Origin of the sequence: Sporosarcina luteola (genome assembly GCF_023715585.1) — a bacterium.
Taxonomy (GTDB): domain Bacteria; phylum Bacillota; class Bacilli; order Bacillales_A; family Planococcaceae; genus Sporosarcina; species Sporosarcina luteola_D.
Genome location: NZ_JAMBOK010000001.1, coordinates 691,941 through 749,611 on the forward strand (window position 1 = coordinate 691,941; position 57,671 = coordinate 749,611).

The 57,671-nt window shown below is 39.0% G+C and carries 60 protein-coding genes, 1 tRNA gene and 4 pseudogenes (2 of these 65 cut by a window edge); 15 read left to right on the forward strand and 50 right to left on the reverse strand.

Features of this window, described 5'->3' with window-relative positions; all coding sequences use genetic code 11:
• Positions 1-1,076, forward strand: the 3' portion of a protein-coding gene (locus M3193_RS03560; RefSeq protein WP_251624400.1) for a sigma-54 interaction domain-containing protein. 286 nt of this gene lie to the left of the window's left edge; only the last 1,076 of its 1,362 coding nucleotides appear in the window; its start codon lies beyond the left edge, outside the window; its stop codon occupies positions 1,074-1,076.
• 1,524 nt (positions 1,077-2,600) lie between these two features.
• Here M3193_RS03560 and M3193_RS03565 read toward each other — a convergent pair.
• From M3193_RS03565 to M3193_RS03705, 31 genes and pseudogenes are all read right to left on the reverse strand, one after another.
• A complete protein-coding gene (locus M3193_RS03565) occupies positions 2,601-3,320 on the reverse strand; it encodes a permease prefix domain 1-containing protein (RefSeq protein ID WP_251624401.1) in 720 nt (239 codons plus the stop codon).
• Positions 3,321-3,643: 323 nt separating this feature from the next.
• On the reverse strand, positions 3,644-4,468 hold the full coding sequence (locus tag M3193_RS03570) for a permease prefix domain 1-containing protein (protein WP_251624402.1): 825 nt from the start codon (positions 4,466-4,468) through the stop codon (positions 3,644-3,646).
• The gene (locus tag M3193_RS03575; RefSeq protein WP_251624403.1) at positions 4,455-4,805 is read right to left on the reverse strand and encodes a PadR family transcriptional regulator; all 351 of its coding nucleotides are present in this window, start codon (positions 4,803-4,805) and stop codon (positions 4,455-4,457) included. The genes M3193_RS03570 and M3193_RS03575 overlap by 14 nt, the downstream gene beginning before the upstream one ends.
• Before the next feature lie 490 nt (positions 4,806-5,295).
• Positions 5,296-5,508: a DUF6678 family protein gene (locus tag M3193_RS16790; protein ID WP_353056361.1), complete on the reverse strand. Its 213-nt coding sequence runs from the start codon at positions 5,506-5,508 to the stop codon at positions 5,296-5,298.
• Entirely contained in the window at positions 5,409-5,636 is a 228-nt protein-coding gene (locus tag M3193_RS03580) for a hypothetical protein (RefSeq protein ID WP_251624404.1), read from the reverse strand. The genes M3193_RS16790 and M3193_RS03580 overlap by 100 nt, the downstream gene beginning before the upstream one ends.
• Before the next feature lie 169 nt (positions 5,637-5,805).
• Positions 5,806-6,144 (reverse strand): PepSY domain-containing protein, encoded by a 339-nt coding sequence (locus tag M3193_RS03585; RefSeq protein ID WP_251624405.1) that lies wholly within the window; start codon positions 6,142-6,144, stop codon positions 5,806-5,808.
• A 271-nt stretch (positions 6,145-6,415) separates the two neighbouring features.
• Positions 6,416-7,303 (reverse strand): DUF4240 domain-containing protein, encoded by an 888-nt coding sequence (locus M3193_RS16795; RefSeq protein ID WP_251624406.1) that lies wholly within the window; start codon positions 7,301-7,303, stop codon positions 6,416-6,418.
• Positions 7,304-7,425: 122 nt separating this feature from the next.
• Complete coding sequence (locus M3193_RS03595) at positions 7,426-7,881, reverse strand: hypothetical protein (RefSeq protein ID WP_251624407.1); 456 nt, start codon at positions 7,879-7,881, stop codon at positions 7,426-7,428.
• Between the two features lie 216 nt (positions 7,882-8,097).
• Positions 8,098-8,685: a hypothetical protein gene (locus M3193_RS03600; protein ID WP_251624408.1), complete on the reverse strand. Its 588-nt coding sequence runs from the start codon at positions 8,683-8,685 to the stop codon at positions 8,098-8,100.
• A gap of 157 nt (positions 8,686-8,842) precedes the next feature.
• A pseudogene (locus M3193_RS16800) lies at positions 8,843-9,109 on the reverse strand (TIGR04104 family putative zinc finger protein); the annotation flags it as partial.
• Between the two features lie 79 nt (positions 9,110-9,188).
• Positions 9,189-9,416 (reverse strand): hypothetical protein, encoded by a 228-nt coding sequence (locus M3193_RS03605; RefSeq protein ID WP_251624409.1) that lies wholly within the window; start codon positions 9,414-9,416, stop codon positions 9,189-9,191.
• Positions 9,417-9,613: 197 nt separating this feature from the next.
• Complete coding sequence (locus tag M3193_RS03610; RefSeq protein ID WP_251624410.1) at positions 9,614-10,126, reverse strand: hypothetical protein; 513 nt, start codon at positions 10,124-10,126, stop codon at positions 9,614-9,616.
• A 582-nt stretch (positions 10,127-10,708) separates the two neighbouring features.
• The gene (locus M3193_RS03615; RefSeq protein ID WP_251624411.1) at positions 10,709-11,479 is read right to left on the reverse strand and encodes a VanZ family protein; all 771 of its coding nucleotides are present in this window, start codon (positions 11,477-11,479) and stop codon (positions 10,709-10,711) included.
• Positions 11,431-11,802, reverse strand: a complete 372-nt coding sequence (locus tag M3193_RS03620; protein WP_251624412.1) for a PadR family transcriptional regulator — start codon at positions 11,800-11,802, stop codon at positions 11,431-11,433. The genes M3193_RS03615 and M3193_RS03620 overlap by 49 nt, the downstream gene beginning before the upstream one ends.
• A gap of 255 nt (positions 11,803-12,057) precedes the next feature.
• On the reverse strand, positions 12,058-12,405 hold the full coding sequence (locus M3193_RS03625) for a hypothetical protein (RefSeq protein ID WP_251624413.1): 348 nt from the start codon (positions 12,403-12,405) through the stop codon (positions 12,058-12,060).
• Positions 12,406-12,498: 93 nt separating this feature from the next.
• On the reverse strand, positions 12,499-12,963 hold the full coding sequence (locus M3193_RS03630) for a hypothetical protein (RefSeq protein WP_251624414.1): 465 nt from the start codon (positions 12,961-12,963) through the stop codon (positions 12,499-12,501).
• A gap of 499 nt (positions 12,964-13,462) precedes the next feature.
• Positions 13,463-14,730: pseudogene (locus tag M3193_RS03635) on the reverse strand (IS110 family transposase).
• Between the two features lie 489 nt (positions 14,731-15,219).
• Entirely contained in the window at positions 15,220-16,350 is a 1,131-nt protein-coding gene (locus tag M3193_RS03640; RefSeq protein WP_251624415.1) for a hypothetical protein, read from the reverse strand.
• Between the two features lie 13 nt (positions 16,351-16,363).
• A complete protein-coding gene (locus M3193_RS03645) occupies positions 16,364-17,614 on the reverse strand; it encodes a hypothetical protein (RefSeq protein ID WP_251624416.1) in 1,251 nt (416 codons plus the stop codon).
• Positions 17,614-18,489 (reverse strand): ABC transporter ATP-binding protein, encoded by an 876-nt coding sequence (locus M3193_RS03650; protein WP_251624417.1) that lies wholly within the window; start codon positions 18,487-18,489, stop codon positions 17,614-17,616. Before M3193_RS03650 ends, M3193_RS03645 begins: the two co-directional genes overlap by 1 nt.
• Position 18,490: 1 nt before the next feature.
• Positions 18,491-19,243, reverse strand: coding sequence for a hypothetical protein (locus M3193_RS03655; RefSeq protein WP_251624418.1), 753 nt, complete (start codon positions 19,241-19,243; stop codon positions 18,491-18,493).
• Positions 19,230-19,796 carry an RNA polymerase sigma factor gene (locus tag M3193_RS03660; protein WP_251624419.1) on the reverse strand — a complete coding sequence of 189 codons (567 nt, stop codon included), beginning with the start codon at positions 19,794-19,796 and terminating at the stop codon, positions 19,230-19,232. Before M3193_RS03660 ends, M3193_RS03655 begins: the two co-directional genes overlap by 14 nt.
• Positions 19,797-20,221: 425 nt before the next feature.
• The gene (locus M3193_RS03665) at positions 20,222-20,560 is read right to left on the reverse strand and encodes a hypothetical protein (protein WP_251624420.1); all 339 of its coding nucleotides are present in this window, start codon (positions 20,558-20,560) and stop codon (positions 20,222-20,224) included.
• 251 nt (positions 20,561-20,811) lie between these two features.
• Positions 20,812-21,021 (reverse strand): DUF4083 family protein, encoded by a 210-nt coding sequence (locus M3193_RS03670; RefSeq protein ID WP_251624421.1) that lies wholly within the window; start codon positions 21,019-21,021, stop codon positions 20,812-20,814.
• Between the two features lie 150 nt (positions 21,022-21,171).
• Positions 21,172-21,747: a GNAT family N-acetyltransferase gene (locus M3193_RS03675; protein WP_251624422.1), complete on the reverse strand. Its 576-nt coding sequence runs from the start codon at positions 21,745-21,747 to the stop codon at positions 21,172-21,174.
• A gap of 502 nt (positions 21,748-22,249) precedes the next feature.
• Positions 22,250-22,555 carry a vWA domain-containing protein gene (locus M3193_RS03680; RefSeq protein WP_251624423.1) on the reverse strand — a complete coding sequence of 102 codons (306 nt, stop codon included), beginning with the start codon at positions 22,553-22,555 and terminating at the stop codon, positions 22,250-22,252.
• The gene (locus M3193_RS03685) at positions 22,552-23,691 is read right to left on the reverse strand and encodes a hypothetical protein (protein WP_251624424.1); all 1,140 of its coding nucleotides are present in this window, start codon (positions 23,689-23,691) and stop codon (positions 22,552-22,554) included. Before M3193_RS03685 ends, M3193_RS03680 begins: the two co-directional genes overlap by 4 nt.
• A gap of 113 nt (positions 23,692-23,804) precedes the next feature.
• Positions 23,805-24,929: an AAA family ATPase gene (locus tag M3193_RS03690; RefSeq protein WP_251624425.1), complete on the reverse strand. Its 1,125-nt coding sequence runs from the start codon at positions 24,927-24,929 to the stop codon at positions 23,805-23,807.
• An 89-nt stretch (positions 24,930-25,018) separates the two neighbouring features.
• Positions 25,019-25,195, reverse strand: coding sequence for a hypothetical protein (locus M3193_RS03695; protein ID WP_251624426.1), 177 nt, complete (start codon positions 25,193-25,195; stop codon positions 25,019-25,021).
• Positions 25,196-25,211: 16 nt separating this feature from the next.
• On the reverse strand, positions 25,212-26,108 hold the full coding sequence (locus M3193_RS03700) for a DUF6744 family protein (protein ID WP_251624427.1): 897 nt from the start codon (positions 26,106-26,108) through the stop codon (positions 25,212-25,214).
• A 795-nt stretch (positions 26,109-26,903) separates the two neighbouring features.
• A complete protein-coding gene (locus M3193_RS03705) occupies positions 26,904-28,856 on the reverse strand; it encodes a M28 family metallopeptidase (RefSeq protein ID WP_251624428.1) in 1,953 nt (650 codons plus the stop codon).
• A 521-nt stretch (positions 28,857-29,377) separates the two neighbouring features.
• Between M3193_RS03705 and M3193_RS03710 the strand changes: the two genes are divergently transcribed.
• Both M3193_RS03710 and M3193_RS03715 read left to right on the forward strand, forming a co-directional pair.
• Positions 29,378-30,421: an ArsR/SmtB family transcription factor gene (locus M3193_RS03710; RefSeq protein ID WP_251624429.1), complete on the forward strand. Its 1,044-nt coding sequence runs from the start codon at positions 29,378-29,380 to the stop codon at positions 30,419-30,421.
• Complete coding sequence (locus M3193_RS03715) at positions 30,418-31,629, forward strand: MFS transporter (RefSeq protein WP_251624430.1); 1,212 nt, start codon at positions 30,418-30,420, stop codon at positions 31,627-31,629. Before M3193_RS03710 ends, M3193_RS03715 begins: the two co-directional genes overlap by 4 nt.
• A 516-nt stretch (positions 31,630-32,145) precedes the next feature.
• Here the strand turns inward: M3193_RS03715 and M3193_RS03720 are convergent.
• The 6 genes and pseudogenes from M3193_RS03720 to M3193_RS03740 all read right to left on the reverse strand — a co-directional run bounded on the left by M3193_RS03720 (position 32,146) and on the right by M3193_RS03740 (position 35,847).
• Entirely contained in the window at positions 32,146-32,559 is a 414-nt protein-coding gene (locus M3193_RS03720; RefSeq protein WP_251624431.1) for a DUF4145 domain-containing protein, read from the reverse strand.
• 137 nt (positions 32,560-32,696) lie between these two features.
• Positions 32,697-32,819, reverse strand: a complete 123-nt coding sequence (locus tag M3193_RS16680) for a hypothetical protein (RefSeq protein ID WP_285851796.1) — start codon at positions 32,817-32,819, stop codon at positions 32,697-32,699.
• A 623-nt stretch (positions 32,820-33,442) separates the two neighbouring features.
• On the reverse strand, positions 33,443-33,811 hold the full coding sequence (locus M3193_RS03725; RefSeq protein ID WP_251624432.1) for a hypothetical protein: 369 nt from the start codon (positions 33,809-33,811) through the stop codon (positions 33,443-33,445).
• Between the two features lie 180 nt (positions 33,812-33,991).
• Positions 33,992-35,038 carry a PIN domain-containing protein gene (locus tag M3193_RS03730; protein ID WP_251624433.1) on the reverse strand — a complete coding sequence of 349 codons (1,047 nt, stop codon included), beginning with the start codon at positions 35,036-35,038 and terminating at the stop codon, positions 33,992-33,994.
• A pseudogene (locus M3193_RS03735) lies at positions 35,035-35,136 on the reverse strand (XtrA/YqaO family protein); the annotation flags it as partial. The pseudogene M3193_RS03735 and the gene M3193_RS03730, both read right to left, overlap by 4 nt.
• Positions 35,137-35,774: 638 nt before the next feature.
• Positions 35,775-35,847: transfer RNA gene (locus M3193_RS03740), tRNA-Arg, on the reverse strand.
• Between the two features lie 149 nt (positions 35,848-35,996).
• On the opposite strand from M3193_RS03740, the gene M3193_RS03745 reads away from it, so the two are divergent.
• Positions 35,997-36,845, forward strand: a complete 849-nt coding sequence (locus M3193_RS03745) for an MBL fold metallo-hydrolase (RefSeq protein WP_251624434.1) — start codon at positions 35,997-35,999, stop codon at positions 36,843-36,845.
• Between the two features lie 100 nt (positions 36,846-36,945).
• Positions 36,946-37,125: a hypothetical protein gene (locus M3193_RS03750; protein WP_251624435.1), complete on the forward strand. Its 180-nt coding sequence runs from the start codon at positions 36,946-36,948 to the stop codon at positions 37,123-37,125.
• Positions 37,126-37,174: 49 nt separating this feature from the next.
• On the opposite strand, the gene M3193_RS03755 is transcribed toward M3193_RS03750, so the two are convergent.
• From M3193_RS03755 to fdhF, 3 genes are all read right to left on the reverse strand, one after another.
• Positions 37,175-37,813: a Yip1 family protein gene (locus M3193_RS03755; RefSeq protein ID WP_251624436.1), complete on the reverse strand. Its 639-nt coding sequence runs from the start codon at positions 37,811-37,813 to the stop codon at positions 37,175-37,177.
• Positions 37,814-37,908: 95 nt separating this feature from the next.
• Positions 37,909-38,388 (reverse strand): DUF1641 domain-containing protein, encoded by a 480-nt coding sequence (locus M3193_RS03760; RefSeq protein ID WP_251624437.1) that lies wholly within the window; start codon positions 38,386-38,388, stop codon positions 37,909-37,911.
• Positions 38,389-38,393: 5 nt separating this feature from the next.
• Positions 38,394-41,330 carry a formate dehydrogenase subunit alpha gene (fdhF, locus tag M3193_RS03765; RefSeq protein ID WP_251624438.1) on the reverse strand — a complete coding sequence of 979 codons (2,937 nt, stop codon included), beginning with the start codon at positions 41,328-41,330 and terminating at the stop codon, positions 38,394-38,396.
• A 259-nt stretch (positions 41,331-41,589) separates the two neighbouring features.
• Here fdhF and M3193_RS03770 point away from each other — a divergent pair, with 259 nt between their 5' ends.
• The 3 genes from M3193_RS03770 (at position 41,590) to M3193_RS03780 (ending at position 44,244) form a co-directional block, all read left to right on the forward strand.
• On the forward strand, positions 41,590-41,937 hold the full coding sequence (locus tag M3193_RS03770; RefSeq protein WP_251624439.1) for a DUF2294 domain-containing protein: 348 nt from the start codon (positions 41,590-41,592) through the stop codon (positions 41,935-41,937).
• Between the two features lie 13 nt (positions 41,938-41,950).
• Positions 41,951-42,739: a formate dehydrogenase accessory sulfurtransferase FdhD gene (gene fdhD / locus M3193_RS03775; RefSeq protein ID WP_251624440.1), complete on the forward strand. Its 789-nt coding sequence runs from the start codon at positions 41,951-41,953 to the stop codon at positions 42,737-42,739.
• A 209-nt stretch (positions 42,740-42,948) separates the two neighbouring features.
• Positions 42,949-44,244 carry an L-lactate MFS transporter gene (locus tag M3193_RS03780; RefSeq protein ID WP_251624441.1) on the forward strand — a complete coding sequence of 432 codons (1,296 nt, stop codon included), beginning with the start codon at positions 42,949-42,951 and terminating at the stop codon, positions 44,242-44,244.
• A gap of 61 nt (positions 44,245-44,305) precedes the next feature.
• Here the strand turns inward: M3193_RS03780 and M3193_RS03785 are convergent, their stop codons facing one another.
• From M3193_RS03785 to M3193_RS03805, 5 genes are all read right to left on the reverse strand, one after another.
• Positions 44,306-45,241, reverse strand: a complete 936-nt coding sequence (locus tag M3193_RS03785; RefSeq protein WP_251624442.1) for an ABC transporter ATP-binding protein — start codon at positions 45,239-45,241, stop codon at positions 44,306-44,308.
• Entirely contained in the window at positions 45,241-46,305 is a 1,065-nt protein-coding gene (locus tag M3193_RS03790; RefSeq protein ID WP_251624443.1) for an ABC transporter ATP-binding protein, read from the reverse strand. Before M3193_RS03790 ends, M3193_RS03785 begins: the two co-directional genes overlap by 1 nt.
• Positions 46,306-46,321: 16 nt before the next feature.
• Positions 46,322-47,344, reverse strand: coding sequence for an oligopeptide ABC transporter permease (opp3C, locus tag M3193_RS03795; RefSeq protein ID WP_251624444.1), 1,023 nt, complete (start codon positions 47,342-47,344; stop codon positions 46,322-46,324).
• Positions 47,344-48,276: an oligopeptide ABC transporter permease gene (gene opp3b / locus M3193_RS03800; RefSeq protein WP_353056363.1), complete on the reverse strand. Its 933-nt coding sequence runs from the start codon at positions 48,274-48,276 to the stop codon at positions 47,344-47,346. The genes opp3C and opp3b overlap by 1 nt, the downstream gene beginning before the upstream one ends.
• 167 nt (positions 48,277-48,443) lie before the next feature.
• Positions 48,444-50,165: a peptide ABC transporter substrate-binding protein gene (locus tag M3193_RS03805; protein ID WP_251624445.1), complete on the reverse strand. Its 1,722-nt coding sequence runs from the start codon at positions 50,163-50,165 to the stop codon at positions 48,444-48,446.
• Between the two features lie 258 nt (positions 50,166-50,423).
• Here M3193_RS03805 and M3193_RS03810 point away from each other — a divergent pair, with 258 nt between their 5' ends.
• The 4 genes and pseudogenes from M3193_RS03810 to M3193_RS03825 all read left to right on the forward strand — a co-directional run.
• Positions 50,424-50,768 carry a DUF3899 domain-containing protein gene (locus M3193_RS03810; RefSeq protein WP_251624446.1) on the forward strand — a complete coding sequence of 115 codons (345 nt, stop codon included), beginning with the start codon at positions 50,424-50,426 and terminating at the stop codon, positions 50,766-50,768.
• Positions 50,769-50,850: 82 nt separating this feature from the next.
• Positions 50,851-51,306 (forward strand): DUF948 domain-containing protein, encoded by a 456-nt coding sequence (locus M3193_RS03815; protein ID WP_251624447.1) that lies wholly within the window; start codon positions 50,851-50,853, stop codon positions 51,304-51,306.
• A 50-nt stretch (positions 51,307-51,356) separates the two neighbouring features.
• Positions 51,357-51,782 carry a DUF948 domain-containing protein gene (locus tag M3193_RS03820; RefSeq protein ID WP_251624448.1) on the forward strand — a complete coding sequence of 142 codons (426 nt, stop codon included), beginning with the start codon at positions 51,357-51,359 and terminating at the stop codon, positions 51,780-51,782.
• A 358-nt stretch (positions 51,783-52,140) separates the two neighbouring features.
• Positions 52,141-52,371, forward strand: a pseudogene (locus M3193_RS03825) (IS5/IS1182 family transposase); the annotation flags it as partial.
• A 510-nt stretch (positions 52,372-52,881) separates the two neighbouring features.
• On the opposite strand, the gene M3193_RS03830 reads toward M3193_RS03825, so the two are convergent.
• From M3193_RS03830 to M3193_RS03855, 5 genes are all read right to left on the reverse strand, one after another.
• Complete coding sequence (locus tag M3193_RS03830) at positions 52,882-53,430, reverse strand: DUF948 domain-containing protein (RefSeq protein WP_251624449.1); 549 nt, start codon at positions 53,428-53,430, stop codon at positions 52,882-52,884.
• Entirely contained in the window at positions 53,430-53,870 is a 441-nt protein-coding gene (locus M3193_RS03835) for a DUF948 domain-containing protein (RefSeq protein WP_251624450.1), read from the reverse strand. Before M3193_RS03835 ends, M3193_RS03830 begins: the two co-directional genes overlap by 1 nt.
• A 55-nt stretch (positions 53,871-53,925) precedes the next feature.
• Positions 53,926-54,978, reverse strand: coding sequence for a calcium/proton exchanger (gene cax / locus M3193_RS03840; protein ID WP_251624451.1), 1,053 nt, complete (start codon positions 54,976-54,978; stop codon positions 53,926-53,928).
• A gap of 591 nt (positions 54,979-55,569) precedes the next feature.
• Positions 55,570-55,722, reverse strand: coding sequence for a hypothetical protein (locus M3193_RS03850; protein WP_251624452.1), 153 nt, complete (start codon positions 55,720-55,722; stop codon positions 55,570-55,572).
• Positions 55,722-56,024: a YunC family protein gene (locus M3193_RS03855; RefSeq protein WP_251624453.1), complete on the reverse strand. Its 303-nt coding sequence runs from the start codon at positions 56,022-56,024 to the stop codon at positions 55,722-55,724. The genes M3193_RS03850 and M3193_RS03855 overlap by 1 nt, the downstream gene beginning before the upstream one ends.
• Positions 56,025-56,151: 127 nt before the next feature.
• Here M3193_RS03855 and M3193_RS03860 point away from each other — a divergent pair, with 127 nt between their 5' ends.
• The 3 genes from M3193_RS03860 to M3193_RS03870 form a co-directional block, all read left to right on the forward strand.
• The gene (locus M3193_RS03860) at positions 56,152-56,982 is read left to right on the forward strand and encodes a S1C family serine protease (protein WP_251624454.1); all 831 of its coding nucleotides are present in this window, start codon (positions 56,152-56,154) and stop codon (positions 56,980-56,982) included.
• A 137-nt stretch (positions 56,983-57,119) separates the two neighbouring features.
• On the forward strand, positions 57,120-57,275 hold the full coding sequence (locus M3193_RS03865; RefSeq protein WP_251624455.1) for a DUF1540 domain-containing protein: 156 nt from the start codon (positions 57,120-57,122) through the stop codon (positions 57,273-57,275).
• 143 nt (positions 57,276-57,418) lie between these two features.
• Positions 57,419-57,671, forward strand: partial view of a hypothetical protein gene (locus M3193_RS03870; protein WP_251624456.1) — the 5' portion only. It continues 185 nt past the right edge of the window; the window shows 253 of its 438 coding nt (coding positions 1-253); its start codon is at positions 57,419-57,421; its stop codon lies beyond the right edge, outside the window.

Here is a 57,671-nt window from a genome sequence, read left to right on the forward strand (position 1 = left end):
TATTAACGAGAGCATTTCCAATTCTCAATGAGGCCCAAGACATTGATTATATTGTCATTACGTCAACTGAAATCCAGGTTTTTAACCAAATGATTACAATGAATAAACAACAAATCGAAGAAGCCCCAAATCATGATCTTCACGATATCATCATTGCAAACGATGAAAAATTCAGGAAGATTTTACAATTTTGCGAGAAAATCGCTCCCACTGACTCCACCGTTTTAATACACGGAGAATCAGGTACAGGAAAAGGGGTCATCGCCCATCATTTACACAATATTAGTAATCGAAATAAAGGGCCTTTTTTAAATGTAAACTGTGCAGCAATTCCTGCAGATTTGTTGGAATCCGAATTATTTGGTTATACGAGCGGCTCCTTTACAGGGGCCAATAAAGGTGGAAAAACAGGTCTATTTGAGACGGCTGATACTGGGACTATCTTTTTGGATGAAATCGGAGAATTGGCGTTGCCGTTACAAGCGAAAGTATTGCAAGTTATACAAGACAAACAATTTATACCTATTGGGAGCAATACTAGTAAAACGGTTGATATCCGTATTATTGCCGCAACCAATCAAGATTTGGAGGAAATGATTCGAAATAAAACATTCAGGGAGGATTTATATTATCGTCTAAATGTGATTGATATTCACATGCCGACTTTAGCTGAGAGAAAGGATGATATTATTCCATTGACGTATCGATTTTTAAATAAATTCAATAGCAAATACAATGTAAACAAAGCGATTTCCGAACATTGTTTACAAGTACTTTTCCATTATTCTTGGCCTGGTAATGTCCGTCAGTTGGAAAATTTAATGGAACGCCTAGTAATTACGAGTGACTCGATCATTGAGGTAACCGATTTACCACAAGTGATTACAGAAGAAGTGAAGGAAGTTCCCGAACTTATACATCCTAATTCACTTGACAATGCAATCACCGAAGTTACTCGAACATTAATTAAAAGATCATATGCAAAACATGGGTCGACTCGAGGCGTTGCAAGCGATTTAGCTATCAGCCAATCGAAAGCCTCTAGGTTAATCCGCGAATTTTGTTCAAACGAGTGATCTACATATAGTGACAAAAAGGAAAGACTGTTCCTTGTCAAACATTGACAAAGAACGGTCTTTTCATTTGTAAAGGAGGATAAGCATTAAACTGATTCAATCGCCAAATGGAAAGCATTTGTTTATCGCAACAAGAGTAGGTAATGTTCTAGGCAGTTTTCGCAAAGAATGTTTTTTCATTTGCCAAAAAGGAATTTTCTGTTAAAATATACATATAACTAAATAGCTAGACTTCTTAAACGATTCGGAGGTAGATGATAAAATGAAATTGAAACTGTTTATGTTGCTTATATATTCATATCTCATTGCTTTTTCAACAAATTTAATCCCGTCACTGAAACATCCTGATTCAACTATGAATATTTTCAATTTACTCGCTACTACTTTGTTTCTAATCACTTTGCTAATATTCATTAATAAAGGGTCCTATAGTGGCAAACTAAATAAAGGGGTAAAGGTGTTTTTAATATTTGGTTTCATATCTGGTTTAGTTGTTTATATTATTAAAATGTTTGAGGGTAGTATGATGGATAACGCTATTTTGGATATGATAGCGTCAATTCAATATCCGTTTTATTTGATGTTCACAACACCGTTATTTGGAGTCAATTACCTATTCGGCATAAACTATGAGACTTTCTCATTGTTAATGTCAGTAGTATATGTCCTCGTATTTATTTTCGTATTGAGTTTTAAAAAAGTAGATACACAAAATGTATAGGTAGACCTCTGCGTAGAGGTTACAGACTGTAGAAAAAAGGGTTGGAAATCATAGATTTCCAACCCTTTTGCTTAGACATGTACATGTTAACAGTCAGTAGACTGAAATTCGTTGATTTCCGTTCCGAGTGGACGCTTTCCGGGGGGCTTGCCCTCAGCCTCCTCGGATGTGCTCCCAACGCTATCGCTTTTGCGAGCAGTGTTTTTTGCGGCCCTAAGGGAGCAGTGTTTTTTTTTGCGACCCTAAGGGAGCAGGATGTGGAGGCTGCCTTAATTTCTGCAAAGAACGCAGAAATTAAGGCAAATCGAACCCTACGTTGTTCGATTGGCTGAAGCCGTGCCCGCGGAAAACGTCCGCTCGCAGTGCAGATCAACATTGTAGCTTTATCTCTATTTTAAAAGAAAAAGACTGTAGGCAAACACCCAAATTCATGGTGTTTGTCTACAGTCTGAAGCATCCCAAAGGATGCTTCAGTTAAATTTTAATTAGCTTTTTTGAATAAATTATGAGCGTTTTCCCTAAAATCCCCCGCGTTCTTTTTATGTTGTTCTCTCATCAGTTTATAATTTTCATTATTAATCCTACTCTGTTAATTGCACCGGCCTTGCCTATATTCTATGAAGAATGGAGTTGGTTCCTGATTTACCCTTTAACTTAATAAACATCTGAAGGCTCAGCCTTTTTTAAAAAAACTATTTCAGAGTCTCTTTTGTTGTGCAATTGCATTTTTTAATTTTTATGGGAGTTAAGATAAAAAGTGAAGCTTGCAACAGCCACCCGTTCAAAGAACAGAGAAAATACTTTTATGCTTTTTCCATGTCAAACTTCGCAAATTCTTTCAGGCGATTTCGATTGTAAGACCGAATTACACCCCAAAGAAAAAATAAAATACCTGAAATAGTAAAGATAATATAATAAAGAAACTTATACTTCTGATAACTGTAGGTTTTATATTGCCATTCTACACGCCAGTCATTTCCGGTATCACCAATGTAACCAACTCTCATCATATCTGATTCTCCCGCATTTTCTTGTCCGTGAATAAATACCTTTTCGGAATCATTTGAGAGTGCAAAGTAACTAATGTTATCAACCCACTTTGAATTCCGCACAACCATATCTTCTAAGGCAAGTTTATCTTCGGAGGTGAAGTCATCCTTCGTTTGATATGCTTGTGCCACATTAGTCATCATATCATGAGTTTCACCGTACTTTTTGTCCCTCATGAATAAACTTAGCGAAACAACTAAACCTATTAGTAAAAATATAACAGCTAAACGTAATAGCCCTTTTGCAAATTTCTTTTGAGATCGAAATATGGTAAATAACCCTCTTGTAATTTGTTTTTCATCTCCGAATCTTTCCAGTGCAATAGATACTGCTTCTCGCTCTGATTTTCCTTCTGCTTTTAACTCTTCCACAGTTTCCAGTAAATGTGAACGCATTTCTCGTTTCAACTCTTTTGCTTCTTCCCCATTTAAATGGGCATATATTGAGTTGACAAATTGATCTATTTGTTTCACTACCATTCTCCTCCTTCTAAAAAACGAGTCAATATCTCTTTATACAATTCTCCATTCCTTACGTATTTCTCCAAAGCCTTCTTCACCAAGTGATGTATGTTTTTATATTTCCGTCATCCTCCAGGTTCTTGTTCATCAGTCCAACAATATTCGATTCATTTATTCTTTTCTTATCGCTTTAGGGACAAATAAAGAGTACCTTCCTTTAATTAAAGTCCCTCCACTTCTTCCTGAAACCATACAAGTAACTTTCCGCGTTAGAAAGAATAATAAGCTAATTATTACTGTTATAGACTAAAGCACCCGTTTATTTAATACTGAAATCAACTATTTGTCATTGATAATTGTCTATTACCAACCAATCGGTAAATAAAATAACCAAAAATATTCAGTGTAGCAAATACAATAATCCATCCAACATGTAAGCGTCTATGATGATAGGCGTTAATAGTTGCCCAGATGGTAAACAATGTCCAATAAAGACCTAGGCCTACTAAGAGTAAAATAATAGCCGCTCCTTCATAACTTGCTGTTTCAATTTCAACATGCCAGGTATTGTTACTTTCACCATTTCCATTGATTATTGGGAATCCCGTACTATTCCAAGTGTTGGGTAAAATTTCTTCTCGATAACTATATATTGGTTCAACGGGTATATTAGTAGAAATTAGTTTTTCATGATTATATATGCTAATTCCAATAATTCTTCTGCTACTTTGTACAATTTCCTGAATATCAGTTTTAAGTTTTGTTGGTACTCGTTCACTATCACCTAAATTGTGAACAATTTGAGAAGCGACCTGATTACTTTGATCCAATTTACTTTTTTCGATAGACTTTACAGTACTAAAAATGAAAGCGGAAATTAGAAGACATGCAATCGCTGTATAAAGCACCCATTTCGCAAATGTTTTTTGCGCTTTAGATAATTGATCTACAACCGAACGCATTACTTTTTCTCCACCGAATCTTCCAATTGCAATTTCGATTGCTTCTTGTTCAGATTTTCCTTCTCTTTTCAATTCGTGAACTGCCTCTAGTAAATGGCTTTTCATTTCTGCCTTTAATTCATTTAATTCTAGTATTTCTTTTTTACTTCCTCCTACATTTTTATAAACCGAATCAACAAATGCTTCAATCTGCTTCATATTTTTTTCCTCCCTCCAAAAACGAATCCATCAATTTTTTCACAAATTCCCATTCCTTACGTTTTTCTTCAAATGCTTCTTCACCAAGTGGTGTAAGTTTATAATATTTTCTTCTTCCACCTGGCCCTTGTTCATCACCCCAGTAGGATTCAATCCATTGATTTTTCTCTAATCTCTTTAAAGATAAATACAGAGTACCTTCTTTTACTTCGAATTTTTCGTTGCTTCTTTCTCGCACTAATTTTGCTAACTCATAGCCATACATATCTCTTGTATGTACAAGCGATAGAATTAACGTATCAATATGACCTTTTAGAACCTCTTTATTCACTTCCAATTTTTCTCACCTCTTAATTCCGTTATAATATATATTACTCTATATTGCAAGGTATTACTTTAAAAAAATATCTTATCTACTTAAACTATTCTGGCCCGTTAGCCATCCATGCAGCAAAAAACGCTGCACCACAGAGGATGAAGGTTATTTCAGAACGGGTATGAATTAGTATGGCTGGCGAAGAAGGTCGATCAACTATGGTGCCATTGAGCCCATCCGTTAGTCTGACTCCAACGACCACGGTGCATCACAGACTGTCGCACTCTATACGAGTAGCACTCATGGGAGATTAATCCTACTCTGGTTATTGCACCAGCCTTGCCTATATTCTAAGAAGTATGGAGTTGGTTCCTGAACTAACTATCAACTTCATATACACAATCTGAAGGTTCAGACTTTTTTAAAAAAATCTTTTTCTGAGTCTCTTTCGTTGTGCAATTTTATAGATTTTGAGCGTTTTTTAATTTTCATGGGAGTTGAATAAGATTCTTTAAATATAATCCATAAAAGTTCCGTCCTTTACATAACCATAAACCTTGATAGAATTACCTAATACCTCACCTGGAACGTGTATCTCTTTTAGGGTTTTCAACAATTCATTTTTCATTTCTTCACTTTCAAATTTAATTTCCAACCATTCAATTGTTTTATAGCTTTCCTTATTTCCATCTGTTTTGAAATGATGAAACCATTTGCATCCCACTCACAAATATAATTAGTCTCAATATCCTTCTGTCTCCAATAGATAAGTTCTGGTATATCAATCATTGCTAACCAAATTTCTTCCCATTTTGTATCATTCATTAGACTTTGGTATCCAGCAAAACTCATTTTTTGCCTCCTATTGTGTATTTTATAATTAGCACTTTACTACTTCTTCTTAAACTAAACTGCTGCGTTAGTTCAATAAGAACATTGAGCCGTCTAGTAGCCCAATGTTCTTAAAGTAAAGCACCCGTTAGTTGAATAAGGACCTAGATTTTCTAATTTATATAATCTTTTAACTTACTGGACCGTAAATTTCAATGAATTTCCCGCTGTAAGCATCAATAACTACGGTAGGTTCTTTTCCATTATATATAATCGTGACTTCCCATTTATATCTATTAAAAAAACGACCTTCACGTTCAATTAAGTTAGCGATGATATTTTCCGGAGTAACTTTCAGTCCTTCATCTAGATTTGCCTTTTCCCAACTTTCTGGTGGATTTTTAAGGATTTCTTCAGCTCTTTTTACTGCTTCATACGTTGTCAGAATAGGTTTTTCATAAAAAAATGCAAAAGTTACCACTGACAAAAGTGATATTAGTAAAGCACATATCAAGATATTCTTTTTCATTAAATAGCTCTCTCCTTTTTAGTCATAGAACTTCCCTAACACAACATCCCTTTGGACTTCAAGACCACCAGAAGATGCTATCTGTCCCCCTGACTCGAAACTTTTAACCGTAAGCATTTCCTTTTAACACTCTTAACTAAACTGCTTCGTTAGTTGAAGAACAGAAGTACCTCTTGAACCTTATTAAGAAAGCCACCAGCCATTTTGCTTGCAAATTAAATTAATAACTATACGCTTTTAGTTAAACTTTACTTAAAGTCTAATAATGTCTTCAAAGACCCCAAGCTTGTTTATTCGAAAATGTTTCATAATCGTAGGTACTTGTATAACTAAAATTGTCTTTTGTTTTTCTCTTGTAAGCTTTGGTAGTGACAGATAACAATTCCTCAAACTCAAGATCTAAATCAAGCATAGATGGATTGGCTAATATTCTTTCAAAATATGCTTGTCCTCTTGCCATAACAGCACATCTGGCATACAGAAATTGATCTGGCGAGAAATAACTATCTGCTTCAGTGGTTTGGTGTGCATGGGTAGGCGTATCAAGCAAGAATAACTTATAACTAAGTGTTTCTTCAAAAGCAAATATGGTCTCAACTGTACGTTCGCTCAACTCTTTGATAAGGATGCCCACATTCTTTTTGAGCGGCTTATGTTGCCCTCCATCCAATAAACAAATTAAGCCCCAAAATTCAGCATCGTCCATATGGTCATATGTTAACTTATCGCCATTTTCGTTATCTTTTACTTCCTTTATCATCAAGTTAAGCGAATCTTTATTTTCTCTTTCCCACTCTTCTTGATAAATTAAATCCATTGGCAAATAGTCTTTCCAATTCCCTGCATAACGGTTCGATTTTAATTCTTCTTCATGTTTAGAAATTTCTTCTGTACCAAGCCATATATAATTCTTAGACGGATAGCCATCAACCCAGAATATAGACCACTCTGCACCTTCTATCATACCCCTGCTTTGATAAAAAGCCTTTCTTAAACTTTGATGATTTGGAGATGGCATTTCTTTTTCGTAATAATTTGTTAAAAACAATAAAAAAGAATTATCGACCCTATTTAAAACTTTAACGGCTCCCCACTTATCGCTCGGCAATTTAACTGCATAAAGATCTCCTATGTTTACATCCACTTTTAACTTCTTCACATTTTCACCCCCAATAATAAAGAATTCTTCGAGTAAACTTCTCCTTATCGAACTAAATGCCGTGTTAGTTCAATAAGAAAAGCTACCCTTACAGGCAGCGACGTGTTTAACTAAAGCACCCGTTAGTTCGCCAAGGCATTTTTAAGGTTTTGAGTATTTTCTCTATCTAATTCGCCGAATCCTTCGGTTTCCTTATTACTGATAATTGTAGCTGTTTCATTTTCCTCAAACCAAATGCGATATTCATAAAGTCTTTCAGGCATATTTTTATCATAAGAATGAAATAAAGTAATGAATACATCTTCTTTTCTTGCCATTTCTGCTTCTACATTTGGATTCCACTTCACATTCACTAAAGACTTTTTAACTAAATTTAATTTTTCTGGATCAGTGATAGTCACAACGTCCTCATAATCCCCTTTTTCATTCACTTTTTGGACATCGACTCTTGTTACTTCTCCTTCTTCTTCAAACACTTCTTGGATATCAACCTTTGGTAATTCTCCTTCTTTTTCAGAACAAGCTGAAAGTATTACTCCTAGAATTAAAAATAAAGTTAGACCAATTATTCTTTTCATTTCTAACCCCTTCTCGTTGTTCTTTTAAAACCATTAATATAGTTATACTTTTCAACCAAACACCCCTTATGAAAAATTAGACTAATCCAAGTAAATTTAGTTTCACAATTACCTTCTCTTATTGAACTAACCTGCACCTTTAGTTGAATAAGAGAAAAGAGCCATCTAAGCAGCCCAATGTTCTTCATGTAAAGCACTAGTTAGTTCAACAAGAAATTAACGGTGTATATCCTCATCGTATGTTTCAGCTACAAATTCAAAATCCAATTCGTCTTTGTTAATAAATACATTTCTCTTAGATGGAAAACCAGTTATTTTAGAAACAATATCAATTTCAACAAGGTTAAACCCTACATTGTATGCTTCCTCAATATCCAGCCCGCCAGTTAAAAAATGTTCACCATCCCCAAATGATTTAAAGACCAATACCTTTTCATCTAAATCATTTTTATTCATCTCAATCCACTCGCAAGTTACCTTAGCTTTGAATGTATGTTGTTTCGGAATGCATTCAATATGATTTATCCCTTTGTAGCAACCTAAACTAAACATATACGTATGAGTTTCATTCTTATTAATATAAATCCCGTATTTAAAAGCAAAAGTTTTGTAAACCATTTCATAAAATAACGGCATTACAATATCATCCCAAGAGTCGTAGGCGAAAGCATATATTGGTATTAGGTGGGGATACAAACTAACAAGAGCTTGTTGGAAATTCAATAAGATTGATGTATCAGTGATCTCTTGCAAAGCCTCATCTGTATCGTGTTCAAACTCTTTTAATAGTCTATTATCAATCATAAAATCCCCTCCAATAATAAGCTTTTTATGCATTCAAGATAAATAATAAACGTATGCTTCTTAAACTAAACTGCCCCTTTAGTTGAATAAGAAAAAAGAACCGTTTAAGCAGCCCTGATCTTCAAGTAAAGCACCACGTTAGTTTAAGTAAATTAGTTCACAAAGACTTTTTATAAGTAACAAGAAAAGGTGTCAACAGAGAACCAATTATCAGAATAAAAATAGCTGTACCAAGTGTCAAAAGACCATTTCTAAAAGGGGACAGAAAATAACCGAAAATGAGCATAGGAAGAATAGTGAAAGAGACAAAAATTAACCTGCTTGGCATTGTTATCTCATGTGTTGTATTGCTATCGTTACATTTAATAGGTTCATAATTCCACCATAAGGATTTATAGATTTTTCGCCAACTAAAATGTGCATTGCAATTCCCGCATCATTGCAAAGCTAATGACATCCATGATATTTTCTAAATTTTTTAGTAAAATGCATCGTTAGTTTAATTACCTGTCCTTCTTGAATGACACAATAATTAAGATAATGCCAACCAGAAAAAATAGCCCTGTAAAAAGGTTTTCGTACAATGGCAGTGTCTGCGGAATTGTATCCCACGTTCCAGTATTTATTTGTGCTGACCAATAAACATATGCAGTTAAGCGTTCAATCGTAAAAATTAGTCCACTAGTTAAAATGAATAACGACCCTAAAATTAAACATGTTTTTTTATCCAAAAGATTACCCCCCTATGTTTAATAAAGTGTTTTGATACGATTCAAAAAACACCTGCACCTTCTTCAACTAACCTGCTCCGTTAGTTGAATATGGAACATTTGCTTAACAACTAATTTTCATCTAACTCATTCACTACTTCTTGAATCTCTTCATCATTTTCAAGTTTTAATTTAGGTGACTACTTCCATGTTAAATACTACCCAATAGCTTTTAAGCGATTCCGATTGTAAAAACAAAATACACCCCATAGAATAAATAAAATACCTGAAATAGCAAAGAAAACATAATAAAGAAACTCATATTTCAGAAAACTGTAGGTTTTATATTGCCATTCCGCACGCCATTCAGTTCCGAAATTACCTCTGTAATCTACTCTCATCATAGGTGATTCCCCCGTATTTTCTAGCCCGTGAGTAAATACCTTTTTAATCGTTCTTTTACCGTCTGCCTCGGAATCCTGTAATAGCGCAAAGTAACTAATGTTGTCAAACCACTTTGAATTTCGTACAATCATCTCTTCTAAGGCAAATTGATCTTCGAAAGTGAATTGATCCTTCGTTTGATATGATTGTGCCACATTATCCATCAAATTTAGGGTATCACTATATTTGATGTCCCTCATAAATAAACTAACCGAAACAACTAAACCTATCAATAAAAATATAACTGCTGAAAGTAATAGACTTTTTGCAAACTCGATCTTCCTCACTCCTTTCTGTTAAATTACTTATTTATAAGGATAAAATTACAGTTGTCACAATTTCTTTTATTAAACTAAACTGCCCCGTTAGCCATCCATGTAGCGCAAAATCAGCGCTACACCACAGAGGATGAAAATTGTGACAGGACGGGTATAGATTAGTATGGCTGGCGAAGAAGGTCGATCAACTATGGTGCCATTGAGCCCATCCGTTAGTCTGACTCCAACGACCACGGTGCATCACAGACTGTCGCACTCTATACGAGTAGCACTCATGGGAGATTAATCCTACTCTGGTTATTGCACCAGCCTTGCCTTTATTCTAAGAGGAATGGAGTTGGTTCATGATTACCTTTTAACTTAATATACACATTCTGAAGGCTCAGCCTTTTTTAAAAAAGCTCTTTCTGAGTCTCTTTTGTTATGCAATTTTATCGATTTTGAGCATTTTTTAATTTTCATGGGAGTTCAATAAGAACATTGAGCCGTCCTAGTAGCCCAATGTTCTTCAAGTAAAGCATCCGTTAATTGAATAAGCTAGACAGAAAATTTCTGATACTTTTATGTGATAAATATATTTATGTTTACTTATCACACGCCGAATAGTCTTGGTTTTCGGACTACATTCCTGAATTTGAAAATTAATTTTATGAATAAGAATCCTACCATGCTGCCTATGGCGTTTAAAATCAGATCATCTATATCAAATTGCCCTATTTGTAAAAGAAATTGTAGGGCCTCTAAAGTAAAACTAACAATAATTGAAAAAGTTATTGCCCTAGAGAATGAAGTGTACCTTTTAAATAATATCGGAAGGAATACTCCTAATGGTATGAAAATCAAGATGTTCCCTAACGTGTTATTGATTATAGTATCCAGATTAAACCTATCATGGTTAATTACGTAATTGAGTGTGTTCTTAAAGGGTATTAAATTGGCGTTTAATTTCCAAGCATCTAGATTAAAAACAAAGAAGCCAGATTGCACTTCGTCGGAAAAAAAATAATGATTTTGAGTGAAACCGTTTCTATAATTTATCACTCTTTCCAGTATCCTTTGGAAGATTAACTTCCAAAGTACTATAAAAGAGAACAGATAAAATATAATCCAGTTACTAATCTTGAATAATTTGTAATACGGAGATATAGATTCTTTATAACCATTCCTTAACTGCTTTTCATCTCCAAAACATTCTAAGGCTTTATTTATTGCATCTTCATCTGAGTAACCTTGTTCTATAAACTCCTGTTTTAATAGTTTTAAGTGATCACTTATCTCTTCGGCAATTTCTTTTTTCTCTGCTTTATCACAGTCTAAGTCATTAACGATCTGATCAATATAGGATTCGAATTTTTTATCCAAGCTAAACCCTCCGAAGTTTTTTTAATTAAATCGTTTACCTTTTTCCATTCACCAAGTTTTCTATTCAGTTCCTTCCTACCACTCTCCAGAATTCGATAGTATTTTCTTCTTCCCCCTAATTCAGCATCTTCCCAATAAGATTGTATCCACTCATTTTTCTCTAATCGCTTTAAAGCAGGGTAGAGTGTTCCCTCGCTCATGTTGTACAATTCATCACTATTCTCTTTTAGATTTTTGACAATTCCATACCCGTACATATCCTTTTTAGATAAAAGGGAAAGAATTAGTATATCAATACTGCCTTTCATTATTTCTCTATCCATAGAAATCTCCTTTTCGGAAAATTATTTTACAACTCTATCGTATTACATGGTACATCGAATAACAAGGGTATAATAAGAACTATTTTTAAAAAATTGTCATTAATGAGTGATTGGTTATATAAATAAAAAGGATAGATAAACAGGACCCCCTGTTCATCTATCCTCATTTTATTAAAGCACCCGTTAGTTTAATAAAAACAGTTTCGCTTATTAAATAATCGTATCCAATTCTTAGATATACAGAAAAGGCATTTTTCAGTGAACTGACTCTATAAGCTCACCATTTTCTGTACTAACATAATAATAAATAATGAACTTCTCTGGTGATGACATTCTCACATCATAAATCCTCATATCTCTGTCATATTTAACTGAGTAAACACTCCTCATTGTTACTGGAATTTTCCCCTCCAAAACAGCAGATTTATAACCATCGGCTTCGGCTTGGTGAAGAGCAATTTCAATAGCTTCCTCTTGTGTAATATTCACAGGGTCTTCTGATGGATATTTTCTTTCTAAATTTTCGTTTGAGTTTACATTTGAATTGTCAGAACATCCATAAAGAAACAGGAAAGTAAGAGCCAATATAACAACCTTTTTCACAATATTCCCCCTTTAATGTTTTCTTTAACTAAACTGCTCCGTTAGTTTAACAAGATGCACCTGTTGTTCAACTAAAGTGCCCAATTGTTTAAGTTACTGAATTAAAATATTTCCTACGTATTGCGCGCTACCTGCGTTACTTTTAAATATAACCTCTAACACATAATTTCCTTTGTCGGATGGGAATCTAAATTCTCTATTGTCATTCATTTCTATTTCAATTTGTTTCCCATCACTTATTAGAACAGCTGACATCTCTGGATCTGTCCAAATATCTCCACCATTTTTTTCATTTTCTTTAAAATCTAAAGTGGCTTCTTGATTTGCTAAAACTTTTATTTCATCCTGAGATAATCCAAATTCCTGAACATCCTCTATTGTTTCGTGGACGTCCTCACTTTGCGTTTGCCAACTGATATTGGCTTCTGTTAATTGTATATCTCCAATACCAAGGTATAAATGGGCAGTTGGGACACCCACATCATAATCTTCTCCAAAACAACCTGTTAGCGTTAAAGCAAAAAGTAATCCTATAAATAACTTCGAATATTTTTTCATACTTCACCTCAAGATTTAATTTTCATTAAACAAAATGACTCGAATGTTGAACAGAAGTTAATCAACTCTATTCACAACTTATCTGCCTCGATTGTATTTTTCCAATAACACCTACTTCAACTAACCTCCCTCTATAAACATTGAAGTATCAACGGTTACATCACTTCGTGATGTGAGGAAAATTATTTTTAAGCTAATTAGTAAACATAGATTTGAAATTATTGTTTTTATTACCAAGATGAGAGTACGCTTCGCTAAAACTAATGGAAAACATTAGCTTTTCTAATCCATTTTTTGATGCACAATGAATCTCTGCGATGCTTATGACGACGTACCCTCCCATGTCTCTTGGCGTCTGAGCGCTGACATTCCTTCGTTCGGTCTATTCATAAGGCAGAGGCCTGCTAAGCTGCCCCAGGGACTCTTGGTCTGAGTTTTAGTACTGTGCTGGCTTCTCCGTGTCATCCTTCTTGTCATAGATATATTGATTTGAAATGTCTTACGCTGCCGTCACGAGACAGTGGAGATCGTTCATCATATGCCGCTCATCGTAGTGAACTTTCTTCTTACAAATTCCATGTAACACTTTCAGTAATTTACCGCATAGCACGACCATCGATTGTTTTCCCCGTAGGGGATTTTGTTGGCGAGTCGTTGTAGCCTTTTAAACGCTTCGTTGTGCCTGATTAGTGGAACGATAACTTTAAATAGAACATTCCTTAACCTCTTCCGGCCTCGTTTAGAGATATGTTTTCGTCCCTTGTGTTGTCCAGATGAATTTTCACGTAATGTCAATCCCGCGAGTTTGATGAGTTGGCGTGGATCTTCATAATGTGCAAAGCTACCGACTTCAGAGAGTAGATCAACGATTGTAGCATCCCCTAAGCCGGGTACAGTGGAGAGGTATACATACTCTCCTGTAGACTTATCCAACTCGGCTAATTGGCTATTTACCTCTTCTATTTCTTCCTCTAACAATCGGTACTGACGGATAAGCGTGGCGATTTCGATTCGTGCCATCTGCGATCCTTCCGTCAACCCGATAGATTGGTTGGCTACATCAATCAGAAGTCTTGCCTTTGGTAATTGCGGCGCTCTCATCCCCTCTACCTGCCGGTAGAGAAAGACTAACTCTTCAGCCGTTTGCCCTACGATGTCCTGTGGCAAAGGTGTTTTCTCAAGTGTAGCGAATGCCATCTTCCCGAAGGTCGGATAGACCTGTGTAAACTCCGGGAAGTACCGATCAAGCCAGCGAATGATCCGGTTCTTGAGGCTCGACAAATCCTCTGTAAGCTTTGAACGAAGGGTAGAGCCAATCCGCAGCTCCGCCTCAATATCCTTTAGAATGCGGGGATAGCTGAAACGCCCGTCCTTCATGAGCCGAGCAATGACGACTGCATCTTTCTTATCGTTCTTCGTCTGTAAGTTATCATCCAGTTCCTTTGACCGCTTGACGTGTAATGGGTTAACTATTACAAGCGGGATTCCATAGGAATCCAAGAAATAAGCAAGGTTCATCCAATAGTGGCCGGTAGGCTCAATCCCAACGATAACATCAGTTTTCTCATGTACTTTCATAGCACGAAGCACATTTTGATATAATGCTTCAATTCCTTCTCTGGATTGATGTACGGCAAGAGCTTTCTCAAGTACACGTCCGCGTTCATCTACAAAGCATGCGTAATGAGTACTCTTAGCAATATCCATGCCGACAATTAATGTGTTTTCCGTTACTTGATTTAGCTTTTCATTCCACTTAGAATACATAGAGTAGTCCTCCTGTTAGATGATGGGTCAATTCCACGTTGACACTCAGCATCATACAAGAGGGCTCTTTTTCTTTCAAGATGGTGCAAATCCTTCAAACAGGAATGCTGCCCCTTTAGTTGAAGAAGAAAAAAGAACCGTTTCAGCAGCTCAAGGATCTTCGAGTAAAGCATCGGTTAGTTCAAAGTGAAGCTTACTCAACAATCGCGCCCCTTAATTGAAGAAGAAACTATAAGTAAATATTATTAATGTAATGATTAGGGATTGCGCGAAGGATATTAACAAATCATATTTCCAATAGGTTTTGGCGTATAAGCTAAAGACTCTCCCTATAATAAAGCTAAAAAACCATATGCTTAAAAACAGATATATAAAACCCAAAAGAACCCCCCTTGCCTATTTTCTTTCACCAATTTATCTTCACTTGCTCATTCTTTGTTACAATAGATCGGCACGTTTCGTTAGTCCGCTATGTCGGCTCTCAATCTTTTATTGCAAAATGTCCATTTTTTTTTCACGTTTCCATAGGAATATGACAATAAGAGCACTAAGAAGTATCATTAGGCCATATGACATTGGTGCAAGCCACTTCGGAGTCCAGATAAGAATCATATTGGGCAATAATGGATTTAGGCCGAATATAAGGAAGCCGACTACGAATGGAATTTGTATGCCGATTAATGACACCATATTCGGAACTCTGCTTGAAAAAACCATTGAGAGAGTTGCGAATATAAATCCGATCAAGTAAATCGCAGCGACACAAATCATGATGAATTGAAAGAATGTCGGATCAAACCATGATTCATTAGCAATAAATGTGTTCACGCGGACTTTGAAGAACATGGATGTACGATTCAATGAATACACACTGAAATAGACGGCCAACAATGATGTAATGATAATAAAGGTAGCAATATATCCTGCCAGTAGCTTCGTTTTGAAAAGATTCCGCCCCTTTTTCGAAGTGTATTGCAACAGCAGTAGCCCTCTTGAACGATCTTTTATAATTGTTGACGAAATTACCAATACAACGCTGAAAAGAATTGCAACTCCGACATTGGCAATGAACGATTTAAAGTTCTGTATAACTAGATCTGTGTATACTCCAAATTTCTCTTCTTCAATCAATTGTTCAAAACGTTGCCTTTCTTTATCTGATAAAACGTCAGGAACTCTTTTCCTTCTATTATGAAACTCAATTAGGCCGTGACGCTCTTGCAGTTCCCAAAATAAGTCAATTTTATTCCCCAAAAAAACGTCATCACGAAGGGCTCGTGCCTCTTGGGAAGGATTCCACCAATCATATGCTGTGAATTTGTCATATGTATCTATACCTTCTGCAACGAAATCTTCTCTAGACTGCAAATACCTATTTGTTTCTTCTACTTTTGCTTCGTACATCTTTTTGAAGTCAATAAACTCCTCCTCATCCATAGTGGCACCATATTTATCAACCATTTCTACTCCGACATTGTACGAGTAAAGCCCACTGCCATTCGGGAAACTATCGATATGAAACTCGATCAATAAAAAATAGAGTATGCTATTGATGAATAACAGCAACAACATCATTTTCCACATGAAAATCTTCTTTACTTCATTCCATAACATTCTCATTGTTGCACCCCCCTCAGTGAATATCAATTTTCAAAAACCGTTTATATGACATGAAACCTACTACAATCGTGATGATCGTCCAACAGCTCATTGTCATCCATTCGAAGTTTTCGAATAGGATTAATCCGCTGCTTCCCATGAACGAGTATCTGATTGCCAAGAGTAATGTCGGTAATGTATATGCAAAAACGAATAACAGGGTTGATGATGTTGGCATGAAGCTTGGCAACAGCCACAATAGAACAAATACGGCTGCGATAAGAAAGAAACTGATGTAACTGTTTTTCACTGCGATAGATATCGCAAATGTCAATCCGACAAATAGCAATAATACGATGAACACGAGTGCAATAACCCCTATTAAAAAGGTCCCTACAGAAAGATCCCACCAAGCGACATACGGGAAGTTGTATTCCCAGTTGAACGCGCTGCTAATTGAAGTTTTCCATACGTGAGAGTAATCAAAGACAGAGAAAAATGTACCAAGTGTAATCGCGAAAAGGAAAACGATTATAGTTGTCGCTATAGCCAAAGATGCAAAAAGCTTGTCCTTCATCAGCTTTCTTCCGCGCTTTGTGGAGTACGCAACAAGATGTGTCTTGCTTTCAAACTCATATGTCGTAATTAACGATGTCGTTAGGACAATTAATAGAAGAGATTCTATAATGATATGCAGGAAGACCGTCTTGAATAAAAAGCTATGCATGAAATACGCTTTTCCCGCGAAAAACCATTCCTTATGCTCTCCGTTGTTTACCATTTCCTCGAATCGCTCCGAGAGTTTCTCGTATTCATGCAGAAGTGTTTCGGCAGCATTGCCACTTAAGAGATACTTCTCAATTTCCGCCTCACCCATCTTCTTTATATCCATTGCTTCATAGCTTTCATCAATTGACTTTGCCATGTTCAAATACATTTCTTTAAGTTGTAGCCGGTGAATGAACAGCCATTGTTCATCGCTATATTTCTCTTGATCCTCAAAACGCAATCCATCGAGAAAATCATAGACACTCGTAAACTCTGACGCTGTCATCCTATTTAATTTTGCCAAATCGATTTGAATGTCACTTTCGAATCGGTTCAATGAATTATCCGTAATGTCCCTGCCGTATTGGTCGATAATTTCATTTAGCATTTTCAATTCTTCTTTGTGGTCGGATGAACTGATGATGACGAATACATTAAAGGCGGAAAAGACGATGAATAGGCCTATCAAGATAGGCGAAGTCAGTGCCTTCTTGCATTCATTGAGGATTATTAGCATCATACTTCCCCTTCGATTTCATCTCGGTATTCATAAAGGAATACATCTTCAAGTTGCGGTGGAACGGAAATCCATTCCACTTCAGGGACCCCTTTATGGATAAACCGGACGATTATCTTGCCATACTCCTGCTTTTCGGAAAGAAGGACAAACTTTTTCCGGAATGCTTTTAAACTTTCAAAGTCAATCGTCGTTTCAAACACATTTCCATTGAGTGTTGCACAAATTTCTTCGACAGAATCCTTATACAATAGCTGCTTGTTTTTAATCATTATGACTTCATTCGCAATCGACTCGATATCCGAAACGATATGGGTTGATATGATGACAAGTCTGTCGCGTGCAAGTTCAGTGAGCAAATGCCGGAACCGAGCCCTTTCTTTCGGGTCAAGACCTGCTGTCGGCTCGTCTAAAATGAGGATTTTCGGGTCATTCAGCAATGCTTGGGCAATGCCGACACGCTGGATCATCCCACCGGAGAATTTCTTCATTTTTTTATTCACAACATCACTTAATGCTACTTTATCCAATAACTCATTGATTTTATGAAGCGCTTCTTTTTTCCCGATTCCTTTCAAGGCCGCTAAATACAACATATATTGCTTAGGCGAAAAGTTTTTGTAATAACCGAATTGCTGTGGCAAAAAGCCTAATAGTTCTCGGTACTGCTCGTCCATCTCGAGGATGTTTTTCCCGTTATACTGGATTTCCCCTTCGCTCGGCGTAATTAAGGTCGCCAACATTTTGATCAGCGTCGTCTTCCCTGCGCCATTCGGGGCAAGTAGTCCATATAGGCCCGTGTTGAATTCCAAATTGATCTGTTGTAAGGCGGTAAAATCGCCGTAGCGCTTGCTCGCATCTTTCACGACTAACATATTAAAATACCCCTTCCGTCTGCTTGAAAATGATCAGCTTTTTCAAGTAGTTCATATAAATGACCAGACAACCAAGTAGAACAATTGCATAGATGAAAACTGGCATATGGAGGAGCATGCCGTTGTAAAACTCGTTATTGACTGATCTTACAATGGTGTTTCCCATGAGCCATACAGTTATTGTCACTATGACTATCCCTTTTGTCCTCCGGTTCATGAGGGCGATTGAAAGAATAATTGAAAACAGGAATAGAGATGTACCAGAGATTATAAATGCACGAATAAATTCGATTTCCTCGTATTTCATGGCAATAAATACAATCGTAATCGTGTTCAGTATCATCGTAGAAACACTGAACATAAGCATACGGAAGGCAATGACTTGATAGAAATTGTATTTACAAGTCATTTCCACGTCATAGGTGGAATTTTGTGTTTTATTCATGTACGTGTAGAACGAAAAGGCAAGAAACAGAATCGGTGACAAAAGGAAAATATAAGCATACAGATTTTGCACGTCGCCATGAATTGGCATGATGAGAAATAAGCTGTATAATCCGATTGCAATCGTTAATATGAAGCTTAGCTCCATTCGATCCGAAAACAGATGCCGCCATCCGACTTGTTGAACCATTAATCGCAAATAGGATGACAAGGATTCTCTCTTCACTAAGCCTTGTGACACAATTTGACAAATCCGCCTGTCAATGGTACTGTCATCCGGCATCGGGATAGTTAATTTATCTTTCTTCAATGTTCACCACCTCCATTTCTTTGCGGATCCACTTAACTGCTGCGTAGTATCTCGTTTTGACTGTTGATAAAGGGATTGCTTCAATGGATGCAATCTCCTTCAACGTATATTCGCCGAATAGCTTCAAACGGATGATTTGCTGTGAATGTGCATCTAGCCGATTCACCAATGAATTGACTAGGTCGAATTGCTCCTTGTATTCTAGTTCAATTTCCAAATTGTATTCATCTTCGAATTCCTGATGGATATCTTCGATTGTCTGCGTAAATTGAGAATATCGATAATGCTTAGAACGAAAATAATCGACAATGCGGTTAGAGGCAAGTCTGTAAAGCCAAGTCCGAAACGATGCTTTTTTTCGGTCGTAGGCATGTATTGACTGCAATACGCCAATGAATAGCTCTTGAGTTAAATCCAAAGACAAATCCCTATCAAGCGTTTGCTTGTAATGAAAAGTAAACATTTCCTTATAATATTTCGATACGAGTTCATTCGCTGCGGATTCACTGGCATCTCTTTTTATCTGTCTGATCCAGCGTAAATCGTTCTCCATTTATACATCACATGCTTTCCATATCATTACCCTATAAGTATATTCGTATTTTTCACAGAAAAAGTTTTAAAATACGACCTAATTTTTATCATTAATTATTTAAGGCCGATCCTTCTTCTGATATTAGTCCTTAATTACATTCATGTACATGGCTTCAGTGTTTGTTATAAAGCAATGCATGAAATAACATATAATTATGTAGTACCACCCGATCCTTTAAGTAATAATAACCAACTCTACCCGTTTTCCTATATTCCTTCAGTGCCGCCCTCTTTGATTTTTAGGCATAAAAAAAGCACCCCGTAACGAGATGCTTCTATATAAAACTAATCTCATCCTAAATCTTCATAATGCTATTCGCCAAGTAAGGTGAAAATCCTTTAAATTTCTGCATAGAAAAAGCATCCCGAAGGATTTAATTTATTTTATTCAACTTTAAATCCCGCTTTTCTAAACATGTCAACAGCATACGAATCTGCAGCTTCTTGTAGTATTTCCTGCCAGCTACTAAACTCAGTTTGTGCCTTCACATACTCATCCATTTCTGGAGTGCTCATAGCTTCGACAGTCTCCACTTCTTTTCCTGCCATGGGACTTTCATTAAGAAACTCTTCGATGCTTTTGGCGTTAGTGTTCTTCTGCATAAAGTCATCGGTGAATAGCTCTCCTAAACTAATTTCACCACTTACCGCATCTCTGGCTTGTTTTTCCACTTTCTTCAATTGATTTTGCAATTCCTTCATACCATCAAATTTAAATCCCAATCCCTCACCCCCTTTATGACAACATTCTCCATGAAGGGAGCTATTTCCTCTTTATGTATAACGCCTGAAGAATGTTTGTCTACCTCGCCATTGCGCGAACGAGAGAGCCTTTTTTATTCAACTGATCTTTCAATGTCCTCATTTCCTCACTCCCTTTTGTGAAATAAAAAGTAGAGGATAACCCGTTAGTTGAAGAAGAAAAAAAAGACGCATATTAAACAATCGCGCCCGTTTATGGAACTCCAAAAGTCTTATTTATTCGTTTTATCTTGCTCTAACAGTTCAATTATTCTATCTAGTTTTTGTTCCATTTTTAAATTGTTTTCGGCTTTTTTTCTTTGAGTAACCGACAATCTTCTGATGAAAACCGTAAATGAAACAAAAAATAGGATTATTAGCAGAATAAAAATCGTCGTAGATACGATATCACCAATGTTAACTGAGCTATTTATTAATTCCAAAATAATCTTCCTCTCCACTTTTAAACTTCTGTTAAATGGCTCCGATTGTAGAACGTACGCCGATCGATTTACGCAATCGCGCCCGATTGTTGAAATAATTATTATTAAAAAGAGCAAACCATCTTACTGGTTTGCTCTCTTATTTATCATTTAAACCAATGCATCTTCCCAATCTTTTCTTAGCAAACCCATAACAAGAATATCATGGTACTTGCCAAATCTAAAAAGCTCTTCTCTTAAAGTGCCTTCCAATTGAAATCCACATTTTTCATAAGAGCCAATAGCTCGTTGGTTATAACCAAATACTTGAAGCTTCACTTTATTTACATTCATATAATTAAAAATAAAGTCGAGCAAAACTTTCATTGCATCTGTTCCATAACCTTTTCCTTGAAAGTCAGGACCGATAGAGATTCCAACATGACAGGTACCATTCTTCCAGTTAACTAAGTAAACAGCGATAGTTCCGATGAATACTACTTCATCTTTAAGTTCAATAGCAAACATGTAGTCATCTTTCTCAGAACTAATCTCACCAAGAAACTTCTCGTGATCTGCATCAGTTGGTGGGAATGGAATACCGTCGTTCATTAGTAAACGACTTTCCATCACGTCCTCAACGTTAGAAAAACTTTCATAATCATCTTTAGTAATTTTGCGTAGAGTTACTTTATTACCCGTTAAAAAACCTTTTATATATTTCTTAATCAACTTAGATTCCCCCATTTTTTCAGGGGTCGCAGTAAAGGGGTTATTTTTACTGTACCCCTGTAACGTTTAGTTCTTTTGTAAAAACGTCTACTGCATTGCTCGATAACATAGGCCAACCTCCCTTTTTTTATGATAATTCAAATATAGGCTATATTAGTGCGGTGAGTCAATACCTATCAATTTCTTTCTTCAACAATCTGGCCCGATTGTTGAACACAAGTTAGACAACGCTCTTCAACTAACCTGCGCCGTTAGTTTAAGTGAAAACTTTCACAACATTAAATTTATTTTACCATGTGTCTACAATTCTTAATAGATAAGTAATATGATATCTCCAATTTTTATGTAGCGAAGTGCTAATTACTGTGTTAATTCCATTGAGTTTTGAAGTAGTAAAAATGGAGACACTAATTCAAATGTGAATTGTGTCTCCGAATAGATTGTTATTTAATGTTTACTCCCCACCAAAAGTACCCATAACCAATAATGATCAGCTTTCACTTTGTCAAGGTTACACTCATATAGTAAAGGCTTTGAAGCTACCTTCGTCATTCAAAGCAGTAATCAGTATAACTTCATCAGAAAAATGCTGAACTGTCTCTGCATCGGTCCCCAACACAAGTGAAAGCACATTAAAATCCATGTTCTCCTTCTTCCTTATAAATGATTTGATAAACGACTCTTTTAAGCTGTCCTCTCCGTCTGTTATAAAAATGAGGTCAGATCTCTTGAATTTGCTGTCCTCGATAATCGAAACTGCTTTAGTTAACGGTAGGTTGAAATCTGTTCCTCCACTTAAAAATGTTTGTGCAAATTCAATCAAGTCTTCAGTTTTTTTTTTCCTTTCTCATATACTTTTACAACAGTGCGAGTTGAAAACAAGACCAAGCAAAAATCCCTCTTCTGCTTTTTAGCAATGGATAATAGAGCAAGCGCAAATCCTTTAGATTGTGAATCAAGTTTTCGCATGCTTCCCGATTGGTCAAGACAAAGAACGATAGGCCCTTTGCCAAGTGTGTCTCTTACACTCTGTTCATACATCATTGTTTGTTTCTCAGCAAACCGACGCAAGAAGTCAATTTTGGTTACAGAGTGTTTATACAAGCCCAGTTCAATCGGCAATAACCTTTCAATGACATCTCCTGCTACCACACCTTTACTCTCGATGCCTTCAATGTGTTTCGACTTTTGTTTTTTAATTGCTATCTGTTTAAAACGTCCAGCCCATTCAGCAATTTCCAACATTCTTTTATCAGCAGCAATTTTTTCAGCCAACGATATCTGGTTACGAAGGGGTACCTTCTTCAATTCAGCTTCAGCGCTCCCTGAACCAATGCCACCCATCAAAGACTTCAGGTTGGCTTTAACTTGTCTCGTTTCTTGTGCAGCTTGAGCCATTTGCTCAGAAAAGCTATGGCTATTATTTTGGAGGGTCTGCTGTATCTGACTGTCTAATCCAGCCATAGCTTGCGATAGATCGGCTTGCAGCTGCTCATTTCCATTTCCGTGCCCTACCTGCTGTTCCTGTTTTTCAAGTTGTCTTTGCATCGCTTGAATTTCCTGCATCTTTTTTCTAAGTTCACTATCCTGCATCTTTTGGTCAGCCAACCATTGATTCGTTTTCTCCCCAAATTTCACGGTGCCAATGGCTGACGATAAATCATCCAACCGGGTGAAACTACGATAAATTTCGAATGACTCATCCGTCATGATTCTCCCCATCAATGATTTATTGACCCTCAAATCGGCAGCAACCTCCTCTTCCGTGATTTCCGGTTTCATCTTATATAAGGAGGCCCATATGTCAGCCAATAAAGGCTCGAAGGTTGGCAACTCGCCTTCATCCCTTACCTTCTGGATTCCTTGGGACATGCTATAAATCTCATTGAAACGTCTTTTGTCGAAAGCGTCAGTATTTAATACCGAGCGGTTTTCTATACTTGTTGTCATTCTCGTCACATTGAACACTTCCCTTCAGATATTTAAAAGATGCCGAAGGGTTACCCTCGACATCTAATTTACTTCCTTCAGCTCTTAAATACGGCATCTTATCTCTTCTATTAATAAGAGGCTTAAAAGTCTATTGGCTCTAGGATGCTGTCCAATATCTCCTGCTGCATGGATTTTAATTGATTCAGCACTGGCTCAATGTCAGCTTCCCGGCTCTGATTATGTTTAGATAGTTTATTCAAATCAGCTACCAAGGCTTTCAGTTTCTGAGTGGCTTCCATTCCAGCATCAGTTGAATTATCTTTCAACATGGAATTAAACACTTCCTGCGCTTCTTTTTGAATAGATTCAATAGCCCTTGTCACCACATCTTGAGCATGACTACGGACAATTAGGGATACTATATCTCTCTGATCTACCGTTTCCCATAGAGCATTTTCAAGGATGACAATATCATCAACCTTTACAAATTGCCGCTGATTGATTAATGCCTTCGCTTGTAAGACACTCAAGGATTGCTTGAAACGCCTATCTGAGGGACGAATCCCTTCATCCCTTAATTCCGTGCGGATTTTGGACAGGGTCTCGTAAACTTCATCAGGAATGGCTACCATGTCCGTGAAGAACTGCAGTTGCACCAATTCTTCCATCGTCATGGACGGCATTTGCTGATGTTGTCCGCCCCCTTTCATCATGGAAATAAAGTTCGTTTCATCCACAATATAGTCAATTTCAAACCGTAGCAGGAATCTATCGAATAAGGCTTCAAGCCCCTCCCCCTCTTGCGGATACTCATTCGATGCTCCAATGACGGACATTAACGGAACCTTGACGGGCGATCCATTATTATAGAAGAGCCTTTCATTAATTAGGGTCAATAGACTGTTTAGAATAGCACTGTTCGCTTTGAAGATTTCATCTAGGAAAACAAGATTCGCCTCGGGCATTTTACTTGTTGTATTACGCTTGTACACACCCTGTTCAAGGTCCTTTAGTGATAACGGACCGAATACTTCTTCTGGGGTACTGAACCTTGTCAACAGCCACTGGAAGTATTCAGTGCCTTGCACAATCTTTGAGAGCTCTACTGATAAAGCTGATTTCGCGGTTCCAGCCGGGCCAATCATCAATATGTGCTGCTGTGACAATATGGCGATCAAAATTACCTCCACTTCATCTTCCCTTTCGAAGAACTTTGCGTTCAACGCATTTTTGATGTCCTCTAACTTTGAAAAGTTGTTTGTCATTAATAATCCATCCCTTCAACTCGTCTTTTACATTGAAAAAGGAAGCAGAATTGATATCACAATCCACGCTTCCTTTTATTCATCCATGCTCATTTATTACAGGTTGATAAATCAAGTAATTCCTGTTCTTTTAATCGCAACTCACGTTGTTTAAGCTCATTCGCGCTTTCCACTTCATTGGAGATTTTCTTTAAATGTTCAACTATATCAACTACATCCTTTTCATAGAAATTCCTACCCACCATCGTCTGAAAGAATTCAGGCATGGTAATCCCCCCTTTTTCAGGATAAATCCGTAACCATCCGAGTAATTTCGGAACGGATCTTCATGATTTTCTGTTCAAGTTGCACTGCCTCGTCTTGAACGATTCCTTTATAATTTTTATAGTTAGAGATGATAGAGTTCGCATTTTCAATGATTTCTTTCACTTGCCCTTTTCTCAGGCTTCCGCTTGTTTTACAGTCGTTTAAAATGGATTCCAAATGCTCATTGAATTTCGCATTGACCATATTCCGATTGTCGAATGTATTGACGACTGGAATCTTAAACCCTTCGCTATTTTCGAGGGATGATGTGAATTTAACTAACTTCGCCAATCCTTCGGTATGCGAGTCTGGAACGAAGTATATTCCTCCATTTGGACGCACAGGTGTAGGTGCAAGAGACTGCAGAATTTTATTGACCATAACCCTCAATTGCTGGGCTGAATAATTATCCTTATAGATATTGAATTTCTGCTCAGCTTCCATACATAGCTCTTTAGCTGTCTCATTCTCGGATATGAATGTGATTGACTCATTCTTCTTGTCTAACGTAATCACACCCGCTTTGCTGTTATAATCTAGCCTCTTACCCGCTTGATTCACAGATTCAACAACAATATTCCGTTGCACATAATCCTTATCCGAAAAGACCTCCCTGATTAGATAATTTTCAAATACCCCCGTCTGAGAAGTAGCTTTTCTTGTTTCAATCTCTTTTGTAGCCCTTCGGAAAGCATCAGCTGACCGAATGACATTTGGCATCCACTCTTCCTCCAAGCCGGCCTGAATTAGGCGTTCTTTTAAGTCGGCCGTTTTAATCAATTGTTTCCCTACACTGAACCACATGAGATGACCGAGTACTCCCTCTTGGTTTTCATTTTGAACCGCTGTCATGTTATCAAGATTGATTGACATGATACCAACATCCTTTCAGTTTTTTAAATAGAAAAACGCATCTTGAATTAGCTCATAGCTAAACAAAATGCGTTTAAATATTGCCTATTAATTTTTCTGCGCCTTGTAGACCCGTCCCCCCTCGTTCAATTATTAAATATAAAAAGCCGATAGAGTCCAACAAGGATTCAATCGACTTTTAATATGATTCACCTGTAACACAAAAATGTGTAATTTATCTGCCCAACGGCATCGTTTTGACCAAATGTCCACCCAACTCCCCACAAAGAATTGGAATAGAAGGATAATAAATTTGTGTCGAGTCTCTTTCCAACAAATGCAGGAAGTATAACGACTTTCATTATACGAAAACAATGACTTAGTAATTTGAACGATGTATTTACAGACTAACAAAATCGTTACCTTATCGCAAATTCGCCAAAATGATTGTTAATCCCAAAATGAACGTGGAATTGTCCTAAGACTTATTTTTCCTTTTAATTAAATAACACCATATATATCAATTATTTTACTTCAAGTTGTTCACAGAAATCCTCATGTTACCAGTAGTATAATCAAGAACATTTCAAGTGGAACTTATTTCACTTGTCACGGAAGGAAGTAATCAATTTGATTTATAGAAATTACACATAAGGAATTATCATTTCTTCAAATGAGGTAGAGACCAGAAAACGTTATATTTCATTTTCTTTTTTCTCAAATAAAGCTTTACTTTATCTAGCTTCTGTTCAATGTTTTCGGCTGTTTCAAGCCTTTATCTTTTGAGCATTGAACAATCCCATAATCGATACCAACTTAGAATGACTCTAAAGTTTTTAAAACTAATTCGTCAATATTAATATCTTCGATAAAATATTTAACATCTTCCTCAGACAAGGATGTCTTAATCCCGGTTACTTGACGGCCTTCAAACTCACTAACTACCTCTTCCCCTTTTGAAATTCTCACCAAATAATTAAACCCATTAAGTTCTTGCTCATATGAAAACCCATGTAGATAGTCTTTATCTAAACTGTATTGAAGTGTGTATGGTATGCCCTTAATAATTGTCTCCTCATACACGTAACCCGAGTCCTTTATTGGAATACCCTTGTCCTTGCTTAGATGTATATCCAGTATTTGCTTCGCATCATTACTTGAATATCTAAATGAAATCAACAATAAATCATCCGTATGCAATTCATGACTATACACTTTATTTTCTTCCAATTCGGATCTGTCAAATTCTTCGCTATACAAATTGAGGACTTGAATAGAATTTATTTGATATTCATCAATTATTGACTCATACACAATCGCTGGATAATACTTCTGGAATTCTTGAAGGTCTGTAAATGTGTAACTCTGATTTTCTATGAAGTAGTATGTTTTATCTTTAGGGTTTTGTTTAAATGTATATTCATCGTGATTCAATTTCGACCTTTCTGTTTCCTGGAATTCATAATCAAATTCTACTTCAGAAATGTTATTTTCGTGGTCATGGTCATGATCATGTGAATGAGTGTATTCTTTCTGGTGATAATTATTGATAAATTCAACGATGGTATCACTTATCTTATTTAAAGATGCTAAATCTATTTCTTTTATAGTGTCCAAAGGATGATGTATTTTTGGAACTGGATTCTGGCTGGAAATGGTTAATGCATTCATATCATTGGACAGGAAACTGATGTGATCGCTTGTTAATCCCCCACTCATATCAGTATTAAAATCTATACTATTTTCCTCCAAGACGAAGACTAGATCATCTAATAATTCATTTGAAACTCCATTTTCCTGAGAAACAATACTTATGGGAGTGCTATATAAGGAATCTAGATTGATATTGTAAATAGTTTTATATTTGTTGCTCAACTCGTCTACGAAATGTTTACTGCCTTGAAGTCCAGACTCTTCGCCATTAAAGGCAACTATAATAATGTCATTTTCAAATGTTTTATTAGAACTTCCTAATACTTTGGCCACTTCAAGCAGTATAGCAACTCCGGATGCGTTATCAATTGCACCCCGATAGATGGCGTCACCGACTGATCCTACATGATCAAAATGTGCAGAAAGAACAATAGCATTTTCATTATTTTCACCGGGAATTTTTCCGGCTATGTTGTATGAGTCTATCATTTCTTCTTTAACAGATATGTTCATCGAAATTTTTCCAGCAGCAATCTTTTGTAAGTTGTAATACGTTTCTTCAGTGATTTGAATAATTGGTTTTTCCACACTATCAATTAATAGTGACTTTTTAAGAGTTTCTTCTACTATGAATATGCCTTTAGCTTTTTCAAATGCTTCCTGGTAATTACTTCTGTCTTTTAATACAATAAAACTTTGTTCTATTTCCGGACTTTGAATATCAAAGATAAAAGGCAACGTTTCTTCATAATTGCTAAAGCCGGTTCTCTCCAAATAATCAACGCCACGCATCAGATTGGTCTCAACACCACTATCAGAAATAATCTGTATTTCAAATCGAGTTTTTTCCGGATTGAAAAATTGATGAGGATATCGCATTAAAAATGTCTCATTATTCGCACCGAGAGGCTCTAATCCGATCTCTTGGAACTTCTCTTCTATAAAAGATAAAGCCAAATCATTTCCTCTAGTTCCAGTAAGCCGCCCATTCATCTCATCAGACGTTAATTGCTGTATTATTTTTTCTAATTGTCCATAGTCATTATTGTCATTACAGCCTACTAAAAAGATAGTTGTTAGTATAGCTCCAATTAATACCTTCCGTAGATGTACCATGATAACCTCCACTATAAGTGATTAAATTAAATAAAAGTATCTTCATTCCCCCTTCTTTCCACGTCATTTTTTCCATTAGTATAAACATTAGTAATATTATAGATGTGGAAGCGACTTGTAGTCAATGAAAAACCTGACAATTGCGGACCTACTGTTTGGGGGTACATAACCTAGAGTTATCTTTGTACAGCTCCAAAATTTAATAAAACAGCAGTTTAAGTCGTAGGTAAAATCCTTCTGTTGAATTTTAGGCATAGATAAAGCACCTCCTAAGAGATGCTTTATGTTCCTTTATTCTTCCTCTAATTCCGCAGCTAGTTCACGATTACCTGTAGAAAGACAATTTAATACTCTGTCACGTCTCTTCTCGTTCGTAATATATTTCTCGCTAATTGCCCCATATTTCTTCAAGATGCCTTCCTAACTTCATTGCACAAAAAAAATAATTATTCGATATTTATTGAATAGTAGTTTCTAATAATATAGAATAATTTAAAATAGGAACACTAGGAGGAACCACTTTGAAAATTATAAATTCAGCTCCCCCCGTAGAAACCATAACTCTGAAAGTTGAACAGTCACCAGTCTGGGAATTGATTTTGGGGATTGCCGGCTATACGCATCAGCAGCTACGGCACACGTTTGAAATGGATGAAGAATGGAAAAGAGATGAGAACTCGATGCCCTCTTTACTGGTCCAACTATTAAAAAAGATTGAAGAAACTAATCTTTGGTACGGTATGATTCTGTTGCAAAATCAATTTTCCGCCGTTTCCGTTCAAGAATTTTCGAATTTGCTTACCACTGCTTCAACGGATTCTTTTTATGAATGGCTCCTTCCTTACCATGATCGACAGTCTGAGTCACTGAGAATAGAAACAGCCTGCAAGCCAGAACAAACACAATTATGGGAAAAATACGCTAGCCTCTTTAAGGGACATGACTATTTAGAGGGATATGTTCGCCAGCTTCACTATCTATCCCAATCTGAGATCTGTGATTTATTCACTCGTGTGTTAAAAGAGTGGGAAGGTTGGATGTCGAATAAAGAAGATTGGGAGAAATGGCTACAGGCACTTACTTTTGAACAGAAGCAGTATCGGCAACTCGATATGAAGAATCCGGTAGCTGAAATCGAACGTGTGTCGGGTGGTGTCGAATACCTGCCAGAACCATCTATTTGGACGGTCAAGCTTATCCCGCAGGTTTCATATCGTCCTTGGGTGCTGACCATTCGTACTTCTGATACCAAGCTCTTCTTTTATCCTGTCAAAGAAGAATATCTGCTTGAACCAGGGGTTCCATCAAATGAACTGATTCGTGGCCATAAGGCATTAGGGGACGAACTACGGCTAAAACTGTTGTTTCAACTTCAAAAAAGACCTATGTCCTTGCAAGAGTTGAGTAGCCAATTCAACATATCGAAAACAACGCTTCACCATCAACTGACTTTATTGAAAGCCGCCAAATTCATTCGTGTGGAAAAAGGGGTCTATTCCATCAACTCTGGAAAGCTTGAAGATTTCTCAAGCCAATTGACGAGATACCTGGGTACTGAATTATGAAGAAGTATTCCAAGTCCTTCAAATCCTTATGGATAGTTGAGATTGTTTCCGAATTCGGTGGTGCTGCTGGCGCTATTGTTAATGGGTTGCTGTTATATGAACTGACAGGATCAAGGGAGTGGATGGGCATCCTTTGGCTCGTCTATTTTATTCCTTCTTTGGTGCTGCAAGGTATCAGTTCGCCCTTTCTTAATCAAGTCATAAAAGAAAAAGTGCTCAAAAATATTCAACTGATCCGAGCGGGTGCCTACCTACTTCCATTAGCAGGTTTTTGGATTGGAACGGAGACAGAACCCATCATCGGTTTGGTTATTCTCCAATGCATATTAGGACTGCTTCAACCCATTTTTGCCAGCCTTTCGTTTTCACTGCTGCCGGAAGTCTGTACAGAGGATGAATTGGCCGATGCCAACGGATTGTTGGACGGAACCCTTCGGCTAATGGGCTTTCTTGCTCCAGGCGTCACTTCGCTCTTGTTGTTGCTACTACCGATGCATTGGATTTATGGCATTTCGGCAATCCTGTTCTTCATCAGTTTCCTGGCACTGTCCCGAATTCCGCAAACCAGCACACAAAAGGTGGCAACTTGGACAAAAAAGTTCTGGTGGTCTGAAATGAAAGAGGGATACAGGAATTTCTTTAGTTATCCTCAACTCCTGCGGTTAACAATCCTATCTTCTACCGTCCAATTTGCGGTAGGGGCAACGCTGGTCTTGAGTATTCCCTTGATTCAGGGAGAACTGGGAGGCGAGACGTGGGAGTATGGCATCTTTAAGGGGGCATTTCCTATCGGTTATGTGCTGGGGATGCTTCTTCTGACCAAGCTACCGAAAAGCCCCCGAACGATGTACTTTGGTTTGATTGGAGGTGGCTTTTCCTTTGTGTTGCTGTACTTTGTCCACTCTGTCCCTTTTGCTTGGTTATGTGAACTGATGGGTGGTATCCTGTTCCCTCTTTTCAATGCTCAAAGTGCAGCCATTTTCCAACGGGAAGCTCCAAGGGACCGACTGGCACAGTTAAGTGCCGTCCGTATGTTGTTCATGCGTGTCTCCATGCCATTAGGAATTCTGTTCGCTTCCTTGCCTTTCTTAACATTAAATATTCGTCATGTTTATATCGGAATCGGTTTCATCATTATCTTGCCGGGGCTGTATTACTTAATTGCTTCCCTCCAAACCAAGGAATCTTTAATTTCGGATAAACTTTGATATTTGAGCATAATGATCATCATCCTGTTCATAAGAAAGTGAGTGTGGAAACAAAAAAAATATAAAAATCCCGAACAGTAGCTCAATCACAGATCAAGTTGCTGTTCGGGATTTTCACTTTACAAATAAGCCGGAATACCAAGAGCCATAAGTGATACTCCAATAACAAGCTTTACTATCAATCGGTTCTTCGTTTTCTCCTCCATATTTTCACCCTCCTTTTCTCAACATTATATGCTCAAATCGCCATCTCTAGTACACAACTATGAATACTGTAAAAAATACTGAGCAGAAGCTCAATCCCTTTAGATTGGCACCCTGAAAAGTGATTTACGAGAAAGCCTATTATCATATCTACATAGACTATTACTATGTTGTATCACCGACTTTCATTTGTAAATTATAGTTTAATTTCTCCATCCTGGCTGAACTCCATCCCAATCCGGTACCTCACATTACCTCAGTCCCCTTTGATTTTTAGGTATAGAAAAAGCACCTCCGAAGAGACGCTTATCATTAATTCATGTTGGCAACCAATTTATTGGTTAAAATCTCACTTTGAATCCAATATAAGGTCAAATCAATTAGGATTTTGAGGTCTTTTATGTCTTTGCCTTCCCATTTTCTTATATAATGAGTTTCGTCATTTCCTAACCATACCGCTCTTTTGGCTATTTCTTTTACATTCTCATCACTGACATCCTCAGTTATACATTTACCCAATAACTTACCTTCAATAGACTCTTTCTCTTTACTTTTGAAATTAATTAAGTAATCCTTAACCAAAAACTCTAATGATTTTCTAAAACCAATACCAGCAATTTGATCTAGACCACGTCTTTCAGCTTCCAAAGCTTGATTGTAAATTTTCGAGAATTCTAGAGAGATTTCATTTATCTCTTGACTAAACTCCCTAACCTTTCCTTTCACGGGAGCAACACCTGTCAAACTAAACTTGGAAAAGTCATGTCGGTCAGTTTCATAATATGCTATAAATAGTGAGAGGCATTCATTGCGTGGACATCTAAACACAGCCTACAAATAATCTTTGTAATCATGAGTGTTTTTTATTCTGCTTTAATGGAATACTGGCAAATTGGACATTCGTCAGGCAATGCATTTACTGTTGCTTTTTTATTTCTCATTAGGTCGCCTAATCCTTCAGAATATGATATTTCTGCTTCGCTCATTTCTCCAACTCCCCCTTCATGACATTATTCGCCAAGAAATGTGAAAACCCTCCGTTGTTCACATCAAAAATATGATATCGAATGAATAATACATCGCCAATAACATGACCGCTGTCGAAAGAACGTTTTTAAATACAGTTGGCACACGTATAAAACTAAGTATTAGGTAAGGAACTGCATACGCGACCGCTATAATTAATATCAATATTAGCAATTGACCAGCAATGTTATTTAATACATCTTTCGCTATTTGTGGAATCATATTGTCCATGGTACACCCCCTGTTGACCTAATTCGCCAGAAAATGCGAAAATCCTCCTTTAAATTATACAAAAGAAGGATATTTTCTAGTCATGTGGAATTAATAATGCAAGGAGGTGTATCATATGGCTACTTATATCGTAAATACGGGACCTGAAAAAGAAGTCCATAGAACAGCGTATACTAAACCAGCATGCAATATCCATTTAATTAGTCCGTACAATCGATTAGACACGGATGCAGACTATACTGTTCTTTATCCATCAATTTATGATGGTTGCAAGCACTGCTACGAATCAAAACACAGAAAGTAATGTGAACAGAGGAGGTTGCCCCCTCCTCTTAAATCAAGTCCATCCTATTTATAAAGGTATACTGTTCTCTTCGTGCCATTCTTTACATTCAAGTTCTGTTACACAACCGCTTTTCATCATTATTGTCCAAGCTCCGCCACTCCTACCATCAGCATAATAATATGGTATTGGCTTATACCCTAACTCTTTAACTAATTCAACGCTATCCTCCGATATCAAGGCATGTGGTGGTTCTCGAAAACTTTTCCATTTTCCAAAATCATTCTCCCACTCAATAATCTCTCCTGCTTTGCCATGTCCACAGCAACTTGCCAGAGTTACTACACCTCTATCATTTAACATTTGTACTTCTATTGATATACATGCATCAACAACGACCTGTTTTTTGTTTTGATCTGGATTAATCACGTTGACCAACTTATAAGTCCCGTGTAAACACATTAAAGTCACCTCGTTACAGAGTATGGCCTATGTTATCTTGAATATTACAAAAACGAGACTGCAAAGAGTAGTTCCCCTGTTAATAGATACAAAAAAGGACAACAGTGACACAGCGAATGCTGTAATCAAGGTTGTCCTCCAGTTGGCTGGGGGGTATTATGAAAAATCCACTTCTACATCTTCCAGGTACTCAACACTTTTTTCTTTGATATTATAAATCGCCGTGCAATTGAAATTCAAATCATCTTCTGTTGTATTTGATTGTATAAATTCTTCGTCGCCTGGTTCATAAACCGGATTCCTCATTTCAACTGCATACTCAACGGTGCCGATAAATGAGATAGGGATATAAAAATAATCCTCTGATTCAAGAACTTCTTTATCTAGATTTATCTCTATATCACCTATATCTTTCAAGCAGTAATCAGTGCCCCACCCTTCATAAAAGTCCTCAGTAAAATGGTGGTCGGAATAAAATGAATCTAGGGAACTAATTATTGCGGAATCCGTTTCTTTCTCATTTGAAATATAAGTAGATACATTTGCTAATATTTCATCAGCTTCTTGAAAATCAAAATGATGAACGGATAAATATCTCAATTCTACCAACAGTTCATTCAAATTGTTAAGATACTTAATTCTTCCGTATAAGTCATCGAAATCCTCATGAAATCTTCGGATTCCCTGATCATCTGTAACTGCAAAATCATTATGATTAGTAGAGACGAAATAAATCAGCTCTTCGGGGCACTTTATTGCATAATCATAAACAGTTTCCCATATCAGAGCATCTTTAAATTCTAATTTGTTCTCGCGGAAAGGCATTTTTTTAGAATAATACCTATCAAATACTTTCTTGTAGCATTCTAGAGACGGAGTCACTGTATAAAACAACCATTCAATATTTGTTTTATAGGATGCCGAAAGAGTTGAAATTCCATCTTCATAATCAGTGTTTTTAGGATCTAGATCTACTATTTTCCCAAGTTCTTTCTGAAACATTCCGTAAGTTTCGAAGGCCTTCTTTAATTTTTTTGAGTAGTTATCAATGACTTCATAAAGGTTCATTTCAGTAATTAATAATTTAAATTGCTCTTCTGTATTTAGTTTTTCATGCGTAGTAAACAAATCATTAAACTTTTGTCCTTCCATTTTGAAATCGCTCATAAATATATTGGTATCCAGAAAAACAGCAATCGTCAAAACTCTTCCCCTTCTTTCTTCCGCATACGCTTCACTTTCCCTTGGTGCGTCACAATCTTATACACACCGTATTCTGGTAATTTTCTCACCTTTGCCTTCTCCTCCTAAATTACCACAACCAAAGTATATACACAGTTATATTGTATCGGCATTTAACAATCTTTGGAAGTCTATTTACAATCTTAATATGAAGGCCCTCGATGCTGCAATGTAATTGGCTGGAACAAAAGGGACACCCCTGGCCTTTTTAGGCTCCCGAGCAAACCACCCTCCAATTTTCTAGAAGAAGCATTTCATTAATTGCTTTTTTCAGTGTATAAAATATTACACAAGGGTGAAAACCTAACTTTATAGTTAAGTTCGTAAAGGTACAGCTTTACATACCGATCACTTAAAATGAAATTCATGTCAGGAAGTGGTTCGTAAATATGTAGTATCACTTTTAGAACGTTCACTCGTTTATTTGCGACATCCCGAACGAAATTGTGTGCACTTTAAAAAACATAACACACTTGAACACTACACTCATATTGTTAAGGAGCTTGATACGAAATGTGCTAGCCAGACAGTACAGTTATATGAGGACATGGCTATTAGTTGAATGAGTAAAATGATTTCAGTTTCTATCATGCCTGAACATATTCTCAATAAACAAATAATGACCGCTAACGCTGTTACATCAACGTTTACGGTCATTATTTTCATTTCTTATTATATTCAATTTTCATCTAAAAAACGTCCCAGGCAGGAATCGAACCTGCGACCCTCAGCTTAGGAGGCTGATGCTCTATCCCCTGAGCTACTGAGACAAATAATAATACCTTTCTATTATAAAGAGTAAAACAGCTGAGGGCAATACATTTGTCTTTCAAATTCTATTTCATCGTATGACAAAGTGTTTTATACACATATTAGGGTATAAAAGAAATGGATTATTTAACTGAGGAGGTTTTGACTTATGGATAGAAGTTCTTCTACCGAAAGATTTCAACCAATGACATCGGTGATGAGTGGACAAGGAGTCGAAGTGGCTCCAGATCTATACTGTTATACGATTCAAATCGTCAACGTCGTCTTTTATGGATTTGCCGGCGAAGGAAATGATTGGGTTCTAATTGACGCCGGAATGCCGAAATCAGCTGAAAAGATAAAGGAAGAAGCGGAGAAGAGATTCGGTAAAAATAATCCACCCAAAGCAATCATCCTGACTCATGCACATTTCGATCATATCGGAGGTTTGATCGATTTACTGGAAATTTGGGATGTACCTGTATATGCGCATGAGTTGGAGCTTCCTTATCTTACTGGGCAAAAGAATTACCCCGAACCTGACACGACTGTAGAGGGAGGAATGGTTGCAAAGTTATCATTCATGTTTCCTCATGAAAGTATAGACATCGGGTCAAGGGCACATGAGTTGTCAAATGATCATACAGTTCCCTTCATGCCTGATTGGAAGTGGATCCATACGCCAGGGCATACTGAGGGGCATATATCTTTATTCCGTAATGAAGATCATGCCATGATTGCCGGAGATGCTTTCGTTACAGTTAAACAGGATGAAATCTATAAAGTGTTTACACAAGAAAAGGAAATTGGCGGCCCGCCCCGCTATTTGACTCCTGATTGGGAAACAGCAGAACAGTCTGTCGAAATTTTAGCTGCGTTACGGCCGAACATTGCCATTACGGGTCATGGAGTCCCTGTTGAAGGACAATGGCTACATGATAATTTAGATCGTTTGGCGTCGGAGTTTGAAACGATTGCAGTGCCGGATCATGGGAAGTACGTCGACGGTTCCAAGTAACTTCTGATGTCATTGATCCCACTTTAACTTATTAGTTCCTTGTCATATTTACAGACATAACAGGCAAGCTAAGGAATAGATGAGTGAGGAGGTCACGGCATTGGACAGAGTCGAACGACGAATTACGAAACGGAACGAAATCGAAATGCATAAAAAGAAGTATGCGGGAAGATTCCATGAGTTCGCCACGCTGGGCGATTACAAAGAAGCGATGGTCGATGCTTATAGGAAGTCGAAACGAGAGCAAACAGAAGAAGATCAATCAACGACGAACCAATAAAAAAGACGTCTCTCTGTCGCAAATGACAAAGAGACGTCTTTTTTCATTTTCAAAATAATGCTGGAGCTGTCAATCCAATAATAACGAGCAAGATGACAACAAGGATGATAATTGGCAGGAAGACCGCCAATGCGGCTTTCCACGCTGAAAATCGATGAACTTCAGCGATTGCCGCTATAAGGACGATCAACGACCAAATTCCTAGAATGGAGTTGGCGATTAATGAAATCATTGACCACCCTAACTGTCCAAATGAGAATTCATAATCACTTGTGAAATTGCCTTGCCCTAAAATAAGCAGGTCAGGTATCCAAATAAGGCCTCCAATGACAATAATAATGCTGGAAACTGTAAATGCCCTCCGTGATTCCTCAAATGTTCCCAATCCACCTAGCATCATTGATAAAGCATGGTAGATAGCTGATGCGATATAAAGGCCAATCACGCCTATGACCGGTCCAGCAAGCAATGCCACTAATAGAACGGCTGCCATATTCCAATTCTTAAATAAATCATTGCCCGTTGCTTGATCGAGGAAGTGTATAATTCCCGTAAGTGCAGCAATCATAAGAACAAAACTTCCGGTTTTATACTCCAAAACATATTGAACTGTCTTTCTCGGGTGAAGCCATACTGAAGTCCACGGGTTCAGTTGTAAACCTGAAGCTTCATTTTCATTATTCTGCATAGTCACCCCCACTCTCTATTACTCTTTTTCTGATCTCTACACATACATACGTATGGGAATTGATTTCGTTTCAAAGAATAATAGAGAAACGGATTTCATTCATTTAATCCTTTTCCCATCCCTTTCAGGAAATTCATGCCGTATTTCACTGCTTGATTGATATGAGGATCGTTGAGTGCTGTCATAACCTGCAAAATGGATACTTTATCTCCATTCCCTTTATACAGCTCGGCTTCTTCAATCCCTTTTGCGATGCTATCCTTCAATTTTGCGGTGACTTCTGGGTTAATCGTTGTCAAAAGCCCCGTTGCATTCAGTAGATTATTAATTAGATTAGTCATCGGCTCTCGTGATGCTTGTGTCACAGCAATGCCCGCAATCTCATCTCTTGCTTTTACCATAGCGGTTAATGCATCCAACACACCAGCGTCGTCCAATTCGGCAGTGATTTGAATGATTTTGTTCAATGATTGTTGCTGTTCCGAAATGAGGGATTGCAGTTCTGACAATTTCTGTTGCTGCTGCTCCTCAGGAGTAAGTTCTATTCTTTTAATTGAAGTAATCGGCGCTGCCATTAGGATCACCCTTTCTCCACTTGATCTGTCAGATGCTCGTAACCAGGTCTCGCCCATTTCCGTTCAACTTCGATTCCATCTTGAGGATGTCGTTTCTTATTTCGGTGGTTGCTTGCCGGCAACGGATTTTCGCCTTCCGTCCGTAATACTTCCATGCGGACTTTTGCTTGTTTGAAAGCCGGTGTATTCGTCCTTTGATCAACCGCAGTTCCCGTAAGGAAGTTTATCGCCGATTCTTTTTCAACCGAGTTCATTGGAAGGAACAATTCATTCCCTTTCACCCTGTCGGTCACTAAGGCAGGCAGACGGAGCGCTCCATACGGTGACACAAGTCTTACTAACGAACCGCTGAGCACGCCCCGCTCCTTCGCAAGTTCCGGAGATACCTCCACGAAGATTTCAGGCACTTTTGATTGAATTCCAGCAGATTTATTCGTCAAGTTTCCTTCATGGAAATGTTCGAGCATCCTGCCGTTATTGATGTGCAAATCAAATTCAGCATCATAATGGACAGGCTCCACCCAATCCGATAAGGCAAACCGAGCTTTTCCATCCGGGAAATTGAAGCCGTCGACATAGAGCAATGGCGTGCTCTCACCTTCCAGACTCCCCCACAAAAAGCTGTCCCAGTTTTCCATATTGCTGTAATCGGCTTTGCTGAACAACGGTGAAAGACTGGCCATTTCAGCGAAGATTTCACTAGGATGTGTAAACTTCCAATCAGCCCCGAGCCTTGTTGCGATTTCCTGGACAATCCACCAATCCGCCTTCGCATCCCCTAATTCCGGCAATGCTTTATACAATCGCTGAACTCTCCTTTCCGTGTTCGTAAATGTCCCGTCCTTCTCCAAGGAAGGAACCGCCGGAAGAATTACATCAGCATATCTCGCAGTCCTCGAGAAGAAGATATCTTGGACTACAAGGAAATCGAGTTTGGATAAGACGTCATGTACATGATTTGCATTGGAATCGACAAGCGCCATATCTTCACCGACGATATACATCGCTTTCATGATGCCTTCATCAACTGCATGCAACATTTGGATATTATCCAGTCCAGGCTTATTGCCAATTTCAACTCCATATGCGCGCTCGAATTTTTCACGTGCTGCAGTATCTGTTACGTGCTGATAGCCTGGCAGCCATCCTGGAAGAGTACCCATATCGCAAGCACCTTGAACGTTGTTATGTCCGCGGAGAGGATATGCGCCTGCGCCCGGTCTGCGATAATTCCCGGTAGCGAGAAGCAAGTTGGAAATTGCTGCGGAAGTGTCCGACCCGCCAGTATTTTGAGTCACTCCCATCCCCCATAAAATACATGTACCATCTGCATCTCGAATCATTTCAGCCGTCCGGATCAGCATTTCTTTCGGCACACCAGTCACATGTTCGGCAAAATCAAGCGAATATGTCTTCAATACATCTTTGAACTCTTCAAAATGGTGGACATTTTCCCGAATGAAGGTTGAATCATGCCAACCCTTGTCGATCATATATTTCGTCACAGCCATCAGCCATACTTGGTCGGTCCCCTGCTTCGGGCTGATGAAAATGTCAGATCGCTCCGCCATTTCATGCTTGCGCAAATCAGCTACGATCAATTTCTGACCGTGCAGTTTATGAGCACGTTTGACACGCGTCGCGAGAACGGGGTGTCCTTCAGCAGGATTCGCTCCAACGATGATCACTAGACCCGCCTTTGCTATGTCTTTGATTGTTCCTGCGTCGCCACCCATTCCAACTGTCCTGAATAACCCATCTGTCGCTGGCGATTGACAGTAACGTGAACAGTTGTCGACGTTATTCGTCTTGAACACTTGCCTTGCAAGCTTTTGAATCAAATAGTTCTCTTCATTGGTGATTTTTGAAGAGGATATGACACCAACACTATCTTCTCCATATTCCTTATGGATGGTTCCCAAACGTTCCGCCACCAGGTCCAAGGCTTCCTTCCAGGTGGCTTCGACGAATGAATCCCCTTTCCGGATCAGCGGAGTCGTCAATCGTTCTTCGCTGTTGACGAAATCCCAGCCGAACTTTCCTTTGACACAAGTCGAGATTGCATTGACAGGTGCGTCCGAAACAGGCTGGATCTTCAGGATTTTTCTATCCTTCGTCCATACTTCAAATGAGCAGCCCACTCCACAGAAAGTACAAACTGTTTTTGTTTTCTTCGTTCTTGTATCACGCATCGCCGCCTCTGCATCCGAAATCGCCATGATGCCGCTATATCCAGGCTCAACGTCTTTCACGAGATCAATCATCGGAGTTAGAATCTCTTCTTTCATCCCAGTCATGAATCCGGCTTCCCCAAGCATTGACTTCTCCATCAATGCATTACACGGGCAAACAGTGACGCAATGGCCGCAGCCGACGCAAGAAGAATCATTAATCTTCGCGCCGCCATCCCAAAGGACAATCGGCCGATCTCTTTCCCAGTCCATACTGATAGTTTCATTCACTTGCAGGTTTTGACATGCTTCTACACACTGGCCGCAAGCGATGCATTGGTTCGGATCATAGCGATAAAATGGATGCGTGAAATCCACACTATCCTGTGTGCATTTGGGTTCGTAAGGGTATTTTTGTTCCTCGATCCCCATCATGTCAACCGTGTTATGGATTTTACAGTTGCCATTGTTGTTATCACAGACCGTACAATATAACAAGTGGTTTTCAAGGATCCGATCCATTGCTTCCGTTTGCGCTTCCTTTGCGCGCACAGAGTTCAATTGGACATCCATGCCAAGTTCGGCTTTTGTTGAACAAGCACGGACAAGACGTCCATTTACTTCAACGATACATGTATCGCACGTTTCAATCGGGTCCACTTCGGGCAAATAGCAGATCTGAGGATGCTCAATCTGCTGTTCATTGACCACTTGTAATATTGTCATACCTTCTCTGAACGGAGATGCCTTTCCATTAATTTTGATTGACATAAAAATGCCTCCTTTGAAATAAAAAACCACCATAGACAAATACACCTGCTAATAGGTGTGCTTGTCTATGGTGGAATAGTCCAGTAGCAGAGCTTGCTAAATAACCAATCCAAATGTAAAGTAATTGAATAATAACACCGGTGCAGTTTCATACCCCGATATCATTCTTACTAGTATTATAGATTATAAGCAATTATTATACAATGGCTTTTACAGGTTATTGAAAGATAATTCGTATTTTTCAAAAGGAGTGTTACTAGTGTCAAAAAAAGTCCATGAATTCAACGATATTATCAGAAAGCTGAGAAAAGACCTTTTCGGCAAGGGCCCAGAAAGGATTACCACTATATTTGTCGACAATATGGCAATCTCGACACTTTACGGGAATTTGACACCTACGGAAAAATTCATTGCAGGTACAAATGACGGCAAAGAAATGGTCCATATGGCCAGGACAAGAATGATTCAAGAAGTATATGACGTCTCACCCCCAGAAGGTCTTGAGGAGGTAGTTGGCGCTAAATTCGTCCATCTCTTTTCAGACATCAAATTAGAGGATGACATTGCTGTTTCTGTATTCTTGTTCGACAGGACTATTGACCAATGAGAGGAGAACCGTTATGAATCGTATTCAAAAACGGACCATTTTGCGATTTTCCAACGGTGCATTCGAACAAAAGACTGACGAGATCGCAACTGAATTCCCGATTACAATTAAAGTAAACGGCAGAGAATTAGTAACTATCGTCTGTACGCCAGAGTATATCGAGGATATGGTAATCGGATTTCTTGCATCCGAACGAATTATCATCGATGCCTCAGATATCCAGGAAGTTCGGTTGGATGAAGAATTAGGCTTAGTCCATGTACAGACAACAAGAACATTTCCTTTCTATGAACAGCTCCAAAACAAAAGGTATATTACATCATGCTGCGGAATGAGCCGACAAGGATTTGTCTTTGCCAATGACGCACTTACAGCTAAACGCATGTTGCAAAGGGATGTCGTTTTAACACCTCAGCATTGTTTTGCGTTGATGGAAAAGATGGATAAGAAGGCTGATCTGTTTCAACAAACGGGCGGAGTGCATATTGCCGCTCTCTGCGACTCGCAAGACTTCATGCTGACTAGAATGGATATAGGACGGCATAATGCGCTTGATAAAATTTATGGGTATTGTTTTAAAAACGAAATTACTGTTAAAGACAAGGTGATTGTCTTTAGCGGCAGGATATCTTCAGAAATCTTATTAAAAGTTGCAAAAATCGGCTGTGAAGTCGTACTTTCTAAATCCGCTCCGACAGAACTAGCAGTAAATCTTGCTGATGAATTAGGAATAACGTCAGTCGGATTCATAAGAGGCCAGTCATTCAATGTGTATACGCACCCAGAAAGAATTAAACTTTGACTTTTCTATATCTTTGAATTTAATAAAATACTTAGTGACAAATCCAAAAGATGATGATATCATGACGGAAATATGACAAAATATGTATCTCTTTTTTCGAATTTTCAAGTTAATTGAAAGGGCTTACATTTTCCTTTTGAATTTACATTGAAATGAGAGAGGAAAATTCCTTTGTCGTATTACTTTATTATCAAAGGGAGATGTGAAAAGTGAAAGCAGGATCGAAGAAAACAAAGAACAGATGGTTGATTGCCGCCTCCGCCGTTGGGATTCACATTTCGATCGGCTCCGTCTATGCATGGAGCAACTTTACAAATCCACTGATCGACCAATTTGGATGGTCGACAAGCCAAGTGCAATTAACATTTAGTATTGCAATTTTATTTCTGGGTCTGTCTGCTGCATTTCTTGGCCACTTTGTTGAAAAACACGGTCCCCGTAAAGCGGGAATTCTCGCGGCAACTTTCTTTGGAGTGGGTGTTATGGGTGCCGGTTTTGCCGTAAGCATCTCCTCTCTTACACTTTTATACTTTTTTTACGGGGTACTAGGCGGAATTGGGCTGGGTGTAGGATATATTGCTCCAGTATCCACACTTGTGAAATGGTTCCCGGATCGGCGTGGTCTTGCAACAGGAATGGCAATAATGGGGTTCGGCTTTGCAGCTGCAATCAGCAGTCCCATAATGGAAGCACTCATTACTTCTGTTGGCCTTCAAAACACATTCTATATCCTAGGAGCATCCTATTTACTTATCATGATCGCCTCTTCACTTTATCTTGAGAAACCCGAAGAAGGTTGGGCGCCTGCGGGTTATATAAAAAAGTTGGAATCCGGAAAAGTCGAAGCGAAAGTCGACTTGGCTCAATTGACTGCGAACGAAGCTATCAAGACAAAACGGTTTTATTACTTATGGATGATGCTCTTCCTTAATGTCACTTGCGGTATCGCCATCTTGTCTGCCGCCAAGCCTCTAGCCATAGAAAGTATTGGCATGACTACAATACAGGCTGCTGCACTCGTTGGAGTCCTCGGACTCTTCAACGGATTCGGACGGTTAGGATGGGCATCCATTTCCGATTATATCGGTCGAAGACATACGTACACGGTATTTTTTGTTATTCAGGTAGTCTTATTTGCCCTTCTGCCCTTTACAACAAACGCCATACTGTTCCAAGTGATGCTGGCCGTCATTTATACTTGCTACGGCGGAGGTTTCTCATGCATACCTGCATATATCGGTGATATCTTCGGAACAAAACAGCTTGGCGCAATTCATGGTTATATATTAACAGCCTGGGCGGCAGCCGGAATTGCCGGACCTATGTTTGCTGCATGGATGAAAGACACGACAGGAAGTTATGAGAGCAGTTTGCTCTTCTTCGCAGGATTATTTGCAGTTGCGTTGGTAATTTCCATTTTAATTCAATTCGATATCAAGAAAGTAAGAGCTGAACAAAGTGGAACGAAAAAAACAATTGCCGTACAAACCGCGAAAGGCATCTAACACTAGAAATGTGAAAACCGCCAATCACATCAGATAGTATGATGTGAATGGCGGTTTCTTTTTAGTTGTTAGCTTGGACCTTCATTTCTTTAAACTCTTTTTCGGAGCAAAGTACGAAATGGCCAGGTGTCACTTCACGGAATTCGACTTTTTCATCGGGTCCGTAATTATGTTGCTTAGGATTGTACGGTTTCCTTACCCGTGATCTTTCATAAATCGGGTCTGGAAGCGGGATTGCGGAAAGTAATGATTTTGTGTATGGATGTAACGGATTTTTGTAAAGTACATCCGCTGGAGCCATCTCAACAAGCTTCCCGAAATACATGACGCCTATACGATCAGAAATATATTTCACCATTGATAGGTCATGAGCAATGAATAAATACGTCAAACCCTTTTCCTTCTGCAAGTCTTTCAGCAAGTTGACCACTTGAGCTTGAATGGAAACATCAAGCGCTGAAATCGGTTCATCTGCAATGATGAACTCCGGATTGACGGCTAGCGCACGCGCGATACCGATCCGCTGACGCTGACCTCCCGAAAATTCGTGAGGATAGCGATCGGCATGCTCTTTATTCAAACCTACTGTTTCCAGCAACTCTACAACCTTCTGCTTCCGTTCTTTCGGATTTTTAGCCAATCCGTGAACATCCAGTCCTTCCGCGATAATGTCGAGGACTTTCATTCGAGGGTTCAATGATGCATATGGATCCTGGAAGATCATTTGCATCTTCCGGTTCAAAGCCTTCACTTCGGATTTGGATTTTTTCGCATGGACACTAACCCCGTCGTAGAGGACTTCTCCATCCGTCGCGTCATAGAGACGAATGATTGTCCTGCCCGTTGTCGATTTACCGCAGCCCGATTCCCCGACCAGGCCGAATGTCTCTCCACGATAAATATCAAAGCTGATATTGTCGATTGCCCGAACTTCGGATGGCTTACCGGCATTAAAATATTGTTTTAAGTTTTTCACTTCAAGCAATTTCTCTGCCATCATGCATCACCTCCAGTCGCTTGCTCATAGTATCTGCTTCCCCGGAACGTCTTCATCCGCTCGATAATCGTCTTCGGAGGATCAACTTGCGGCGCATTCGGATGCAGCAGCCAAGTCGCGGCATAATGCGTGTCGCTAACTTTGAACATTGGCGGTGCTTGCTCCATATCGATTTGCAAAGCATATTCACTTCTAAGTGCGAATGCATCTCCTACAGGAGGATTCAACAGATCAGGCGGTGTGCCTGGAATCGCATAGAGCTTTTCCTCAGCCAAATCCATAGACGGCATCGAGCTGAGAAGCCCCCACGTATATGGATGCTGTGGATTATAGAAGATTTCATCTACTGTTCCGACTTCCACGATCCGCCCGCCATACATGACGGCCACCCGATCTGCTACGTTTGCAACAACACCGAGATCATGTGTAATGAAAATGATCGAGGTATCGACTTTTTTCTGGATATCCTTCATAAGCTCAAGGATCTGTGCCTGTATCGTAACATCCAAAGCAGTCGTAGGCTCATCCGCAATCAATATTTTAGGATTGCAAGCGAGTGCGATCGCAATGACGATCCGCTGTCTTTGTCCGCCGGAAAATTGGTGGGGATACATCTTAATCCGAGTTTCCGGATTTGGTATACCTACCATGCGCAATAAGTCGACACAGACTTCCTTCGCTTTTGCCTTACTTACTTTTTGGTGTTTAAGAATCGGCTCCATTACTTGCTTGCCGATTGGCATCGTTGGATTCAATGAGGTCATTGGATCCTGAAAAATCATCGAGATCTCTTTTCCTCTGATTTTCTGCATTTGACTGTCGGAAAGTTTCGTCAGATCATTTCCGTTAAAAAGAATTTCACCATTTTTAAATTCAGAACTCGACTCCGGCAACAAACGCATAATGGATTTTGTCGTTACCGATTTCCCGGACCCCGACTCACCAACAATTGCCAACGTCTCTCCTTTGTTCAAATCAAAGCTGACTCCTCGGATTGCTTTCACTTCACCGGCAAACGTGTGGAAGGAAAGCTCCAAGTCTTTTACTTGCAATATTTTTTCCATCTTGGCTTTCCTCCAATCAATCTTTCATTTTCGGGTCAAGCGCATCGCGCAATCCGTCACCGATCAAGTTGAATGCAATCATCAGTACACTGATGACGACAGCAGGGAACAATAGGAAATACGGCTGGTGCTCCATAACTTTGAAGCCATCATTGATCAATGTACCTAAAGATGCGGCTGGCGGTTGCAGCCCAAGCCCGATAAAGCTTAAGAATGCTTCAAAGAAAATAGCAGTCGGAATCGTGAACATCGTATTAATGATGATAATCCCCATTATATTCGGCAATAGATGTTTACCGATGATCCGCTTGTCGCCCGCTCCCAACGTACGGGACGCTAGCACGAATTCCTGTCCTTTATATTTCAAGATTTGCGCACGCACGATACGTGACATACCAATCCATCCCGTGATGGAAATCGCAATGATAATGGCGGTCAGTCCCGCTTCCATTATCATAAGCATCAAAATAACAATAATAAGGGTCGGGATTCCAATCAATATTTCGACAATCCGTTGCATGATATCATCGACACGGCCGCCGAAATAACCTGAGATTCCTCCATAAAGTACACCGATGACGACGTCAATCGCAGCAGCAACGAAAGCGATCAATAACGAAATCCGTGTTCCTTCCCACAAACGGGTGAACAAGTCACGTCCAAGTCCATCTGTTCCGAACCAATAATATTCATCTACTTTTTTCATCTCATACAGATTTACCTTCTCGCCACCTAATTGACCCACACCGTCAAATATCCCCATTTTCTCTAGTCCAGGAATCTTCGGCGGCAAGTTAGCGTGTCGCAAAATCTGTTGCTCGCCATCATGTCCATTTAGATATGGTCCTATCAAAGCCATAATGATAAGTAATAGTAGGACGAACATGCTGACGATGGCCGCTTTGTTTTTTCGCAGCCTCAGCCAAGCATCTTGCCAAAAGCTTAAGCTTGGTTTAGTAATCCGTTCGGCCCTACTGCTATCAATCGTAATTCGCTCGAATTTTTCAGGCGGCAATTGTTGAAGTTCTTCTTTTCGCATTACCCTTTACCTCCAGACAACCGGATTCGCGGATCAATGATTCCGTAAAGAAGGTCTACAATGAAGATAATAATAATCAACAATGCAGAGAAGAATAGTGTCGTACCCATGATTGTTGCAAAGTCATTCGTCATGATAGAAGATACGAACTGCTCCCCGATTCCTGGAATTGCAAAGATCTGTTCAACAACAAGGGAACCCGTAACTATTCCGGCTGCTACCGGTCCTAATACTGTAACGAGAGGAATGAGCGCATTTCGTAATGCATGTTTGAATGCAATTTCAAAACCGTTCGCACCTTTCGCTTTTGCTAATGTAATATAATCGGATCCCAATACTTCAATCATTTCAGTACGGATGAAACGAGCAGACAGCGCAAGCGGCCCCATTGCTAATGCAATCGAAGGCAGGATGCTCGACTTCCATCCATCATTCCAAAGACCGACCGGCAACAAATGCCACTGAGTAGCGACCCAATATTGCAACAATGCGGCGAATACGAATGATGGTATGGATACTCCTAAAATTGCAAGGAATGTACTTCCATAATCCCATATCGTATTCTGCTTCAGGGCGGCTAGCATCCCTAATAGAATCCCTATGATCGTTCCAAACACCATTGCTTGTGCTCCTAAAATGAATGAAGGTTTCACCCTCGAAGCCAGTAAGTCATTAACACTTTTCCCTTTGAATACAAAAGATGTCCCTAAATCGCCTTTGGCCAAGTTTTTCATGTAAATAGCGTATTGCACCGGTTTCGGCTTATCGATGCCATATTTCTTTTCTACGATCGCCCGTTGAGTTTGGTTCAGCTTGTTATAAGAAGCAATCGGTGATCCTGGTAGCGTTTGCATTAAGAAAAAAGTTGCAGTTGCAATCAGGAACATCGTAAGGAACATGTAAATTAGCCGTTTTCCAATATACTTAACCACGTTGCACCTCCATAGTACGTGAGTTTGATTTATGTCAAATTGAATAATCAATTACTTTTCAAAATGAAAACACTTACAAACTTTCACTTAATTTTCCGTTAGTAAAAAGAGAGTATATGGATTTTCCGCCATATACTCTCCTTTCTATTCAAAACTACAATACTAACTTACTCTTTACCAGAAATATATGCCCACTTGTAGCTGTAATCAGCTCCGAATGGATGAACTCCAAGTCCTTTGAAGTACGGCTTTTGAAGTTGGATCAAACCACGTTGGTAGATCGGTGCGATAGCAGCTTCATCTTCAAGAAGAATTTTTTCAGCTTTCGCGAACGCTTCGTAACGTGCTACAGGATCTAATGCAAGCTCATCTTTAGTAGCTTCAATCAACTCATCGTATTCTTTGTTCGAGAAGGACATCAAGTTGTTTGTGCCATCTGTGACGAACAAATCCATGAATGAGATTGGGTCTTGGAAGTCAGGTCCCCATCCAGATACTTGGATATCATAGTCTTGGTTTCCGTCTAGTTCCAAACGAACTGCGAAAGGAACCTCTTTCAACTTGATTGTCAATCCTTCTAGGTTGCCTTCAAGTTGTGCTTTGAAATACTCGTTCATCTTCTTGGAAAGATCAGTGTCTCCGCCTAGGATTTCAAGTTCCAATTCAGTTAAACCTAGTTCTTCCAAGCCTTTTGCCCAGTATTCTTTAGCTTCTTCTGCATTGTATACAAGGTGATCTCCGCTGATGTCACGGAAGTCCGTTCCGCTTTCATCATATGCGAAGTCTCTTGGCACTAAGAAGTTTGCAGCAGTTGATCCATTTGCAAGAACAACGTCAGCCAAATCTTCTTTTTCAAAAGCTTTTGCAAGTGCTTTACGGATATTTACGTTTGCTAGTGGTGTTTTTTCACCATTTCGCTCTTGGTTGAATTTGAAGTAGAACACAGCTGTGTCCGATTCGTTGCGTGCTTCTTCATGTGTACCATATTGAAGAGCCAAGTCTCCTGATACGCCTGCACGGTCTTTCTTGCCATCGTTGTAAAGTTTAACTGCTGTAGCAGAATCTTTAACAACGTCTACATTGATTGTTTCAAGTTTAACATTTTCTGCATCCCAATAATGTTCGTTCTTTTTATAAACCCAGCTATCTCCAGTGCCATCCCACTCAGTAAGAATGAATGGACCATTATATAGAAGGTTATCTGAGTTTGTTGCATATGCATCGCCTTTAGATGTAACGAATTCCTCTTTTTGAGGGTAGAATGTTCCGAATGACATTAGTGATAAGAAGTAAGGCACTGGGCGTTCCAAAGTTACGACCAATGTTTTGTCATCTTCGGCAACTACGCCAAGTTCCGACTTCTCCATTTTCTCTTCACTGATTGCTGTTGCGTTTTTGATAACTCCAGACATCATAAACGGACCATAAGGTGATCCAGTCGCAGGATCGATTGCACGTTGCCATGCAAATACGAAATCATGCGCAGTTACAGGTGTTCCGTCAGACCATTTTGCATCACGAAGTTTGAAAGTGTACGTAAGACCATCCTCGCTTACTTCCGCTTCCTCTGCAGCCATTGCCGGTTCTGCAATGTTTTCAAGGTTCAAGCGGTACAACCCTTCATTTACGTTGTTCAATACATTGAATCCTACTGCGTCCTCCACGATTGCGGAGTCAACAGATGGAATTGCTGCAGATTCTATCAAGTTCACAACTTGTTCTGCATCCGGCTCGCCGGCTTCTTCTGTTGGTTGCTCTGTTGCTTTGTCATCTTCTTTATCAGGTGTAGCAGCTTTGTCATCATCCTTGTCCTTGTTTCCACAAGCAGCAAGAACTAAGCTGAGCACTAGTGATAAAGCGACTAGCAAAAGCCATTTGTTAGTTTTCAAATCATTGACCTCCCCTTTTGTAATTGTCTGAAGAATTATCACTTTTTATTATACATTCAAAATATCTTAAGTCAAAGTCTTTTTTTATGTTTTTTTCTGAAACAACATAATTATAAAAGAGTCATAAATCAAATTATTCTACTTCTCTATACTTCGAGCCTTGTTGTAAATGGCTTTTACTTAAATTGCATTCTTTCGTCAAATGATATAATATACAGGAATAATAAATAATATAAACAATAAAAAAGAGGTTGGAATATGAAGAAAATTGTTACGAACATTATTGTAAACCAATTATCAATTTTGGTACTTATGCTACTATTTTATAAAGAACTGACTATTATTGATTATATTAACGTATCCTTCTATCTTGGTTCCTTGTATCTATTCATCGGAATATTAGTTTCAGTCTTGCAATCCGGCTTTTTCGACTTCTTTTCTACGAGTATGAAAAAGGTGCTCTCCCCTAAACATGTACAGAAAGAACTCGTAGCCATGCGCCCTCCTTCTCAAGTAATATCGAAGAAACCGTCTTTCTTCTTCCGTTCCGGATTACCTATCATCCTTTGTATGCTTGCTGCATTATTCTTCTATTCGCTCTGATCCAGCTAAGGTGTTTATTTAATTGGAAAGAGTGGTACCGAATAGGTAAACGCGAAAGCAATTGAATGGAGTTGATAGTTGAATGGATTTCCTTCTTTATGGTAGTGCCATTATAGCGGCTATATCTTTATTGCTTATTGCAATCTTCTTTATCATTGCTCTACGGAATGTAAAAAAGACGATGAGTGAAGTATCCGAAACGATTGCAAGGGTAGAAAGTAAGCTAAGTGGCATTACGACAAAATCCGATCAATTGATGGAAAGGACCAACAAAATTGCTGCCGATGTAGATGGCAAGGTGCAACGGTTGGAAAGTGTTGTGCAAACAGCCGATCATATCGGAAAATCGACCGAAAACCTTAATCGTTCGTTCCAGTCGATTTCACAGCAAATCGCTGCACCAGAACCCAAACATGTTGAATTAATGGAAAGATTGACAACGATGACGGAAGCGGCTTCAAGGATGTACTTCAAATTTAAATCCGAAAAACAAAAGAATGATCGTAACGTTCATCAAGAGATGAAGCAGCTCCCGTAACAATATATTATAGAGGGGCCTGACGAAGATGATAGACGGAGGTGATTCACTTGGACTGGCTCGGTATCGGCGTCTTACTCATCGGCATTGCCTTCTTGACGCTCACATTTTTCATGATCAAACCTATACGCAAAATGTCCGATGCAATGGACGGGTTGAAACAGACGACAGACCGCTTACCTAAAATGGTTGATGACCTATCTACGCAAGCAGCAGAGGTGTTGCAAGCAAGTAATGCGACAATCACTACTGTCACTGCACAAGTGAAAGAGGTCAGCCCCTTTTTCCGTATTATTGGAGATACGGGCACAGCGACACGGAAGTTGACACTTCGCGGCATTGACAGAATGACTGAGTTAAAGGATAAAACAAACAAAGCCTCAGATTTTACTACGCGTGAAAAATATGAAGGTATCTATGGCATACTTTCATTCATCTTCTTTCTATCTAAGAGGAATACCCGAAGGAACGGTTGACCACTGACATAGAATAAATACAAAAAAGCGGTGAAGGATGTATGCCTCCACCGCTCAGACTGTAGACAAACACCATGAATATGGGTGTTTGCCTACAGTCTTTTTCTTTTAAAATAGAGATAAAGAAAAAATTTTGATTTACGCTGCGATCGGACGCTTTCCGCGGGCACGGCTTCAGCCAATCGAACAACGTAGGGTTCGATTTGCCGTAGTTCTGCGTTCTGCAGAAATTAAGGTAGCCTCCACGTCCTGCTCCCTTAGGGTCGCAAAAGCAGGGTTCTTCGTCACGGCTTTCGCAGGAGTCGCCGCTCTCCGCTACAATCAACGGTGTTTTTATTAAGTGAATGAAGTGAAGGATATGATGACAAGGAATCAAATTAATGAACGCGATCAGTTGGAATTGCTAACAATAGAAAAGTTGGTTCCTTAGGACCATTTGGCGCGCAAACTGGATGCGGCAATTAATTTCTCCTTTATCTACCCGTTATTCGAAGATCTTTACTCAACCATTGGGAGCCCCAGCATAGATCCTGTAATACTGCTCAAGATGACATTCATTCAGTATATCTTGGACATCCGTTCCATGCGCTAGATAATCAAGGAAATTGAAACCTACAAAAAATACATGCAGGCGATGCTGACTTTTGCTTCCTTAAACCTTAAGAAGCTGGTTAGTTGGACGTGGAGAGCGCCAGCTATGGAGGCTGAATTGATACCTTGTCTAAAAGGATTTCTCATTGATTGGAGTGCAGGACGGCGACTCCTGGGGGATTAGCGAACGCCGTTACGAAGAACGGCGTTTGCGAGTAAAAGCGTAGCGTTACGAGCAGTGTTTTTTGCGACCCTGAGGGAGCAGTAATGGTAGAACGGATGCCTTAATTTCCGCAAAAAGCGCAGAAATACGGCAAAGCGAACCCTTCGTTGTTCGCTTGGCTGAGGGCAAGCCCCCCGGAATGCGTCCGCCCGGAACGGAAATCAACGTTATTTCAGTCTACTGGCAGTTAAAATGTACATGCTTAAGCAAAAGGGTTGGAAATCTATGATTCCCAACCCTTTCATCTACATTCTGAACGGTGGAGAATGTATGCCTCCTCCGCTTTTACTTGTCACTGCCTACATACTTCCCTTCCCTTGCAGCCTCTTTCGCTTCCTCTTTCATCCTGTCGATATCGAATACTCGCTGTTCACCAGCTATATACAATGAAGAAGGCCGCAATAAAGATCCTTTTCTACGTTTCTTGCCATTCTGGACTGCATAATATACAAGTGCAGATGTTCCGTATAATCCACCGAGCCGTTTATTACGCGTCTCCTCATCGATTGATTGCCCTTTCTTTCTGATAGATCCAGCAAAGTCATTTGCAGACGATGCAAGTTTTCTCGTCGACTCCCCTACATCCCCTACGATTTGAAAGAGCGGCGTCAACGTTCCAAGCTTTTCATTCACGTCCGCTAATGTATCATTGGAATTCTGTATCATCTTTCCAGTTTCATGTAAGACACCGTCAAGCTGGTTTGGCAATTGATTGACAGTTTGACTCACACCTTCCAAAATCGAAGCCGTATTGGAAAGAACTTTCGCGAGATAAATGGATAGAATAAGAAATGCAATTCCAATTAGCAGAACGCCAATACCGGTTAAACTCATTATGCTCTCCCCTTCCTTGTTTCAGTTGATTGCCGTCCGCGCTTCCATGATGCCCATAACATTTTTGCGAATTCGGCACCTTGGATAGTACGGATAAATGGTTTTACGCTCTTCAAGTCTCCGTTATTTGCATACGCTTCAGTCATATCATTCAATTCCTCACCAAAGAGGTTTGCCGCATCACCAAATTTTTCTGCGGTCATGAATACACTGTTAAGCGCATTCAACTTTCCTTCCATATCGGATATCGTTACATTCGTTTCGTCTAATGTCCCCTCGAATGCTTGAATTGCGCCGTCCAATTTGGACTCCAACTCTCCTGCCGCAGTTGCGATTGCCCCGATCCCTGTTGATGTACGCAGAAGTAATTTGGACAGTGCGATCGCAAAAATGGCAAAGGAAACAGCCATTATGAATACGCCGATTTGAACTAACACCATATCATGCCTCCCTGACCATCTATTCCTCTTTTAGTTCGATGGTAAGCCTTTTTTATTACAATAAGTAGAACCCTATACCGATGATCAAATAAGCTGCAAGCAATGTCAGGCCTTCAAACCAGTTGGACTCGCCATCGTTCGAGAGGTTGATGACAAGAAATGTCGCAGTGATCATCGCGACAAGCTCAGGTATAGTAAAGACGAGCGGCATTGATTCGGGCATCATCAGTGAGACGAGAACAAGTATTGGAGCTACAAACATTGCGACTTGCAAAGTTGAGCCGACAGCAATTTCCACTGCTACGTCCATCTTGTTCTTCATCGCCATCGTAATTGCCGAAAAATGCTCCGCCGCATTCCCGACAATCGCCACGATAATAACGCCAATAAACAATTCAGACCAACCGAACTTCTCCCCGAGTGTCTCGAATGTATGTACGAGTTGTTCAGAAACGTACGCCACAGCAATAGTTGATAATAGCAGGATGACGATGGATTTTTTCTTTGACCATTCGGGGGTCTCCTCTTCGTGTTTTTTTGTATCAGCCGATGAAAAAACACCTCTGTGAGTGACCAGCTTGAAAAACAGACCCGCCAGATATAAAGTGATCAATATGATGGAAATGCCTATACTTAATGTGATTGTATTCGTCTGATCCATCGTTTGTGTAAATATTTCGGGGATGACAAATGCTACAATGACCGCGAAGATCAATAATCCCGAATTGTACCTAGCGTCATGGATGCCGAACTTCTGCGTTTTGAATTTAATGCCTCCCGCAAAAAATGAAACGCCCAGTACGAGCAATAGATTCCCTAGAACCGATCCGGTCAAAGAAGCTAACACAATTCCGATCAATCCTGCTTTCAATGTGAAAATGGAAATTATCAATTCTACGGCATTGCCAAATGTCGCGTTCAACAAGCCGCCGACTCTTGGCCCGCTAACTATCGCAAGACTTTCTGTAGCTCTCCCAATAAACCCTGCAAGCGCAATGATACTAATGCAACTGATAATGAATATTGGAATATCAGGCCAATCCATCACCGACCCAATGATAATTAGCGGAACGCCGATGAACACAAGCAACGTAAATATTCGATTCACCGGAATCACTCTCCTTCAATGGAATTCCTCCATATCTTTCCCTGTAAGTGACTGAAGCAAACAGTTATCCTAATGAAGGAAAACGATGAATGGAATATATTATCATTGATATTTTTCATCATAACGTGTACTATATATACATAAGCTGCATTGTTCGTATTCACATTAAGTTTTAACCTTTAAGCTGTAAAAGGGAGTTTTATATCGAGGCAGGAATGGTATGCCTGATTCAAAATTAATCAGGACGGACAGGATCGTCTCTGCGGACACCCACTTTGAGGAGTGGTGGTTTAAAACTTTCATGATTAACGATACGGCAGAGGCGGCTTTTACTTTATCCTACAATAACCATCATCCTTTTAGGATGATGGTTTTCTCATTCAATAAAAGGAAACGGATATTTTCTCGTTCGAGGGACATCATACATCATGTAGGTGAATTCATTTCACTTAACAAAAAAAATCTTAAGGAGATGTCTTACACATGCCAGAAAATCGCCAAAACCGAGACAATAACAAGAACAACCGCAACGACAGAAACAACAACAACAACAACAACAACAACAGAAACACAGAATTCGCGGATGATTTCTTAAACAACAACCGCAATGACAGAAACGACAGAAACGACAGAAACAACAACGACAACAACGACAGAAATAACCGCAACAACCGTAACGACAACCGCTAATAAACGAAAATGCCCCGTATCGCTCATTTTTCGCGATACGGGGCTTTTCTTCATTAAAGCATTTTCAGCAATGCCTCTTTTCCTGTCATTCCGGATCGAATACCAAGCGCCTCTGCTTCTAATGTAACCGATTCAAGCGGCGCCTTCAGTAATTGCTCAATTGTTTTTACCCCCACAGCCCTGCCGGCGATTATTTTTCGGTCTGCCAACACATTGTTCAGCAGTCCTACATCCAATGCACCGCACATGATATATCCTTTTTCATTCGACACGGTCAATAAGGTTGTTTTTGGCAAACGGACAGTCACTGCCGTAAACGGATGCCCTTCGATTAGTATTGGTGTCAATGTTACCAAGCTGATCACCCCTTTCCCCTCTATACATATGGATTGCCTTATAAAATTGTGCCATTATATACCCGTAACGAATCACTGCTATACTTGTAGTGTTGGAATAACAGGTGAGTAGAGGAAGTGATGCCATATGATAGATGAAGAGAATGTTGACCATACTGAGAATAGCGTTCAAAACGATGAGGATTTGAGCGAGGAAGAAATGCATCTACTTGTATTGCAGGCACAACAGGAAGCATTACAGCAACACCCGGAAAACACATTTCAAAAGAAAGTAATCCCGAAATGGTTCATCTGGATTCTATCACTCATGCTATTCCTAAGTACATTTGCAGGGCTATTTCAAGTCTTTTCAATTCCGGCTATTGACTTCTTGATAACTTCTGCGTCGTTATCTAAGAGAGAAGATATTGCGGATTATAAAAAAGCTGTTGTGGTGGTCGTAACGGAAGAAGGAAAAGGAACAGGTTTCTCGATTTCGAGCGACGGTGACATCCTCACCAACTATCATGTCGTGGAAGAAAACCGATCGTTGTCCGTAGTTTTCCCAGAAAACGGCAGGTATGAAGCAAAAGTAAAACAAACCTATCCTGCTATTGATATGGCAGTGCTTGAAATCCAAGGGAGCAATCTTCCCTTCCTAGCAATAGATCATTCAAACAAGATGGTCAAAAACGATCCCCTAATTTTTATCGGCAATCCACTAAGCTTTAAAGGAATTGCAAATGAAGGCACCATTTTGTCACCCATAAAACTTAGCGATTGGTCTGATGAAGTGATGATGATCAAAGCACCTGTCTATCGAGGAAATAGCGGGAGCCCTGTGTTAAATGAAAAAGGAAAAGTCATCGGAATCATTTTTGCGACAATGGATCATCAGGAACATGGCAAAGTAGGTCTGTTTATTCCGGTATCATTGTTACATGAAGATCTCACTGAAGAAGCAGAAATCCGGGAATGATTCAATCATTTCCGGGTAATCTCAGCTTTTAAGAATTACACGAAAAATACGGTCATTCATCTCTCCTAAATTAGCTCAAATACCGGTAAGCATTATTCGGGGATTTGGTGGAACGCTAAGGATACGGAGGTGATAAGATGACTCAGAAGATATTATGTGAAGTGAATAACTGCACGTATTGGGGAGAAGGAAATAATTGTCACGCCGAGGTTATATACGTCGTCAGTCAACACGGTAATCAGGCAGACGATAGTGAAGACACGGATTGCAAGACGTTTAAACCTGAGGAGTAATTAACCGGGAAGAATGCATGATCAAATATGATCTGCATTCTTCCTAAAGAAGTTTAAACAAACAAGTGTTTATTTGCTATCAATAAACTTTAAACTTATAATTGTACAGTGTTTAATTTTACATATTGATGGAGGTTTATGGATTGAAGAAATTACTATCTGCGTTACTTGCTTTGACAATAGTCATGTCACCAATCGGCAGCTTTGTACTGAACGATCATGCTACTACGGTTGAAGCGAAAAGATATAAATCAGGAAAGAAAAGTTTTAACCCGAATCAGAACAACTTCTCAAAACCGAAAGTGGATAAGAAAAAGGAAGACAATACATCCTTTGCCAAATCTCCTAAAACCCAATCTTCAAAAGGCGGGTTCTTCTCCGGAGGTCTCATGCGCG

What these genes read in the sequence shown, in the direction of transcription:
- M3193_RS03715 (WP_251624430.1), top strand. Translation starts at nt 30,418, where the DNA reads ATGAAGAAGTATTCCAAGTCCTTCAAATCCTTATGGATAGTTGAGATT.
- M3193_RS03585 (WP_251624405.1), bottom strand. Translation starts at nt 6,144, where the DNA reads ATGAAAAAGAATATCTTGATATGTGCTTTACTAATATCACTTTTGTCA.
- M3193_RS03600 (WP_251624408.1), bottom strand. Translation starts at nt 8,685, where the DNA reads ATGATTGATAATAGACTATTAAAAGAGTTTGAACACGATACAGATGAG.
- fdhD (WP_251624440.1), top strand. Translation starts at nt 41,951, where the DNA reads ATGAATCGTATTCAAAAACGGACCATTTTGCGATTTTCCAACGGTGCA.
- M3193_RS03850 (WP_251624452.1), bottom strand. Translation starts at nt 55,722, where the DNA reads ATGAAGAAAAGCCCCGTATCGCGAAAAATGAGCGATACGGGGCATTTT.
- M3193_RS03760 (WP_251624437.1), bottom strand. Translation starts at nt 38,388, where the DNA reads ATGGCAGCGCCGATTACTTCAATTAAAAGAATAGAACTTACTCCTGAG.
- M3193_RS03865 (WP_251624455.1), top strand. Translation starts at nt 57,120, where the DNA reads ATGACTCAGAAGATATTATGTGAAGTGAATAACTGCACGTATTGGGGA.
- M3193_RS03700 (WP_251624427.1), bottom strand. Translation starts at nt 26,108, where the DNA reads ATGTCAATCAATCTTGATAACATGACAGCGGTTCAAAATGAAAACCAA.
- M3193_RS03570 (WP_251624402.1), bottom strand. Translation starts at nt 4,468, where the DNA reads ATGAAGCAGATTGAAGCATTTGTTGATTCGGTTTATAAAAATGTAGGA.
- M3193_RS03675 (WP_251624422.1), bottom strand. Translation starts at nt 21,747, where the DNA reads ATGGGGGAATCTAAGTTGATTAAGAAATATATAAAAGGTTTTTTAACG.
- M3193_RS03595 (WP_251624407.1), bottom strand. Translation starts at nt 7,881, where the DNA reads ATGAAAAGAATAATTGGTCTAACTTTATTTTTAATTCTAGGAGTAATA.
- M3193_RS03580 (WP_251624404.1), bottom strand. Translation starts at nt 5,636, where the DNA reads ATGAGTTTTGCTGGATACCAAAGTCTAATGAATGATACAAAATGGGAA.
- M3193_RS03620 (WP_251624412.1), bottom strand. Translation starts at nt 11,802, where the DNA reads ATGGATAGAGAAATAATGAAAGGCAGTATTGATATACTAATTCTTTCC.
- M3193_RS03650 (WP_251624417.1), bottom strand. Translation starts at nt 18,489, where the DNA reads ATGTTAGTCGTGAAAGATGCGAGCAAGCGCTACGGCGATTTTACCGCC.
- M3193_RS03785 (WP_251624442.1), bottom strand. Translation starts at nt 45,241, where the DNA reads ATGGCAGAGAAATTGCTTGAAGTGAAAAACTTAAAACAATATTTTAAT.
- M3193_RS03835 (WP_251624450.1), bottom strand. Translation starts at nt 53,870, where the DNA reads ATGGTGTTAGTTCAAATCGGCGTATTCATAATGGCTGTTTCCTTTGCC.
- M3193_RS03830 (WP_251624449.1), bottom strand. Translation starts at nt 53,430, where the DNA reads ATGAGTTTAACCGGTATTGGCGTTCTGCTAATTGGAATTGCATTTCTT.
- M3193_RS03640 (WP_251624415.1), bottom strand. Translation starts at nt 16,350, where the DNA reads ATGAGAATGTTATGGAATGAAGTAAAGAAGATTTTCATGTGGAAAATG.
- M3193_RS03860 (WP_251624454.1), top strand. Translation starts at nt 56,152, where the DNA reads ATGATAGATGAAGAGAATGTTGACCATACTGAGAATAGCGTTCAAAAC.
- M3193_RS16680 (WP_285851796.1), bottom strand. Translation starts at nt 32,819, where the DNA reads ATGAGCGAAGCAGAAATATCATATTCTGAAGGATTAGGCGACCTAATG.
- opp3C (WP_251624444.1), bottom strand. Translation starts at nt 47,344, where the DNA reads ATGCGAAAAGAAGAACTTCAACAATTGCCGCCTGAAAAATTCGAGCGA.
- M3193_RS03745 (WP_251624434.1), top strand. Translation starts at nt 35,997, where the DNA reads ATGGATAGAAGTTCTTCTACCGAAAGATTTCAACCAATGACATCGGTG.
- M3193_RS03790 (WP_251624443.1), bottom strand. Translation starts at nt 46,305, where the DNA reads ATGGAAAAAATATTGCAAGTAAAAGACTTGGAGCTTTCCTTCCACACG.
- M3193_RS03755 (WP_251624436.1), bottom strand. Translation starts at nt 37,813, where the DNA reads ATGCAGAATAATGAAAATGAAGCTTCAGGTTTACAACTGAACCCGTGG.
- M3193_RS03645 (WP_251624416.1), bottom strand. Translation starts at nt 17,614, where the DNA reads ATGCTAATAATCCTCAATGAATGCAAGAAGGCACTGACTTCGCCTATC.
- fdhF (WP_251624438.1), bottom strand. Translation starts at nt 41,330, where the DNA reads ATGTCAATCAAAATTAATGGAAAGGCATCTCCGTTCAGAGAAGGTATG.
- M3193_RS03660 (WP_251624419.1), bottom strand. Translation starts at nt 19,796, where the DNA reads ATGGAGAACGATTTACGCTGGATCAGACAGATAAAAAGAGATGCCAGT.
- M3193_RS03705 (WP_251624428.1), bottom strand. Translation starts at nt 28,856, where the DNA reads ATGGTACATCTACGGAAGGTATTAATTGGAGCTATACTAACAACTATC.
- M3193_RS03695 (WP_251624426.1), bottom strand. Translation starts at nt 25,195, where the DNA reads ATGCCTGAATTCTTTCAGACGATGGTGGGTAGGAATTTCTATGAAAAG.
- M3193_RS03630 (WP_251624414.1), bottom strand. Translation starts at nt 12,963, where the DNA reads ATGAAAAAATATTCGAAGTTATTTATAGGATTACTTTTTGCTTTAACG.
- M3193_RS03810 (WP_251624446.1), top strand. Translation starts at nt 50,424, where the DNA reads ATGAAGAAAATTGTTACGAACATTATTGTAAACCAATTATCAATTTTG.
- M3193_RS03690 (WP_251624425.1), bottom strand. Translation starts at nt 24,929, where the DNA reads ATGACAAACAACTTTTCAAAGTTAGAGGACATCAAAAATGCGTTGAAC.
- M3193_RS03815 (WP_251624447.1), top strand. Translation starts at nt 50,851, where the DNA reads ATGGATTTCCTTCTTTATGGTAGTGCCATTATAGCGGCTATATCTTTA.